At 69.1% G+C, this 55,362-nt stretch carries 54 protein-coding genes (2 of these 54 only partly in view); 18 read left to right on the top strand and 36 right to left on the bottom strand.

Features of this window, described 5'->3' with window-relative positions:
- The 3 genes from ABAZ39_RS17310 to ABAZ39_RS36195 all read right to left on the bottom strand — a co-directional run.
- Positions 1-2,027: the 5' portion of an efflux RND transporter permease subunit gene (locus tag ABAZ39_RS17310; RefSeq protein ID WP_040134145.1), read on the bottom strand. 1,096 nt of this gene lie to the left of the window's left edge; only the first 2,027 of its 3,123 coding nucleotides appear in the window; the start codon lies at positions 2,025-2,027; its stop codon lies beyond the left edge, outside the window.
- Between the two features lie 4 nt (positions 2,028-2,031).
- A complete protein-coding gene (locus ABAZ39_RS17315; RefSeq protein WP_040134146.1) occupies positions 2,032-3,165 on the bottom strand; it encodes an efflux RND transporter periplasmic adaptor subunit in 1,134 nt (377 codons plus the stop codon).
- Between the two features lie 142 nt (positions 3,166-3,307).
- The gene (locus ABAZ39_RS36195) at positions 3,308-3,676 is read right to left on the bottom strand and encodes a hypothetical protein (RefSeq protein ID WP_160174836.1); all 369 of its coding nucleotides are present in this window, start codon (positions 3,674-3,676) and stop codon (positions 3,308-3,310) included.
- 166 nt (positions 3,677-3,842) lie between these two features.
- Here ABAZ39_RS36195 and ABAZ39_RS17320 point away from each other — a divergent pair, with 166 nt between their 5' ends.
- The gene (locus ABAZ39_RS17320) at positions 3,843-4,658 is read left to right on the top strand and encodes a phosphodiesterase (RefSeq protein WP_040134147.1); all 816 of its coding nucleotides are present in this window, start codon (positions 3,843-3,845) and stop codon (positions 4,656-4,658) included.
- On the opposite strand, the gene ABAZ39_RS17325 is transcribed toward ABAZ39_RS17320, so the two are convergent.
- Positions 4,616-5,476, bottom strand: a complete 861-nt coding sequence (locus ABAZ39_RS17325) for a glycosyltransferase family 2 protein (RefSeq protein ID WP_040134148.1) — start codon at positions 5,474-5,476, stop codon at positions 4,616-4,618. The two genes, ABAZ39_RS17320 and ABAZ39_RS17325, sit on opposite strands and share 43 nt — an antisense overlap.
- 261 nt (positions 5,477-5,737) lie before the next feature.
- Here ABAZ39_RS17325 and ABAZ39_RS17330 point away from each other — a divergent pair, with 261 nt between their 5' ends.
- Positions 5,738-6,364: an ATP-dependent Clp protease proteolytic subunit gene (locus ABAZ39_RS17330; RefSeq protein ID WP_014198751.1), complete on the top strand. Its 627-nt coding sequence runs from the start codon at positions 5,738-5,740 to the stop codon at positions 6,362-6,364.
- 97 nt (positions 6,365-6,461) lie between these two features.
- Here ABAZ39_RS17330 and ABAZ39_RS17335 read toward each other — a convergent pair whose 3' ends face one another.
- Together ABAZ39_RS17335 and ABAZ39_RS17340 are read right to left on the bottom strand one after the other, a co-directional pair.
- Positions 6,462-6,674, bottom strand: coding sequence for a hypothetical protein (locus ABAZ39_RS17335; protein WP_040134149.1), 213 nt, complete (start codon positions 6,672-6,674; stop codon positions 6,462-6,464).
- Between the two features lie 58 nt (positions 6,675-6,732).
- Positions 6,733-7,173: a hypothetical protein gene (locus tag ABAZ39_RS17340; protein WP_247874637.1), complete on the bottom strand. Its 441-nt coding sequence runs from the start codon at positions 7,171-7,173 to the stop codon at positions 6,733-6,735.
- 340 nt (positions 7,174-7,513) lie between these two features.
- Here ABAZ39_RS17340 and ABAZ39_RS37555 point away from each other — a divergent pair, with 340 nt between their 5' ends.
- Positions 7,514-8,998 (top strand): tetratricopeptide repeat protein, encoded by a 1,485-nt coding sequence (locus tag ABAZ39_RS37555; protein ID WP_051658208.1) that lies wholly within the window; start codon positions 7,514-7,516, stop codon positions 8,996-8,998.
- Between the two features lie 4 nt (positions 8,999-9,002).
- Here ABAZ39_RS37555 and ABAZ39_RS17355 read toward each other — a convergent pair whose 3' ends face one another.
- From ABAZ39_RS17355 to rpoZ, 10 genes are all read right to left on the bottom strand, one after another.
- Positions 9,003-10,043 carry a YcjF family protein gene (locus tag ABAZ39_RS17355; protein ID WP_040134151.1) on the bottom strand — a complete coding sequence of 347 codons (1,041 nt, stop codon included), beginning with the start codon at positions 10,041-10,043 and terminating at the stop codon, positions 9,003-9,005.
- Positions 10,040-11,455, bottom strand: a complete 1,416-nt coding sequence (locus tag ABAZ39_RS17360) for a YcjX family GTP-binding protein (protein WP_051658209.1) — start codon at positions 11,453-11,455, stop codon at positions 10,040-10,042. The genes ABAZ39_RS17355 and ABAZ39_RS17360 overlap by 4 nt, the downstream gene beginning before the upstream one ends.
- An 81-nt stretch (positions 11,456-11,536) precedes the next feature.
- Positions 11,537-12,565, bottom strand: a complete 1,029-nt coding sequence (gene era, locus ABAZ39_RS17365) for a GTPase Era (protein WP_040134152.1) — start codon at positions 12,563-12,565, stop codon at positions 11,537-11,539.
- Entirely contained in the window at positions 12,558-13,307 is a 750-nt protein-coding gene (gene rnc, locus ABAZ39_RS17370; RefSeq protein WP_014198742.1) for a ribonuclease III, read from the bottom strand. Before rnc ends, era begins: the two co-directional genes overlap by 8 nt.
- A 63-nt stretch (positions 13,308-13,370) precedes the next feature.
- Positions 13,371-14,141, bottom strand: coding sequence for a signal peptidase I (gene lepB / locus ABAZ39_RS17375; RefSeq protein WP_014198741.1), 771 nt, complete (start codon positions 14,139-14,141; stop codon positions 13,371-13,373).
- A complete protein-coding gene (gene acpS, locus ABAZ39_RS17380) occupies positions 14,138-14,605 on the bottom strand; it encodes a holo-ACP synthase (protein ID WP_040134153.1) in 468 nt (155 codons plus the stop codon). The genes lepB and acpS overlap by 4 nt, the downstream gene beginning before the upstream one ends.
- The gene (locus ABAZ39_RS17385; protein WP_040134154.1) at positions 14,602-15,354 is read right to left on the bottom strand and encodes a pyridoxine 5'-phosphate synthase; all 753 of its coding nucleotides are present in this window, start codon (positions 15,352-15,354) and stop codon (positions 14,602-14,604) included. The genes acpS and ABAZ39_RS17385 overlap by 4 nt, the downstream gene beginning before the upstream one ends.
- 99 nt (positions 15,355-15,453) lie before the next feature.
- Positions 15,454-15,876, bottom strand: coding sequence for an HIT family protein (locus ABAZ39_RS17390; RefSeq protein WP_040134155.1), 423 nt, complete (start codon positions 15,874-15,876; stop codon positions 15,454-15,456).
- A gap of 40 nt (positions 15,877-15,916) precedes the next feature.
- Positions 15,917-18,088, bottom strand: a complete 2,172-nt coding sequence (locus ABAZ39_RS17395) for a RelA/SpoT family protein (RefSeq protein ID WP_040134156.1) — start codon at positions 18,086-18,088, stop codon at positions 15,917-15,919.
- A 106-nt stretch (positions 18,089-18,194) separates the two neighbouring features.
- Entirely contained in the window at positions 18,195-18,641 is a 447-nt protein-coding gene (gene rpoZ, locus ABAZ39_RS17400) for a DNA-directed RNA polymerase subunit omega (RefSeq protein WP_035679203.1), read from the bottom strand.
- Positions 18,642-18,938: 297 nt separating this feature from the next.
- Here rpoZ and ABAZ39_RS17405 point away from each other — a divergent pair, with 297 nt between their 5' ends.
- Entirely contained in the window at positions 18,939-19,520 is a 582-nt protein-coding gene (locus ABAZ39_RS17405; protein ID WP_040134157.1) for a LabA-like NYN domain-containing protein, read from the top strand.
- A 33-nt stretch (positions 19,521-19,553) separates the two neighbouring features.
- On the opposite strand, the gene ABAZ39_RS17410 is transcribed toward ABAZ39_RS17405, so the two are convergent.
- Complete coding sequence (locus ABAZ39_RS17410; protein WP_040135438.1) at positions 19,554-20,576, bottom strand: esterase-like activity of phytase family protein; 1,023 nt, start codon at positions 20,574-20,576, stop codon at positions 19,554-19,556.
- A 244-nt stretch (positions 20,577-20,820) separates the two neighbouring features.
- Here ABAZ39_RS17410 and ABAZ39_RS17415 point away from each other — a divergent pair, with 244 nt between their 5' ends.
- A complete protein-coding gene (locus ABAZ39_RS17415) occupies positions 20,821-21,513 on the top strand; it encodes a sensor histidine kinase (protein WP_040134158.1) in 693 nt (230 codons plus the stop codon).
- A gap of 4 nt (positions 21,514-21,517) precedes the next feature.
- On the opposite strand, the gene ABAZ39_RS17420 is transcribed toward ABAZ39_RS17415, so the two are convergent.
- From ABAZ39_RS17420 to ABAZ39_RS17475, 12 genes are all read right to left on the bottom strand, one after another.
- Positions 21,518-21,922 carry a NifB/NifX family molybdenum-iron cluster-binding protein gene (locus ABAZ39_RS17420; protein ID WP_040134159.1) on the bottom strand — a complete coding sequence of 135 codons (405 nt, stop codon included), beginning with the start codon at positions 21,920-21,922 and terminating at the stop codon, positions 21,518-21,520.
- Positions 21,923-22,000: 78 nt separating this feature from the next.
- Positions 22,001-22,534: a MarR family transcriptional regulator gene (locus ABAZ39_RS17425; RefSeq protein ID WP_040134160.1), complete on the bottom strand. Its 534-nt coding sequence runs from the start codon at positions 22,532-22,534 to the stop codon at positions 22,001-22,003.
- Between the two features lie 159 nt (positions 22,535-22,693).
- Complete coding sequence (locus ABAZ39_RS17430; RefSeq protein WP_040134161.1) at positions 22,694-23,527, bottom strand: DUF2076 domain-containing protein; 834 nt, start codon at positions 23,525-23,527, stop codon at positions 22,694-22,696.
- Between the two features lie 92 nt (positions 23,528-23,619).
- Positions 23,620-26,037, bottom strand: a complete 2,418-nt coding sequence (gene lon / locus ABAZ39_RS17435) for an endopeptidase La (protein WP_247874636.1) — start codon at positions 26,035-26,037, stop codon at positions 23,620-23,622.
- A gap of 11 nt (positions 26,038-26,048) precedes the next feature.
- Positions 26,049-26,456 (bottom strand): Hsp20/alpha crystallin family protein, encoded by a 408-nt coding sequence (locus ABAZ39_RS17440; RefSeq protein WP_014198726.1) that lies wholly within the window; start codon positions 26,454-26,456, stop codon positions 26,049-26,051.
- Positions 26,457-26,489: 33 nt separating this feature from the next.
- Complete coding sequence (locus ABAZ39_RS17445) at positions 26,490-26,681, bottom strand: DUF2934 domain-containing protein (RefSeq protein WP_040134163.1); 192 nt, start codon at positions 26,679-26,681, stop codon at positions 26,490-26,492.
- A gap of 167 nt (positions 26,682-26,848) precedes the next feature.
- Positions 26,849-27,100, bottom strand: coding sequence for a hypothetical protein (locus ABAZ39_RS17450; protein ID WP_040134164.1), 252 nt, complete (start codon positions 27,098-27,100; stop codon positions 26,849-26,851).
- Positions 27,101-27,192: 92 nt separating this feature from the next.
- Positions 27,193-28,020 carry a universal stress protein gene (locus ABAZ39_RS17455; protein WP_040134165.1) on the bottom strand — a complete coding sequence of 276 codons (828 nt, stop codon included), beginning with the start codon at positions 28,018-28,020 and terminating at the stop codon, positions 27,193-27,195.
- Positions 28,021-28,167: 147 nt separating this feature from the next.
- Complete coding sequence (locus ABAZ39_RS37000) at positions 28,168-29,997, bottom strand: autotransporter domain-containing protein (protein WP_247881710.1); 1,830 nt, start codon at positions 29,995-29,997, stop codon at positions 28,168-28,170.
- A gap of 219 nt (positions 29,998-30,216) precedes the next feature.
- Complete coding sequence (locus tag ABAZ39_RS17465; protein ID WP_081863122.1) at positions 30,217-30,837, bottom strand: cytochrome b; 621 nt, start codon at positions 30,835-30,837, stop codon at positions 30,217-30,219.
- Between the two features lie 203 nt (positions 30,838-31,040).
- A complete protein-coding gene (locus tag ABAZ39_RS17470) occupies positions 31,041-33,029 on the bottom strand; it encodes a PP2C family protein-serine/threonine phosphatase (protein ID WP_040134166.1) in 1,989 nt (662 codons plus the stop codon).
- Between the two features lie 156 nt (positions 33,030-33,185).
- Complete coding sequence (locus ABAZ39_RS17475; RefSeq protein WP_051658211.1) at positions 33,186-34,190, bottom strand: zinc metalloprotease HtpX; 1,005 nt, start codon at positions 34,188-34,190, stop codon at positions 33,186-33,188.
- Between the two features lie 248 nt (positions 34,191-34,438).
- On the opposite strand from ABAZ39_RS17475, the gene ABAZ39_RS17480 reads away from it, so the two are divergent.
- The gene (locus ABAZ39_RS17480) at positions 34,439-35,347 is read left to right on the top strand and encodes a DnaJ C-terminal domain-containing protein (RefSeq protein ID WP_040134167.1); all 909 of its coding nucleotides are present in this window, start codon (positions 34,439-34,441) and stop codon (positions 35,345-35,347) included.
- Position 35,348: 1 nt separating this feature from the next.
- Positions 35,349-35,717 carry a chaperone modulator CbpM gene (locus tag ABAZ39_RS17485; protein WP_051658212.1) on the top strand — a complete coding sequence of 123 codons (369 nt, stop codon included), beginning with the start codon at positions 35,349-35,351 and terminating at the stop codon, positions 35,715-35,717.
- A 1-nt stretch (position 35,718) separates the two neighbouring features.
- Here ABAZ39_RS17485 and ABAZ39_RS17490 read toward each other — a convergent pair whose 3' ends face one another.
- Positions 35,719-35,910, bottom strand: a complete 192-nt coding sequence (locus tag ABAZ39_RS17490) for a hypothetical protein (RefSeq protein ID WP_014198714.1) — start codon at positions 35,908-35,910, stop codon at positions 35,719-35,721.
- Positions 35,911-36,246: 336 nt separating this feature from the next.
- Positions 36,247-37,176 carry an NAD(P)/FAD-dependent oxidoreductase gene (locus tag ABAZ39_RS17495; protein WP_040134168.1) on the bottom strand — a complete coding sequence of 310 codons (930 nt, stop codon included), beginning with the start codon at positions 37,174-37,176 and terminating at the stop codon, positions 36,247-36,249.
- Between the two features lie 177 nt (positions 37,177-37,353).
- Here ABAZ39_RS17495 and ABAZ39_RS17500 point away from each other — a divergent pair, with 177 nt between their 5' ends.
- The 3 genes from ABAZ39_RS17500 (at position 37,354) to ABAZ39_RS17510 (ending at position 38,667) form a co-directional block, all read left to right on the top strand.
- Positions 37,354-37,743, top strand: a complete 390-nt coding sequence (locus tag ABAZ39_RS17500; RefSeq protein WP_081863123.1) for an Hpt domain-containing protein — start codon at positions 37,354-37,356, stop codon at positions 37,741-37,743.
- A 73-nt stretch (positions 37,744-37,816) separates the two neighbouring features.
- A complete protein-coding gene (locus ABAZ39_RS17505; RefSeq protein ID WP_040135449.1) occupies positions 37,817-38,188 on the top strand; it encodes a response regulator in 372 nt (123 codons plus the stop codon).
- A gap of 98 nt (positions 38,189-38,286) precedes the next feature.
- Positions 38,287-38,667: a hypothetical protein gene (locus tag ABAZ39_RS17510; protein ID WP_040134170.1), complete on the top strand. Its 381-nt coding sequence runs from the start codon at positions 38,287-38,289 to the stop codon at positions 38,665-38,667.
- Between the two features lie 20 nt (positions 38,668-38,687).
- Here ABAZ39_RS17510 and ABAZ39_RS17515 read toward each other — a convergent pair whose 3' ends face one another.
- Positions 38,688-39,635, bottom strand: coding sequence for a glutathione S-transferase family protein (locus ABAZ39_RS17515; RefSeq protein ID WP_040134171.1), 948 nt, complete (start codon positions 39,633-39,635; stop codon positions 38,688-38,690).
- A gap of 67 nt (positions 39,636-39,702) precedes the next feature.
- Complete coding sequence (gene wrbA, locus ABAZ39_RS17520) at positions 39,703-40,305, bottom strand: NAD(P)H:quinone oxidoreductase (RefSeq protein WP_040134172.1); 603 nt, start codon at positions 40,303-40,305, stop codon at positions 39,703-39,705.
- Positions 40,306-40,432: 127 nt separating this feature from the next.
- On the opposite strand from wrbA, the gene ABAZ39_RS17525 reads away from it, so the two are divergent.
- A complete protein-coding gene (locus tag ABAZ39_RS17525; protein WP_014198706.1) occupies positions 40,433-41,371 on the top strand; it encodes a LysR family transcriptional regulator in 939 nt (312 codons plus the stop codon).
- A gap of 31 nt (positions 41,372-41,402) precedes the next feature.
- Here the strand turns inward: ABAZ39_RS17525 and ABAZ39_RS17530 are convergent, their stop codons facing one another.
- Positions 41,403-42,782, bottom strand: a complete 1,380-nt coding sequence (locus ABAZ39_RS17530; protein WP_040135450.1) for a tetratricopeptide repeat protein — start codon at positions 42,780-42,782, stop codon at positions 41,403-41,405.
- 522 nt (positions 42,783-43,304) lie between these two features.
- Here ABAZ39_RS17530 and ABAZ39_RS17535 point away from each other — a divergent pair.
- From ABAZ39_RS17535 to ABAZ39_RS17555, 5 genes are all read left to right on the top strand, one after another.
- Complete coding sequence (locus tag ABAZ39_RS17535) at positions 43,305-43,949, top strand: transglycosylase SLT domain-containing protein (protein ID WP_247881711.1); 645 nt, start codon at positions 43,305-43,307, stop codon at positions 43,947-43,949.
- Positions 43,950-44,037: 88 nt separating this feature from the next.
- Positions 44,038-44,877: a 23S rRNA (adenine(2030)-N(6))-methyltransferase RlmJ gene (locus ABAZ39_RS17540; protein ID WP_040134174.1), complete on the top strand. Its 840-nt coding sequence runs from the start codon at positions 44,038-44,040 to the stop codon at positions 44,875-44,877.
- Between the two features lie 110 nt (positions 44,878-44,987).
- Positions 44,988-45,983, top strand: a complete 996-nt coding sequence (locus ABAZ39_RS17545) for a hypothetical protein (RefSeq protein WP_040134175.1) — start codon at positions 44,988-44,990, stop codon at positions 45,981-45,983.
- Between the two features lie 31 nt (positions 45,984-46,014).
- Positions 46,015-47,016 carry a hypothetical protein gene (locus tag ABAZ39_RS17550; protein WP_040134176.1) on the top strand — a complete coding sequence of 334 codons (1,002 nt, stop codon included), beginning with the start codon at positions 46,015-46,017 and terminating at the stop codon, positions 47,014-47,016.
- Positions 47,017-47,108: 92 nt separating this feature from the next.
- A complete protein-coding gene (locus ABAZ39_RS17555; protein ID WP_247881712.1) occupies positions 47,109-47,834 on the top strand; it encodes a protein tyrosine phosphatase family protein in 726 nt (241 codons plus the stop codon).
- A 13-nt stretch (positions 47,835-47,847) separates the two neighbouring features.
- Here the strand turns inward: ABAZ39_RS17555 and ABAZ39_RS17560 are convergent, their stop codons facing one another.
- The gene (locus tag ABAZ39_RS17560) at positions 47,848-49,638 is read right to left on the bottom strand and encodes a tetratricopeptide repeat protein (RefSeq protein ID WP_040134177.1); all 1,791 of its coding nucleotides are present in this window, start codon (positions 49,636-49,638) and stop codon (positions 47,848-47,850) included.
- A 304-nt stretch (positions 49,639-49,942) separates the two neighbouring features.
- Between ABAZ39_RS17560 and ABAZ39_RS17565 the strand changes: the two genes are divergently transcribed.
- On the top strand, positions 49,943-52,555 hold the full coding sequence (locus ABAZ39_RS17565) for a hybrid sensor histidine kinase/response regulator (RefSeq protein ID WP_040134178.1): 2,613 nt from the start codon (positions 49,943-49,945) through the stop codon (positions 52,553-52,555).
- Between the two features lie 21 nt (positions 52,556-52,576).
- Here ABAZ39_RS17565 and ABAZ39_RS17570 read toward each other — a convergent pair whose 3' ends face one another.
- Complete coding sequence (locus ABAZ39_RS17570; RefSeq protein WP_040134179.1) at positions 52,577-54,370, bottom strand: ABC transporter ATP-binding protein; 1,794 nt, start codon at positions 54,368-54,370, stop codon at positions 52,577-52,579.
- Positions 54,371-54,560: 190 nt separating this feature from the next.
- Here ABAZ39_RS17570 and ABAZ39_RS17575 point away from each other — a divergent pair, with 190 nt between their 5' ends.
- Positions 54,561-55,362, top strand: partial view of a patatin-like phospholipase family protein gene (locus tag ABAZ39_RS17575; protein WP_040134180.1) — the 5' portion only. 215 nt of this gene lie beyond the right edge of the window; only the first 802 of its 1,017 coding nucleotides appear in the window; the start codon lies at positions 54,561-54,563; its stop codon lies beyond the right edge, outside the window.

Here is a 55,362-nt window from a genome sequence, read left to right on the forward strand (position 1 = left end):
CCGTCGACCATCTTCTGAAGCTCGTCGTAGGGCAGCGAGCTTTGGATGACGAAGTTGACCGGCTTGTCCACCGGGCTCTGGCCCAGCGACGGCGGATTGGTGACGAAGGCCAGGATGCCGGGAATGCCGAACATCTTGGGGAAGAGCTGGGCGGTGATCGCCTGCTGCTTCACGTCGCGCTCGTCCCAGTCGATCAGACGGACAAAGGAGATGCCCTGGTTGACCACCGGGAAGCCGACCACCACGAAGAACTTCTCGACGATGGGGATCTGGCGGAACAGGTCCTCCATCCGCTTGGCGTAGCTTTCCGTGTAGTCGAGCGTCGAGCCCTCCGGCGCGATGGCGATGCCGACGATGGTGCCGCGGTCCTCGACCGGCGCCAGTTCCGACTTCAGCCCGGTGAACAGCGTGTAGCTGAGCCCCGCCACCACCGCGCCGACCAGCAGCACCAGCGGACGCGCCTTCAGCGACAGGCGGAGGATGGACCGGTAGCCGTTGGTCAGCCCGTTCAGCAGCCGCTCGATGGTGTTGTAGAGCGCGTTGTGCTTGGTCTGGTGCTTCAGCAGCTTGGAGCACATCATCGGCGACAAGGTCAGGGCGACGAAGCCCGACACGATCACCGCCCCCGCCAGCGTCAGCGCGAACTCGGAGAAAAGGCGGCCGGTGCGGCCGGTCATGAAGCCGATGGGCGCGTAGACCGCGGCCAGCGTGATCGTCATCGCGATGACCGCGAAGCCGATCTCCTTCGACCCCTGCAAGGCCGCCTGGAAGGGCGGCACGCCCTCCTCGACGTGGCGGTAGATGTTCTCCAGCATCACGATGGCGTCGTCCACGACGAGGCCGATGGCCAGCACCATGGACAGCAGCGTCAGCGTGTTGACCGAGAAGCCGAAGGCGTACATCAGCGCGAAGCCGCCGATCAGCGACACCGGGATGGTCACCAGCGGCACCAGCGTGGCGCGGAAGCTGCGCAGGAAGACGAAGATGACCAGAACGACCAGGACGATGGCCTCGAAGATCGTGCTGAACACCGCGTCGATGGACTTGGCGATGAAGACGGAGCTGTCATAGCCGACATCCACCCCCATCCCCTCCGGCAGGGCGGCGCGGATCTTCGGCAGCGCCTCGTTCACCGCCTTGGACACGTCCAGCGGGTTGGCGGTGGACTGCTTGACCACGCCGATGGCGACGGCACCGCGCCCGTTGAAGCGGGCGCTGACCCGCTCGTCCCGCGCGCCCAGCTCGGCGCGGCCGACATCCTTCAGCCGGACCATATAGCCGCCGTCGTCGCGCAGGATGATGCGGTCGAACTCCTCCGGCGTGCGCAGGTCGGTTTCGGAGACGACGGTGAACTCCCGCGCCTTGCTCTCGACGCGGCCCGCCGGAATCTCGACGTTCTGCTTGCGCAGCGCGTTCTCCACATCCTGCGGGGTGACTCGGTAGGCCGCCATGCGCTGCGGGTCGAGCCACAGCCGCATGGCGAAGCGCCGCTCGCCGAAGATTCGCACCTGGGCGACGCCGGGCAGGTTCTGCAGCCGGTCCTTGACGTAGCGGTCGGCAAAGTCCGTCACGTCCAGCGGCGAATGGCGGTCGGAGGAGAAGGCCAGATAGATGATCGGCTGCGCGTCGGCCTCCACCTTCGCGATGACCGGCTCGTCGATCTCGTTGGGAAGCTGGGCGCGCACGCGGCCGACGCGGTCGCGCACGTCGCTGGCCGCCGTGTCGACGTTGCGGTCCAGGCGGAAGCGCAGGGTGATCTGGCTCTTCTCGGCGCGGCTGATCGAGGACATCACGTCGATGCCCTCGATGCCCGACAGCGAGTCCTCCAGGATCTGGGTGACTTGGCTTTCGATGATCTCGGCCGACGCGCCCTTGTAGGTGGTCTCCACCGTGACGACGGGCTCGTCGATCTTCGGGTATTCGCGCACCGACAGGCGCTGGTACGACACGATGCCGATCAGCATGAGCGCGAGGCTCATGACCGTCGCCAGGACGGGCCGGCGGATGGAGATGTCGGAGAGGACCATCGGCTCAGCTCCCCGCCGGCTTGTTGTTCACGACCACCACCGGGGCGCCGTCGCGGATCTTCAGTTGGCCGGCGGTCACCACCACGTCGCCGGGCTGCAGGCCGGCGGTGATCTCCACCTCGGCGTTGCGGCGCTCGCCCAGCGTGACGGTGGTCTGCACCGCCTTGCCCTCCACCACCTTGAAGACGAACTGCTTGTTGCCGAAGGCGCTGACCGCCTGCTCGGGCACCAGCACGGCGTTCGGGGTCTGGTCCAGCGTCAGGGCCACCCGGGCGAACAGGCCGGGGCGCAGGGCGCCGTCGCTGTTGGGGACGCGGGCGCGGATCACCACGGCGCGGCCGTTCACGTCCACCAGCGGGTCGATGGCGTAGACCGTGCCGTCGAAGGTCCGCCCGCCGAAGGAGTCCACGGCGACCTTCAGGGTCTGGCCGGTGCGGACGGTCGGCAGATACAGCTCCGGCACCCGGAAATCGAGCTTCAGGATCTCGATGGCCTCCAGGTTCACGATGTCCTTGCCCGCCGCCACCACGTCGCCCACCGAGACCTTGCGCAGGCCCAGCACGCCGTCGAAGGGTGCCGTCAGGGTCAGCTTCTCCAATTGCGCCTTGGCGAGTTGCACCGCCGCCTCGTCGGACTGGAGCTTGGCGAGCGCCTGCTCGCGGTTGCGGGCGGGGCCGGTGCGCTGGCGGTACAGCTCGTCGGCGCGGGCCAGCTCGGCGCGGGAAAAGGCGATGCTCGCCTGCGCCTGGGCAAGGGTGGCGCGGGCGATGGAGTCGTCGAGCCGGATCAGCACCGCCCCCTTTTTCACCGCCTGCCCTTCCAGGAAGGCGATCTCGGAGACCTTGCCCGCCACCTCGGGCCGGATGACCACCGATTCGCTGGACAGCAGCGAGCCGACCGCGGTGACCTGACGCGACACGGTGCCGGTCTTGACCGGCGAAGCCTCCACCGGCATCGGCGGCGCCCCGCCCGGCGGGCCGCCAGCCGTCGAGCCGCCGGCGGAGGCGCCGCCAGGGGACGGAACCTTGCCGGCGAGGAGCGTGTTGATGGTTCCGCCCTGCTTGACGAAGTACCAGTAGGCGCCGCCGCCGAGAGCGACCAGAACCAGAAGGGCGACGATGCGAAGCGTGTGGCGCATGGATACGGAACCCGCACAGGCCCGCTGGCCCGCCGGGCGGGCGCGCGGGGCGTTTCGTGTCAACCGGGCCGCTGTGAGGGGCGGACGGTAAACTGAACTATATCGTTCAGTTCAGTTCCGGAGTCGAGACGGTTGCAAGGGTTCAGGCGCGCGACGGCGGCGGATCGGGCTGCACAACCCGGCCCTTCTCCATCTCCAACCGCTCCCCATCGGGAAAAATCACCGCCAAATCAGCGGGTTGACCGGGGGCAACCGCGGTGCAGCCACCGCGTGGACGAACCGGCGCGCCATCGAGGCAAAGTCCGGGCGCGCAACAGGGCGCTTCGCCCGCCGGTAGAACCGCACGAATCCGATCGCCTTCGATGCGAACATCGGCAACCAAGACGCCATCCGCGCCGGGTGGCGGGGTGCCCTCGCCGAGGTCCGGGGAGTCGATGCGGGCGCGCTTCAGCCAGAACTTCCCGGACGCCAGCAGTCGCGCAAGCAGGCAGGCGGAGGTGGACGCGCTCATTCCCCGATCCGATGCAGTGGCGGCAAGACGGTCGTTCGGCCGACGGTTCAGCCTGTCACGGAAGCGTAAAGGAAGTTTTGCTCCGGTTGGACTCTTGAAGACATCCGGGAAATCGGCGATGTGACAATCCTTGGTTCTCCGACCCTCGCGTCCCAAGGGGTGCCCGATGCTGATCGCCCAGATGTCCGACCTGCATGTGACGGCCCCCGGCACCGCCCCGACCACCGCCTACGACACGAACGCTCGCCTCGCCGCCGCGGTGGCCCATTTGAACGCGCTGGTGCCGCGCCCGGACCTCGTCCTCATCACCGGCGACCTCGTCAACGGGCCGAAACCCGGCGAGTACGCGGCGCTGTCCGCCCTGCTGGAATCGCTCGCCATCCCATTCCGCGTGCTGCCGGGCAATCATGACGACCGCGCGGAACTGCGCCGGACTTTCGCCGGCACCGGCTGGATGCCCATGAATGGTCCCTTCCTTCACCACGCGGTGGAGGGGTTTCCGGTCCGCATCCTGATGCTCGATTCGGTCATCCCCGGTTCGGCGGTGGGCGGCCTGTGCACCGACCGGCTGTCCTGGCTGGAGGAGCGTCTGGCCGAGCAGCCGGAGCGGCCGACCGTGCTGGCGCTCCACCATCCGCCTTTCGACACCGGGTTGGCCTTCCTGGACACGTTGCGCTGTCTGGAGGGTGCGGAGGAGTTGGGACGGCTGGTGCGGAGCCGTCCCAACGTCCGGGCCGTTCTGTGCGGCCACACCCACCGCCAGACCGCGGTCGCCTGGAAGGGGGCGCACGGCTACGTCGCCCCGTCCGTGGCCTACCAGATCGCGCTGGATCTGGCGCCGGAGCCGCCCTACCGCTGGACGGAGGAGCCGTCCGCGCTCGCTCTTCATCAATTCCGACCGGATGGTACGGTGGTGACGCATCTGAGCGTGATCGGCGATTATCCCGGCAGGGAGTTTTCCCGCAAGGCCAGGAACTCCTGAAAGTTGGCGCAGCGTCCGGCGGCCTGCGCGGCCATGTAGGCGGCGTTCAGGGCACGCTTGGCGTCCAGGGCGGCGGCGAAGCGGTGGCGCAGCGCGGCGTCGGCGATCCGCAGCCCGTCGCCGTCCAGCCGGTCGAGCACATGGCGGTAGCAGAGGTCCGCCCGCGTGCCGCTGTCGGCGGAGCAGGTGATCGACCCCTCCCGCTGCCGGTATTCGTACAGCGGCTCCAGCACGAGCGGCAGGCGGCCCAGCCGGTCGAGGACCTGGACGTTGAAGACCACGTCGTCGCAGAAATCGACCCCCTCCTCCCAGCCGGGAACGAGGTCGCGGCGGACCACGAAAAACATCGGAACGGAGGTTCCCAGAAAGGCCGCCGCGTCCAGCGTGGCGGTCCCGGCACCGGGCGGGAACAGGGTGGAGAGCGGCGCGCCGTCGCTGTCGCGCACCACCGCCACGTTGTCCGCCGCCGCCCCCTGCGCCGCCGCCAGAGGGGCGAGCCGCGCCAAGCGGTCCGGCTCGAACCGGTCGTCGGCGTCCAGCGGGGCGATCAGAGGCAGGCGCGCGCAGCGCAGCCCGGCGTTGCGCGCCGCCGGGGCGCCGGACCCGACGCGGCCGGTTCCGGTGAAGGTCAGGCGTGAGTCGGCGATGCCGGCGGCCGCCAGAAGGGCGCGGTAGTCGGCGCCGTCGTCGCTGACCACCACCGCTTCCCAGTGGGGAAAGCTCTGCGCCAGCAGGCTGGACACGGCGCGGGCGATGGTGCCCTGCGCCCGGTAGGCCGGAATGATGACCGAGACGCCCCCGCCGCTGCCCTCGTCCATGCACCGCCCTCCGATTGTGCAAAGGTCAGTGTGCCTCTCCTTCCCGATGGTCGGCAAGCGGCGATCCGCACCGATGCGGCCAGCCTGAGCGCGACTATGACGATGCGGGGGTGGGATTTGGCGTCGCGGCCCGTTGAACAAGGAACCGATACGGGCTATGTGGAGAAACGAGTGGCGTGGTTCGGTCCCCATCCGACATCCCAGGCCCCCGCAAGCCAAAGCCCCCCGGTAGACACGCCGACCTCAGGGAGTTCAAAAACGATGGCGCAAGACGGATACACCCGCTTCGACGACGAACCCGAGCAGGAGCCGGACGAGAAGTCGAAGGAAAGCGCCCCGCCGCCGTTCGCTGCCGTGCAGTCGAACCTCTTCAAGGCGCGCACGGTGCTGATCTTCGGGCAGATCGACATGAAGCTGGCGCAGGCCGTCTCGGCCCAGCTGCTGGCTCTGGCCCACGAGAGCAACGACGACATCACGGTCGTGGTGAACTCCCCCGGCGGCCACGTCGAGGCGGGCGACACCATTCACGACATGATCCGCTTCGTGAAGCCGCGCGTGAAGATGCTGGGCACCGGCTGGGTCGCCAGCGCCGGCTGCCACATCTTCCTGGCCGCGAAGAAGGAAGACCGCTTCTGCCTGCCGAACACCCGCTTCCTGATCCACCAGCCGCTGGGCGGCACCGGTGGCCGGGCGACGGACATCGCCATCGAGGCGAAGGAAATCATCCGCATGCGTGAGCGGCTGAACCGCATCATCGCGCGCGAGACCGGCCAGCCGGTGGAGAAGGTGTCCAAGGACACCGACCGGAACTACTGGATGATGGCGGACGAAGCCCGCGAGTACGGCATCGTCAGCCACGTCATCGACACCTTCGACGAGCTGAAGTAAGCGGTCCTCCGGAACGCACAAAGCCCCTCTCCAGCGAGAGGGGCTTTTTTTATGGCCGCGGCCTGGTTTGAGCGATCAAGCCCGCCGAATCAGCCGTTTACACGACGATGTTCAGATTCTGTCCGCGCGTGGCCGTCACGTTGCCGCCGGATGACGACCCATCCGAACCGCCCTGAAGCAATGTGGCGATCGCCTGATCCTGCTGTTGCGCGGTCTGGTTCAGCGTCTTCACGCCGAAGTCCATCTGTCCCTGCGCCTGCCGCAAGCCGACCGCGGCACCCAGGGTGGAGGAGGAAATGTCGAGAGCCATCGGAGGATGCCTTCAAAGGAAACAGACGGCCGACGCCGTACGGTCCGCGCCGCGTCGGTCAGATGACCACGTTGACGGAACCGGCCCCCGCCGAGGGGGCGGCCACCGCATGGGTCGTCATCGGTGTCGAGGCTACCACCGGCGACGTGTGCGCGGAAGTCCCCTGTGACGGGGTGGAGCGGCCCCCGCCGGCCCCGGACTGGCCCGAGGCCCAGCGGTGCACGGGGGAACCGTTGGCGGAGGTCCCGCTCTGGCCGGCGCCGTTCGGCTGGTCCTGCCCGTCCGAGCCGCCAACCAGAAGCTCAAGCGACGCCTTGCCGCTCTTCCTGTCCTTCTGCGCCTCACGGTACTGCCGCAGAGCCGCCTCGGTCGGTATCTGGTCGAGGGTCACCCCGTCTTCCGGGCTGCGGAACAGCAGCACCAGCCGCGACGCGTCGGCATCGTAGCGGTATGCGGTCTTCGTGTAGCGTCCGGAGAGGGGCTCGGACTGCCCGGTCACGGGGTCCTTTGCGGACGGAGTCCCGGTGTCGGCCCCGGTTTCAACAGCCTCGCTGTTGCGGGCCGTCATGAAGGCCAACGGCCTTGCAGCCGTTGCGGTGGCGATGGCCACGTTCATGACATTACACCGATGTGTGGACAATCCAGATGATATATTGCAGCCGCACTCGTGCATTGTAAAGGGTTCGTTCACCTTTTTTCCGGCTAGTCCAAAGGACGAATTCCCACAGGCTGTTTGTGGCACCAAGGTTTCGCATTCCAGGACCATCAGGACCGCCTCCCACCCTTTCTCACAGCCGTGACACTTGCGGAGGGGCGGCAGGGTGCTTAAGCCTGTATGTATGGCTACGATCGCGGAAGCGCTGGCGCTCGCCCTGGAACACCATCTGGCCGGCCGGCTGGCCGAGGCCCAGCAGCTCTATCACCGCATCCTGGATGCGGACCCGGAGCAGCCGGACGCGCTGCATTTCCTGGGGGTCCTGGCTGGGCAGGTGGGGGAACAGACGCTCGGACTGCAACTCATCGCCCGCGCCATCGCCCAGCGGCCCGAGGCGGCGGACATGCACGCCAACAGCGGCAACATCCGACGCTCCTCGGGACGACCAGAGGCGGCGGTGCAGGACTACCGGCGGGCCGTCGCTCTCCAGCCCGATTTCGCGGAAGCCTGGACCGACATGGCGAACGCCCTGCGCATCCTGGGCCACTCCCCTGGCGCCATCGCCGCCCTGGAGCGCGCCGTCGCCTCCGCCCCCACCCTCGCCATCGCGGTGGAACGCCTTGGAGCGCTCCGGCACGAGGAAGGCCGCCTGCTGGTGGAGCAGGGGCGGGGCACCGAATCCCTGCCGCCGCTGGCCCGCGCCGCGGAACTGCTGCCGCTGGACGCCGACGTGGCCTTTCTCTACGGCAACGCCCTGTTCGCGATGGGGTTGCGGGAGGACTCCACCCTCGCCTACCGCAACGCCCTGGCCATCACGCCGGATTTTCCGTCCGCCGCCTTCAATCTCGGGGTCGCGCTGGGGGGCGTGGACCGGCTTGAGGACTCCGCCCGCGCGCTGGAGCGGGCCGCCCGGCTGGACCCCCGCCATCTCGACGCCATCGACCGGCTCGTCATCGCCCTCGCCCTGCTCGGCCGGGAAGACGAGGCGGCGGTCTGGGGCGAGCGTGCGCTGGACCTCAAGGACCGCACGGCCATGGACACGGCCCCCGCCCTGCCCCCGCTGCCCGCCCGGCCACGCGGGGCCGAGGACCGGCGGCGCAACGTCATAGCCTTCAGCCTGTGGGGCGGCCAGCCCGCCGGTGCTCACGACCCAGCGGAGCTTGTGAGGCAGACCGTGGCGCTGTATGCGGGGTGGACCTGCCGGGTTTATCACGACGGCACCCTTGCCGCCGACCGGTTAAGCGAATTGGCCGCGGCCGGGGCGGACCTCGTGGCGGTGGCCGTCGACGCGCCGACCGGCGGACCCTATTGGCGCCTGACCGCCGCCGACGACCCCACGGTGGCGCGCTTCCTCTGCCGAGACTGGGGCGCGCTGCCGTCCGCCGATGGGAAGGCCGCCGTGGATGACTGGGTCGCCTCCGGCCGGCCCTTCCATGTCCTGCGCGACGGGGTGCTGCACACGGAGGTGATGTCGGGCGGCCATTGGGGCGGGATCGCGGGGCTTCTGCCCGACCTGCTGCCGCTGGCCGAGCGCCACGGCGCCGCCGAGGCGGACCGGGCGCAGGACCATCGCTTCCTGCGCCGCATCGTCTGGCCGATGATCCGCGACCGCGCCCTGATCCACGACCGGGCCCACCCCCGGCATGGCCTGCCCTTCCCCACGCCGTAAGCGGCTACAGAACCTGCTTCGGCAGGGACAGCAGCTCCTTGCGGATCTGGCCCATGCTGGGGCGGTTGTCCGGCCCGAAGGCGATGGGACGGCACAGATGCATCGCGGTCAACCCGACCCGCGCGGTCAGCAGCCCGTTGATCACCCCCTGCCCCATGCGGGTGGAGATGGCCGCGGCGATGGAGCCGCCCAGCGCCTCGACGGCGACGTGGTGGGCGCTTTCCGCCACCCCGGCGACGGCGAGGTTGGCGAGCATCCGCCGCAGCAGCCGCATCGACCCGACATAGCCGGGCCGCGCGCCGTAGAGCGCCGCGATCTCCCGCACCAGCTTCAGGTTCCGCCACAGCACCACCGCGAGGTCGACGACCGCCGCCGGGCTGAGCGCCGTCGCCACCGCCGTGTCGCGGGACGCCCGCAGGACGGTCTGGTAGGCGCGGCGGTCCAGCGGCCCCATCACCTCGCGGTCGAGCAGGCGCAGGATCTCCGCGTCATCGTGGGCGTCCGTCACATGGTCGCGCACCCGCTCCAGCGAGGGCGCCAGATCGGCCCGACCGTCATAGAGGCGGGTCAGCGACCCGGCGAAGCGCTCGGCGTGGCCCGGCTCCCCGGCGTTGGTCACGATCTCCGTGGACAGGCGTCCGGCTTCGCCGCGCAACTCCTCGATTTTGCGCAGGCGGCGCAGCGCGCGCAGTTCGCGCAGCAGCATCGCCAGCGCCGCCCCACCGGCCACCGTCACGGCGGCGGCCACCAGCACGCCCAGCGCGGCGCTGGTGGCGAAGGCGCGGTTGAACAGGTCCCAGGTGTCGAAGCCCAGCGCGATCAGCACCAGCGCGGCGACCGAGCCGGCCAGCCAGCGGCCGAGCCGGCTGCGCGGCCGGTCGTCCGCCAACAGCGCGGGAAGGCGCTCCGCCGCTGAACCGGACAGGGGGCCGGCCAGGGGGCCGGCGATGATCGCCTCCTCCTCCGCCGCGGGGACGGCGGCGGCGCGGGTGGGGTCCAGCTCCATCGGCGGGACCCAGCGGCGGTCGCGCGTGTCCTCGCTCATTCCAGATAATCCCCCAGCAGGAACTGCATGGCCTGATCCAGCCGGATGTGCGGCAGGCCGCGCGCCTCGCGGGCGAGGTCGGCGGGCGGCTGGAAGGCCATGAAGTTGTAGGGCCGCTCCTGCCCCGGCGGAAAGTCGGCGTCCTCGGGGATCTCGCCGGGGAACAGCACGGTCGGGCGGTCGCGGCCGAGCGGCACGCCGCGAACGCAGCGCAGCTGCCGCCCCTCATGCTCGGTCACCACCGTCTCGGTGGATTTCAGGGCGGCGATGGCCATCGTTTCCACCTGCGCCCCTTCGAAGCGGATGCCGGCCCGCGCGTCGGATACCAGCCGGTCCAGCAGGTGGCGCAGGCTGTTGTGCTGGTGCGAAGCGACATGGTCGGCCTTGGTGGCGGCGAACAGCACGCGGTCGATCTTCCGACCCAGCAGCCAGTCCAGCCAACTGCTGGACCCATGGCGGAAAGGCTCCAGGCTCAGCTCCAGGGCACGCTTCATGTCCGCCATGCCCGCCGGGCCGGAGTTCAGCGCGCCCAGCACGTCGATCAGGACGATCTGGCGGTCGAGCCGGGCGAAATGATCGGCGAAAAAGCGCCGGACGACGTTGGTCTTGTACGCCTCGTACCGATCCTCCATCAGCGCCCACAGGCTGCCACGCACGCGCGGCCTTTCGCCCGGCAGCGGGCAGAAGGTCAGCAGCGGCGCGTTCGCCATGTCACCCGGCTCGACGAAGCGTCCCGGCTGGATCAGGCTCAGCAGATTGTCGGAGCGGCGGCAGGCGTGCAGGTAGTCGGTGAACAGCGCCGCACCACGCCGCGCCTGCTCCTCCTCCGCCGGGGCCGCCGTGTCGATGGTGGCGAGCCAGCCGCGCCAGGAAACCGACAGCTCGTCGCGCGGTGCCCGCCCGGCCAGTTCCAAAGTCAGCGCGCTCCATTCCGCGAAGGACTGGTGGAGCAGCGGCAGGTCGAGCAGCCATTCGCCGGGGTAGTCGACGATGTCGAGATTCAGCGTGGCGACCGGCTGCACCGTGCGCTTCAGCACGGTGTTCGGGCGGTAGCGCATGGACAGGCGGAGCTGGCTGATCCCGCGCGTCTCGGTCGGCCAATGGGGCGCCGGGCCGGCCAGTTCGGCCAGCCGCTGCTCCACCTCGAAGCGGGGGACCTGGGCGTCGGGCTGCGGGCGCAGGCGCGAGGCCTGGAAGCGGCCGGAGGACACCACGTCGAGGAAGGGAAGCCGCCCGGCCTTCAGCAAATTGTCGACCAGCGAGGTGACGAACACGGTCTTGCCGGCCCGCCGCAGCCCGGTGACGCCGAGACGGACGTCCTGCTCCAGGATGCCGCCGGAAACGAGATCGCCGGCCCGGCCCAACAGGCGCGAGCCGGCGTCGTACAGGTCGTTGAAAATGGGCACGCGCACGGTCAGCCGGTCCGTGTGGGGGAAAGGATCGCCCCTCTATATGGGGGACCGTCCGCCCACGCCTATACCCTGACCGGTGCTTTAGGACGCCCCGAAGTCGAGGTTCCAGGCCTCGTAGCGCTCCGGATCGTTCTCCCAATCCTCGCGCACCTTGACGAACAGCATCAGGTGGACGCGCTGCTCCAGCATCTCTTCCAGTTCGGTGCGGGCGGCCTGCCCCAACGCCTTGATGCGGGAGCCCTGCTTGCCGAGCACGATGGCCTTCTGGCTGTCGCGCTGGACATACACGACCTGGGAGATCTTGACCGACCCGTTCTCGAACTCCTCCCACTGCTCGGTCTCGACCGTCGCTGCGTAGGGGAGTTCCTGGTGAAGCTGCTGGAACAGCTTCTCGCGGGTGATCTCCGCCGCCAGGAGGCGCATCGGCATGTCGGAGATCTGGTCCTCCGGGTAATGCCAGGGGCCTTCCGGCATGCGGGCGGCCAGGAAGCCGCGCAGATGCTCCACCCCGTCGCCGGTCGAGGCGGACAGCATGAAGATGTCGGTGAAGATGCCTTCCTGGTTGAAGCTGTCGGCGAGGCCGAGCAGCTTCTCGCGCGGTACCAAGTCGATCTTGTTCAGGATCAGGATGGCCTTGCGCCCCTGCTCCTTCAGCCGGGCGATGATGCCCTGCGTGTCCTGGTCGATGCTGCGGCGCGACACGTCGAACAGCAGGCCGACCAGATCGGCGTCCTCCGCCCCCTGCCACGCCGCGGCCACCATGGCGCGGTCCAGCCGGCGCTTCGGCTTGAAGATGCCGGGCGTGTCCACGAAGATGATCTGGCTGTCGCCGGCGATGGTGATGCCGAGCACGCGCGTGCGGGTCGTCTGCACCTTGGAGCTGACGATCGACACCTTGGAGCCGACCATCGCGTTCAGCAGGGTCGACTTGCCGGCGTTCGGCGCGCCGACCAGGGCGACGAATCCGCAGCGCGGGTTTTCGGGCACATAGGCAGCCTCTTCGGCGCCTTCTTCGGCACCAGTGTCGGCACCCTCGTCCACGCTCTCGCTCACGCCCTCGTCCTTATCGTCGAAATCGTCGTCTTCAAACTTGTCGCGGCCGTCAGTCATCGACCTGCACTCCCAATTGGCGCAGCAAGGCGCTGGCCGCTTTCCGTTCGGCGACCCGCTTGGACGGGCCGGTGGCCGTCACCGGCTCCATGCCCTTCAACCGGACCGCGATGCGGAACACCGGCTCGTGCGCCGGGCCGCTCTGCTCGATCAGTTCATAGGTGGGAAGGGGCCGCTTGTTGCCCTGCGCCCATTCCTGCAACGCCGTCTTGGAATCCAGCGGCGGCGGCTCCGCGCGGTCGATCTGCCCGGCCCAGGCTCCGCGGATGAAGTCCCGCGCCTTGTCCATGCCACCGTCCAGATACAGCGCTCCGATCACCGCCTCGCAGGCGTCGGCCAGGATGGTGTTGTTGCTGCGCCCTCCGCCCTGCGCCTCCGACGGGGACAGGCGCAGGTAACGCCCCAGTTGCAGCGCGCCGGCAACACGGCTCAGCGCCTCCCGCCGGACCAGCGAGACGTGCCGCTTGGCAAGCGCGCCCTCTCGTTCGTTGGGGAAACGCTCCAGCAGCCATTCCGCGATGACGAGGCCGAGCACCCGGTCGCCCAGGAATTCCAGCCGCTCGTAGGCGAGGCCCGGCCCCTGCTCGGGCCGCCCACCGCGGTCGTTGCGCTCCAGCCCCATCAGGCTGGGGTGGGTGACCGCGTCGGCCAGCCGTTGCGGGTCGGCGAAGCGATGGCCGATGGCCGCGGCCAGTTCCGCAAGGTCGGCGGAATCGGCGCTCACGTCCGCGTCGGACGCCATGGGGGTCCCCCGTTCTTCAGGGCTCACAATAATCGGTCTCCGCGCCCCGGTGCTGTGCGGGGCTCACTTCACGGCGTTGAACAGGCGGCTGAACCGCAGGTCCGCCGGCCAGCGCCACACCTCGAAGAAGCGCGTCCCGTCCTCCAGAGAGAAGAACAGAAATTCGGCGCGCCCGACCAGATTCTCCATCGGGACATACCCCACCTGCGACGGAACGCGGCTGTCCAGCGAGTTGTCGCGGTTGTCGCCCATCATGAACAGATGGTTCGCCGGCACCTTGAAGGCCGGGGTGTTGTCGAGCGGACCGTTGTCCGACTCTTCGATGATGCGGTGGCTGCGCCCGCCCGGCAGGGTCTCCACATACTGGGCGATGCGGACCTCGCGGCCCAGCGCGTCGCGCGACACATAGTCCTCGATCCGCTCGCGCTTCACCGGCTGGCCGTTGATGTGCAGCACGCCGCCGGTCACCTGGACGGTGTCGCCCGGCAGGCCGATGACGCGCTTGATGTAGTCGGTCTTGTTGTCGCGCGGCAGCTTGAACACGGCGACGTCGCCGCGCTCCGGCGCGTGGCCCAGGATGCGGCCCTCGAACAGCGGCAGACCGAAGCCGACCGTGTACTTGCTGTATCCGTAGGAGAACTTGGACACGAACAGGTAGTCGCCGATCAGCAGCGTCGGGATCATCGACCCGGACGGGATGTTGAAGGGCTCGAAGGCGAAGGTCCGCACGCCGAAGGCGATGATGACCGCATAGAAGACCGTCTTCACCGTCTCGGCAAAGCCGCCTGTCTCTTTGGATTTGCCGGTCAAGGCGGTCTCTCTGTTCATGGTCATGCGGAGGGTGCCGTGGAGGTGGTGATGGAGGTGTCGGCGGAAGCGTCGGCCGGTTCGGCGCTGATGATGACGAAGGCCTCGGCCATCGGGTACTCGTCGGTCAGCGTCACGTGGATGCGCGCTTGCATGCCCGGCGGGGTGATCGCCTGCAGCCGCTCCAGCGCTCCGCCGGTCAGGCGCATGGTCGGCTGGCCGGAGGGCAGATTCACCACCCCCATGTCGCGCCAGAACACGCCGTTGCGGAAACCGGTGCCCAGCGCCTTGGAGCAGGCCTCCTTGGCGGCGAAGCGCTTGGCGTAGGTCGCCGCCCGCGCGCTGTGCTTGCCGGCGGCTCCGGCGCGGCGCTCCGACTTGGCGCGCTCCACGTCGGTGAAGATGCGGGCGATGAAGCGGTCCCCGAAACGGTCCAGCGACTGCTCGATCCGGCGGATGTCGATCAGGTCGTTCCCGATGCCGAGGATCATGAGACGCCTCCTGCCGCCGCTCGGGCGTCCTTCATGACGGCGCGCATGCGCTGGAGCGTGTTGCCCAGCCCGACGAAGATCGCCTCGCCGATCAGGAAATGGCCGATGTTCAGCTCCACGATGGTCGGGATGGCGGCGACCGCCCCCACCGTCTCGTAGCTCAGCCCATGGCCGGCGTGGCATTCCAGCCCGATGGCCTCGGCGTGGGCGGCCGCCCGGACGATGCGCTCAAGCTCCGCCGCGCGTTCCGCCCCGGCGGGCGCGTCGCAATAGGCGCCGGTGTGCAGTTCCACCACGGGCGCGCCCAAGGCCTTCGCCGCGTCAAGCTGCGCCGGTTCCGGGTCGATGAACAGCGAGACGCGGATGCCCGCGGCGCCGAGCTCACCGACGGTGCGCTTGAGGTTGTCCATCTGCCCGGCGACGTCCAGCCCGCCTTCGGTGGTGACCTCGGTGCGCTTCTCCGGGACGAGGCAGCAGGCGTGCGGCCTGTGGCGCAGCGCGATGCCGAGCATCTCGTCCGTCGCCGCCATTTCCAGATTCAGCGGCAACCGGATCTCCGCCATCAGCCGCTCGATGTCGGAATCGATGATGTGGCGGCGGTCTTCGCGCAGATGAGCGGTGATGCCGTCCGCCCCGGCCTCGGCAGCGAGCTTCGCGGCGCGCACGGGATCGGGATGACGCCCGCCCCGCGCGTTGCGGACGGTCGCCACATGGTCGATGTTCACGCCGAGGCGCAGAGGGCGGGGCATAGGCTCGAAACTCCGGTGTCGCGCCGGTCCCGCATCCTGCATCCGGCGGGCACCGGTTCTCCCTGCTATATAGCGGTGGCGTGGCGTCGCGTCACGCCGTCATTCGACGACGTGATGCGCGGCGATTTGCGCGGCGAGCGCCTTCAGCTCCTCGATGGGCGGGTCATGGCGCGGCCAGACCAGATCGGCGCCGTCGTTCTGATAGCGCGGGACCACATGCACGTGGATGTGCGGCACCGTCTGCCAACCCGCCGGCTTGTTCGTCTGGAGAAGCGTGATCCCCTCCGGCGAAAAGGCCGCCTGGACGGCGCGGGCGATCTTGTGGACGGTGCGGAACAGGGCCGCCGCCTCGTCCTCCGTGACGTCCAGGATGGTCGGGGCCGGGCGCTTCAGCGCCACCAGCACATGGCCGGGGTTGACCTGCCCGGCGTCCATGAAGGCGAAGGTTTCCGCATCCTCGTACACCACGGCGCAGGGCAGCTCCCCGGCGATCAGGCGGCTGAAGATGGTGGGGCTGGACATGCTTCCCTTGCCTCCGATAGACGCGACCGGGTGGGTGCCTTCACCGCCCCCGCGCCCGCTCCACCGCGTTGATGGCGGGGGTGGCGCGCAGGGCCGCCATGATGTTGGTCAGATGCTTGGCATCCTTCACGTCGATGTCGATCAGCAGCTCGAAGAAATCGGTGTTGCGGCTGGTGATCTTCAGGTTCGTGATGTTGCCGCCGTTCTTGCCGATGACCGTGGACAGCGTACCGAGCGAGCCCGGCTCGTTATTGACAACCAGCGAGATGCGCCCGACATGCTCCTCGGGGCTGTCCGGCCCGATGTCCCAGGCGACGTCGATCCAGCGTTCCGGCGACTCGTGGAAGCTCTCCAGCGTCTCGCAGTCGATGGTGTGGATGGTCACGCCCTTGCCGGTGGTCACGATGCCGACGATGCGGTCGCCCGGCAGCGGGTGGCAGCAACGGGCGTAATGGACCGCCATGCCGGGGATCAGGCCGCGGATCGGCAGCGGCGCGTTGTGGCCCTTCACCTTCGGCTTGGGCTTCGGCACCGTGATGGCGTTCTTGTCGTCGCCTTCCTTCGGCGTCGCCACATGCGGCTTGTGGCCGGGGAAGACGGCGTGGAAGACCTCGCGGCCCGAATGCAGGCCCGACCCGACGCTGGCCAGCAGATCGTCGGCGCTCGGCTGCTGGAAGATCTTGATGACGCCTTCCAGCGCCTTTTCCGAGAACTCGTAGCCTTCCGACTTGAACTGGCGCTGCAGGATGGCGCGGCCCAGCTCGATGTACTGGGTGCGCTGCTGGGTGCGCAGGAACTTGCGGATGCGCGCCCGCGCCTTGCCGGTGACGACGAAGCGTTCCCAGCCCGGAACCGGGGTCTGGGCCTTGGACGTGATGATGTCGACCTGATCGCCGTTCTGCAGCTGTGTGCGCAGCGGCAGCATCCGACCGTTGATCTTGGCGCCGACGCAGTGATCGCCGACCTCCGAGTGGACGGCGTAGGCGAAGTCCACCGGGGTCGCCCCGCGCGGCAGCGCGATCAGGTCGCCCTTCGGCGTGAAGCAGAAAACCTGGTCCTGGAACAGCTCCAGTTTGGTGTGCTCCAGGAACTCCTCGGGCTTCTGGGCGTGCTCCAGGATATCCAGAAGCTCGCGCAGCCAGCGGTACTCGCGCCCCTGCTGGGTGCGCGGCTCGCCCTGCTTGTAGGCCCAGTGGGCGGCGACGCCGAGTTCGCAGATCTCGTGCATGTCGCTGGTGCGGATCTGCACCTCGATGCGGTTGCGCTCCGGACCGATCACCCCGGTGTGGAGCGAGCGGTAGCCGTTGGGCTTGGGCGTCGAGATGTAGTCCTTGAAGCGCCCCGGAACGACCGGGTAGTGGGCGTGGATGACGCCCAGCGCCTGATAGCATTCCGGCACCGTGTCCACCATGATCCGGAAGGCCATGATGTCCGACAGCTGCTCGAAGCTGACGTTCTTGCGCTGCAGCTTGCGCCAGATCGAATAGGCGGTCTTCTCGCGCCCGGTGACCCCGGCGTTGGGCAGCCCTTCCTCCGCCAGCGTGCCGCGGAGTTCCTGGATGATCCGCTGGACGCGGTTCTCGCCCTCGGTGCGCAGGCGGGAGAGCTGGGCGAGGATGCTGTCGCGGGCGTCCGGATTCAGCTCCGCGAAGGAGAGATCCTCCAGCTCGTCCTTGACCTGATGCATGCCGATGCGCTCGGCAAGCGGCGCGTAGATCTCGATCGTTTCGCGGGCGATGCGCTTGCGCTTGTCCGGGTTCTTCAGATGGAACAGCGTGCGCATGTTGTGCAGGCGGTCGGCCAGCTTGACCAGGAGGACGCGGATGTCCTCCGACATGGCCAGCACCAGCTTGCGGAAATTCTCGGCCTGCTTGGCCTGCTCGCTGTGCAGCTCCAGGCGCGACAGCTTGGTCACGCCGTCGACCAGACGGGCGATCTCCTTGCCGAAGTGCTTTTCGATGTCCTCCAGCGTGGCGACCGTGTCTTCGACCGTGTCGTGCAGCAGCGCCGTCGCGATGGTCCCGGCGTCCAGCTTGAGCTGGGTGAGGATGCCGGCGACCTCCAGCGGGTGGAGGAAATAGGGATCGCCCGAGGCGCGGGTCTGGGAGCCGTGCGCCTTCATGGAGAAGACGTAGGCGCGGTTGAGCAACTCCTCGTCCGCCGAGGGGTCGTACGCCTTGACGCGTTCGACAAGCTCATATTGCCGGATCATGCCACCCGACCCGGCGCAGCGTGCGCCATGAAGTTTCGCAAATGTCTTGGTTCTTGGACGGAAAGGGGGGCCACCGCCCCCCAAGGCCGGTCGCTATCGGTCAGCGTCAGAGATCCCCGTCCGCATCGCGACCGACGACATCGTCCTCGGTCTCGCCGAAGGCCGCCGCCGGGTCGCTCTCCATGTCGGACAGCAGGTCGTCGCCTTCGCCGACCTCCTCAGCCTCGCTCATCCCGTCCTCGTCCTCCAGCGACGTGTCGCCGCGGGCGGCCCAGTCGTGCTCGCCGGCCATCAGCTCGACGATTTCCTCTTCGGGCTCGTCCGGCTCGACATGCTTCTGGTGGCCCTTGATCAGGGCGTTCTTCAGATGCTCCAGCATCACCGTCTCATCGGCGATCTCACGCAGGGCAACGACGGGGTTCTTGTCGTTGTCGCGGTCGATCGACAGCGGGGCGCCGGACGCGATCTCACGCGCACGCTGGGCCGCCATCATGACCAGCTCAAACCGGTTCGGAACCTTGAGGACGCAATCTTCGACGGTAACGCGGGCCATACCAAACCAACTCCGGGATCTGCGAAGGCAACCGAATATATTGATGCGTTCGCGCCTGCGCAAGCGCTTCGAGCCTTGTCGGGTCCGCCCGCCGTACCTCGCCCGCGGCACCCGCGCGCCCGCGCGCCCCCTTGCTCGCACGTAGACGAACCCCTACGTTACTTATCTGGTGGTTCGCAATTTCGCGTATGCCTGACATATAATTCAATCCATCGTAGAAGGATTACGGAATTGGATCGCAATACGACTTTGCCGAAGGATGTTACGAAGCTCTTTTACAAAGAAGAGCGTCTGGCGATGTTCATCGACGGCGCCAATTTGTACGCGGCTGCCCGGTCCCTGGGCTTCGATATCGACTACAAGCGCCTGCGCGACGGCTTCGCATCTGAGGGACGGCTGGTCCGCGCCTTCTATTACACCGCGCTGGTGGAGGATCAGGAATACTCGCCGATCCGTCCGTTGGTGGATTGGCTGGACTACAACGGCTACACCATGGTGACCAAGCCGACCAAGGAATTCACCGACGCCTCGGGACGGCGCAAGATCAAGGGCAACATGGACATCGAGCTGGCCATCGACGTCATGGAGATGGCCGAGCGGGTGGACCACATCCTGCTGTTCTCCGGCGACGGCGATTTCCGCCGGCTGGTCGAGGCGGTGCAGCGCAAGGGCGTGCGGGTCAGCGTCATCAGCACCGTGCGCTCCCAGCCGCCGATGGTCGCCGACGAACTGCGCCGTCAGGCCGACAACTTCATCGAGCTTCAGGACCTCGCCCCGAGCATCGCCCGCGTCCACCATCACCGCGAGCCGATGGGCAATCCGGGCGCTCCGGGCGTGCCGGACATGCCCAGCCAGGGCGGCCCCTACGCCAACTTCTGAGCGGTGCCGCTCACCGCGGGGGGCGCTGTCCGATCAGCGCCCCGCGACGGTGGCTTTCAGGGCGCCGGCCGGAAGTTGGAACATCATCAGATAGGTCCGCTGGAGCGGGCTGCGGTTGTCGTCGGAAACGATGTAGACGAGCAGGTCGCCGTCCGCACCGGGCCGCACCGCCAGCCCTTCGAAATTGTCGGTCGGCAGCGGCGGCTCCAGGCGCGCCAGTTCCACCCCGTCCATCGTCGCGCCGCCGCGCAGCGAGTCCGCCGGCACATGGACGAGGCGCGCCGCCCAACCGCCCAGCAGCGACACCCGCCGCTCCAGCACCAGCACCCCGCCGTCCGGCAGTGGCGCCGCAGACGTGGGACGGAAGCGCGGCGCCGCGCGGTAGGTCAGCGGCTGCCAGTCGCCGCGCGCCTTCGGATCGGCGGGAGCGATCCAGGCGTGGCGTTCACGGACACCATCATCGTCGCCCTCCTCGATGGCCAGGATGCGGCCGTCCGACAGCGCGGCCAACGCTTCGACTCCGCCGTTCGTGGGGGCGTTCTCCAGACCGGGCGGCACCGGAAGCTTCCGCGGGGTTCCCTCGGGCCGGTCGGCGCCGTCGTAACGGAGGATGCGGTGATTGCGCTCGAACGGCACCAGCCAGCCGCCGTCCGGCAGACGGATGAGGTCTTCCGAGTCGTTGAGCCGGCTGCGGTAGTCCGGGCTCTTATCGAGGATCAGGGGACGGACATCGTAGTGTCCGGCGCCCGCCAGACGCCCCTGGGCGTCGTAGGACAGCCGCCCCGTGACGCTCTTGCCGTTGTCGGAAACGGCAACGAAACGGTCGCCCGAGTCGCTGACCCACAGGCCGGACAAGCCGCCCACGCCCGCCCCATCGGGCAGACGGAGGGCGCCACGAAATCGCAGGGCGCCGACTTCCGCAAGATCCGGGCGGTCCGGGTCGAGCGCAATCGGAACGGAGGATTCGGCCGATCGCCCGTTTCCGGCCACCGCGGCGCAGCCGCCGGCCACGGCCAGCAGGGCGCAAAAGGGAATCGCAAGGGTTCTCAAACGCATGGCGGCACTCATGCCACGATGGGCCGGCCGGGGAAACGCATTTTCCGGCTTGCCCCGCCTGCCCGCGATTCCGACCGTTCGTCCGCCGGGCTCATAAGCCCTGCCTCTCCGTCCGAACGTGGGCGAACGAATTGGATATGCTCAGAGGGTTACTTCCTCAGAACCAATTCGGGAGTGGGTTCAAGCGCATAAATTGTTCTGTACCTAAGTAAAACACTGCCCAGCCTCAGCCGAGAATTGCGTGATGTCCAATCCCCTCCGGTCCCAGCCGGTCGCCCTGCCTGCTGATCGCCCCGCCACCGGTTCGGGAGCGCCGGAGGACCCAATCACGGAACGCATCCGCGAGTTGGAGGCCGAACTGCGCGAGCTTCAGCACCGAGCCAAGAACAGCCTTCAGCTGGTCATCAGCCTGCTGAAGCTTCAGACGGGCCGCATCCGCGACCCGGACGCCCGAGCCGCCTACGAGCAGACGCTGGTGCGCATCGAAGCGCTGGCCATCCTCTATCGCCAGCTTCACGAGTCGGGCACCGGCACCCATGTGAATCTGGGCCGCTACATCGAATCACTTGCCGACGCGGTGAAGCACGGAACGCCCGGCGGCCTCGCCAACGTGCCCATCGAGGTGAAGAGCGATCCTATCCAGATCGGCCTGTACGAAGCCATGCCGCTGGGCCTGATCACCGCGGAGCTGATCACCAACAGCCTGCATCACGCCTTTCCGGAGCAAGGCTGGATCCGCGTGTCGGTGACGCAGGAGAACAACGGGCGGGCCCGCCTGATCGTCGAGGACAACGGGCGCGCCCTGCCCGCCGGCTTCGACACGACGGCCGAAGATGGGCTGATGCTGGCCGAAGCGCTGGCCGCCCAGCTCGGCGACACGCTGAACACGGAAAGCGACGCCGCCGGCACCACCGCCAGCGTGTCCTTCCCTGTGTGACGACTCAGGCCGGCGCCCCGTGGCACTCGTGCGGGGCGTTCTCGGGGCCGTGGTCGTGATGCTCGTGGGGATGCTCGGGCGGCGGGGCCGTCCTGACGGTCCCTGCGAACCAATCCCGAATCGCCCGCACCGGATCGGTCTCCAGCGTGGTCACCGGCTCGATGCCGCGGCGCTTCATATGGTTGATGAAGCCCTCGCCGGACGAGCCGGTGATGACCACCCGTACCGCGTCGATGGGGTGCGGGCGCCCATCCCCGGCAAGGTGAAGGACCTCGTCCTCGGCCAGCTCGATCCGATTGATCTCGACGGGCTCGCCGCCCGCCTCGGCCTCGAAGACCAGAAAGCGGCGGGTGCGGCCGCCATGGGTGGCGATGCTGCGGTAATCCTGCGTGCCGACGGCGAACTTCATCCCACTTCCCCCATAAAGCCCAGCGGCCTTACCGTGGCACGGCGCAGCGCCACGCACACTGAGGGAGGTCAATGCGCGTCAGAGGATTTCCGTTTCGTCGGAGCGGATGACATCCGTCCATTTGCGCTCCAGACGGCGCAGCGTGCGGTAGGTGACCTCGAAGTCCTGGCTGTCGCCGTCGGTGCGGATCAGACCATCGGAGTGGACCGAGGCCATGTGCCGCAGCCGCTCGCACAGCTCCAGCCCCCTGGCCGACAGCTTCAGCCGGGCGGCGCGTTTGTCGCGCGGCGAGGCGGAGCGGTCGACATAGCCGCTGTCCACCAGCTGCTTCAGGTTGTAGGAGGCGTTGGAGCCGAGGTAATAGCCGCGCTCGATCAGATCGCGCACGCTGATCTCTCCGTTGGAGATGTTCAGCAGCATCATCACCTGCACCGGGCTGATGTCGTCGATGCCGATGCGCGACAGCTCGATTCGCAGAACGTCGAGGAACCGGCGGTGCATCCGTTCGATGATCCGCGCCACCTCATGGTACATCTGGGTGGCGGACGCCTTGCGCTCAGCGTCGTTGCGCTCGGCGTCTTCGGTCGGCTGGGGCTGAACGAGCGTCGTCATGGGCCTCGGTTCTGCGTGGGGATCGGGGAATATGGCCTGCCTTGCCCAACGCACCGTAGGGACCTAACTGTTTAATTTATATTAACTGTGATGGCGGCATGAAGGCGCACCGGACCTTTCCCAAAGGTTGGCACACCTTCCGCCAAGGACTGGATAAGGTCAGATCCAGCTGTCGTCTCCGCCGCCATCGCCGCCGCCGTCATCGAACGAGGAATCGTCGGTCTGATAGTCGACATTCTGGAGGTTGTTGTCCTCCGGCGGGACGCCCTGGTCCGCACCCTGGTCCGCGGAGTCGCCGTAGTAATTGTTGATGATCGTCTCGCCATGGCTGGCCGTCTGGCCCGCCGCCGCTGCGGCCTCGCCGAACGGACCCGGAGAATGGCTGAGCATCGAGGAGATGGCGCTGGCCGCCAGCATGCCGCCGGCCACGCCCGCCGCCGTCTGGGCGGCACCGCTCAGGAACCCGCCGCCGCGCGGCGCGTAGCCCTGCGGGCCGAATCCGGGCTGCGGCGGATAGGCGGGCTGGCCGTAACCGGGTTGCCCGCCGGCCTGCGGAGCGGCCCCCCACGGGCTGCGCGAAGGCACCCCGGGCGGCTGCATCGGCGGCTGCATCGGGTTGTAGGCCGGCCCCTGGGGAGACTGGGGCGACGGAGCGGGCGGCTCCGCCGAACGGTTGCCGCCGCCGGCCCACGGGCTGCGCCCCAGCCCCAGGGCGTTGGACAGGAAGCTGCCGCCGGACGGCTGGGCCTGGGTCTGCTGGGCGCGGGACTGCGCCTCCCTCACCTGCCGCTCCAGATCCTCGATGCGCTGCTGGGCGGCGGTCAGCGCCTGCTGCTGCACCAGGACCGACTGCGCCATGTAGTAGGCGGCGGCGGGTTGGCCCTGGATCATCTGCTGGATGAAGCGTTCCGCCTCCGGATCGCGGGGCTGGTTCTCCACCTCGCGCAGGTGCGTGAACAGATCGGAAAGGAGGGTGCGTTCCTCGGGCGTCATGATCGTCTCCTGTGCGCGCTCCGTGCGGGCGCGCCATTGATGTGGCGCACCGCACCCCCGGTGCGCAAGGGTTCCGGCCCCTGCGGAGAACGCTACCCGGCCTTGCGCTCCGCCGCCTCCACGGAGGGCTCCGACACCAGGGCGGCGCGGACGGCGTCGTCCACCCGCTCCAGCCAGACGAAGCTCAGCCGCTCGCGCACCGCCGCCGGAATGTCATCGAAGTCCTTGCGGTTGCGCGCGGGCAGCATGACCGTCTTCAGCCCGGCGCGCTGGGCGGCCACCACCTTCTCGCGGATGCCGCCGACCGGCAGCACCAGACCGCGCAGGCTGATCTCCCCGGTCATCGCCGTGTCGGAGCGGATGCAGCGCCCGGACAGCAGCGACACCAGGGCCGTGAAGATCGCCACCCCGGCGGACGGCCCGTCCTTCGGGATGGCACCCGCCGGGACGTGGATGTGGATGTCGAAACGGTCCAGCCCCTCCGGGTCGAGGCCGAGGTCCTTCACCCGCGACTTGACGAGGCTGAGGGCGGCCTGGGCGCTCTCCTTCATCACCTCGCCCAGCTGGCCGGTCAGGATCAGCCGGCCCGAGCCGGAAAAGCGGCTGGCCTCGATGAACAGGATGTCGCCGCCGACCGGCGTCCAGGCGAGGCCGGTCGCCACGCCGGGCACGCTGGTGCGCATCGCCACGTCGTTCTCGAAGCGCGGCGGCCCGAGGATCGCCGTCAGGTCCGCCGGCTCGACCCGCATCCGCTCGACCTCGCCCTCGGCGATGCGGACGGCGGCAAAGCGCCCGACCGCGCCGATCAGCCGCTCCAGTTGGCGGTTCCCGGCCTCCCGCGTGTGGTCCCGGATGATCGCCCGCAGCGTGTCGTCGGGGATCTCCAGCTGCTCCGCCGTCAACCCGTTGGCGGTGAGCTGGCGGGCCAGCAGGTAGCGCTTGGCGATCTCCAGCTTCTCGTCCTCGGTGTAGCCGGACAGCTCGATCACCTCCATGCGGTCGCGCAGCGGGCCGGGGATGGTGTCCAGCATGTTGGCGGTGGCGATGAACATCACCTTCGACAGGTCGAAAGGCACGCCCAGGTAATGGTCGCGGAAGGTGGCGTTCTGCTCCGGGTCCAGCACCTCCAGCAGGGCGGCCGAGGGGTCGCCGTGGAACCCCTGCCCCAGCTTGTCCATCTCGTCCAGCATCAGCACGCAGTCGCGCGTACCAGCCTTGCGGATGGCCTGGACGATGTTGCCGGGAAGCGCGCCGACATAGGTGCGGCGATGGCCGCGGATCTCGCTCTCGTCATGGACGCCGCCCAGCGAGACGCGGGCGAAGGCCCGCCCGGTCGCCCGCGCGATGCTCTGGCCGAGCGAGGTCTTGCCCACCCCCGGCGGGCCGACGAAGCACAGGATCGGGCTGCGCCCCTCCGGGTTCAGCTTGCGCACCGCCAGGAATTCCAGAATGCGGCGCTTGACCTTCTCCAGCCCGTAATGGTCCTCGTCGAGGATGCGGCGCGCCTCGGCGATGTCGATGCGGGATTCCGACCGGCGGTCCCACGGCATCTCGATCAGCCAGTCCAGGTAGCTGCGCACCATCGAATATTCCGCCGCCGCCTCCGGCATGCGCTCCAGGCGGCGCAGTTCCTTCTCGGCGTGCTCGCGGACGTCCGGCGGCATGCCGGCCTTGGCGATGGCGTCCTGAAGCTCGCCGATCTCGGCCTGACGCCCCTCGTCGGCCTCGCCCAGCTCCTTCTGGATGGCGCGGAGCTGCTCGCGCAGCAGGTATTCACGCTGCCGCTCGTCCATCGCCTCGCGGGTGCGCTCGCGGAGGTCGCGCGACAGCCGCAGTACCTCGATCCGCCGGGCGAGCAGGCCGCCGACCTTGTCGAGCCGCTCCGGCAGGTCGATGGTCTCCAGCACCTCCTGCTTCTCGGCGGGCTTCAGGTCCATGTAGCTGGCGGTCATGTCGGCCAGCTCACCGGGACTTTCGAGCGCCTGGACAGCGGCCAGAAGCTCCTGCGGGGCCTGGGGCAGCAGTTGCAGCGCCTCCACCGCCTCGTTGCGCAGGTTCAGGAAGCGGGCCATGACCTCCGGCGTGGCGGTGTCGCTCTCCTCGATCATTTCCACGCGGGCGGCCATGAAAGGATGGCCCGGCACCCATTCGACGATGCGGAAGCGCTGCTGCCCCTGGCACACCAGATGGTGCGAGCCGTCGGGCGTGGTGACGTAGCGCAGAATGCTGGCGGTCGTGCCGACGCGATGCATGTCGGCTCCGGTCGGGTCCTCCACCGCCTCGTCGCGCTGGAGCAGGATGCCGACCGGCCGCTCGGTGCGGGCCGCCTCCTGCGCCGCGGCGACCGAGCGCGCCCGCCCCACCGTCACCGGCAGCACCACCCCCGGAAACTGCACAAGGTTCCGGACCGGGATGACCGGGATCACATCCTCCGGCAGCCCGGAGGCGGACGGCGAGACGGGCGGCGTCTGGGGAGTCGGCGTCGCTTCGGCAGCGTGCTCATCAGTCATTCGAACGTCCTTCATCCCATCTTGTCGAGCGTCAGCACGAGGCAGCCCGCCGACAGCTCGCGCCGTCCCATGCGGAAGGCCCCGGCGGGCAGCTCGATCCGCCGCTCGAAGCGGCCGTGGGGAATCTCGAGGCGGTGGATGATCCCGTCGCAGCCCAGCGGCAGGGTCCGCTCCCCGGCAACCACCAGAACGCCGTCCTCGACGGCGACGTGAAGCTGCTCCGCGCCGACGCCGGGAAGGGCGACGACGATGGTCACCGCGTCCTCCGTCTCGTAGACGTCAATGGGCGGGGTCCAGCAGGCGCGGCGCGGGCCGGGCGGGGCCGGGCGGAAGAACTGGCGGTGCAGCCGCTCGGCACGGTCCAGCAGCTCGACGGCCTCCGACCACATGAAGGAAGCGGGATCACGGCGGGGCGGCATGGCGTCTCCTTGGGATGGCAGGTGTGATGGACGTCAGATGCCGGCGCCCGAATCCGCGGAGGCTCGGGCGAGGTCGCGCGGTTCGGGACCCTGCTCCTTCGCCCGCTCGTCCTCCTTCTGGAGTTCACGGCGGGCGCGCTCCCAATGCTCGGCGCGGCGGCCTTCGGGGCGCCCCTCCTGCTCCCAGATCTCGTAGGCACGGTGGCGGATGCGGTGTTCGTCCATCGCGGCGTTCCCCTCCTTCCCGCCCCGGCCGCAGGCATGGCCTGTCCGGCCGCAAGAACCGGGGCTCCTTCGTCCCTTCAGCAACGGCAGGGAGTCGCAGGCGTTCCGCCGACCATGCGGACATCAGACGGAAGAAAGGGGCAATGGCCCCTTTCGGGATCGGGGCTTTAGAGCCGGTCCGGCCCGTCCGTGGGATCGGGGCGGCCCGCCGCCTCGTCGTGGCCGCTGCGGTTGCTGAGGAAAACCAGGGCCATCAGCCCGATGGCGACGGCGCTGGTCAGCACGGCGCCGCCGACCAGGGCGAGCAGGCCCGGCAGGCTGAGGCCGAACAGGTCGAAGCCCGTCGCCGCCCAGGCGACGAACAGCGCCGCCAGAACGATGACGGGACAGGCGATCAGGAAGACGCGGAGCCAGGACATGCACGCTCTCCAGCCGGTGCCGGGAAGCCTCTACATGGCCGCCCGGCACGGCGGAGGAAAGCCCGCCGCTCCTTTCCGTCAACCGGACGGCGTCAGTGGGACAGCAGCAGCGGCACCGGGCAGGTGCGCAGGACATGGCGCGTCCCGCCGCCGCGGTGCAGGAAGGGGAAGCCGTAATGGCCGTGCGCGCCCATCACCAGCAGATCGGCCCCGGAATCGATGCTGCGGGCGAGAAGCGCGTCCATGGCGCCGATGTCGGTCACCGTGAAATGCGTCTGGTCGGCCGTCACGCCGTGCAGCGCCAGATGATCGAGCAGGCCGATGCGCTGCGGCTCCGTCCCGGCCGGCGGGGCGGCCTGTGTCAGAACGGTGATGACGGTGACCTCGTCGGCGGCCTGGAGGAAAGGCATGGCGTCGGACAGGGCGCGGGCGGCCTCGCGCTCGGCGTTCCAGGCGACGGCGACGCGCTTGCCGATCACCGGGAAGGTCCCCGCGAAGGGCAGCACCAGCACCGGGCGGCCCGAATTCAGCACCACCTGCTCGTTCAGCTCCTCCGGCGCCACGCCGTCGGCGGGGGCGCTGCGGTCGAACTGGCCGAGCACCGTCAGGTCGGCGAAGCGCGACCAGATGATGACCTCGCGGATGACGTGGTTGTGCTCGCCGTGGGTCAGGCCGTGCCACTGGCCCCGCAGGCCCGACGCCTGGAGCTTGTCGCGGAACATCGCCTCGCTGCGGGCGGCGGCCTGTTCCAGATGGTCGCTGGAGCGGCGGGCGATGACGCTGGTGGCGCTGCGGTCCGGCTGGGCGAACAGGCCGCGCAGGAAGGCGCCGCTGGTCTTCGACAGCGCAATGGCCGCGTCGAGGCGGGTTTCCACCTGCGGGCCGGAATCGAGATGCACGAGGATGTGCTTGTAGGCCATGAAACTCCTCCCTTTGCTTTTGTCCGGGCCGTTGTTCTTGTTCGGGCGGGCGTGCCCGGGGGCGACGCACCGGCACCGATTGTTCCTCTTGCGGCGCCGCAACGCCAGCAGGAAAAAGCCTTCCGGAAGGATGGAATAGGCGTTTCCTCAGAAGCTCATCCGCAAGCGCGCGGTGAAGGCGTGGTTGTACCCGTCCGCCCCCGACAGTTCGCCGCGGTAACCCACCGTGGCGCTGACCGCCTGCCAGAGCTGGGCCGACAGGCCGGCGCCGATCACCAGGGAGTCGCGGCCATCGCCGCTCGGGCTCACGCTGTTGGCGGCCCCCCCGGGCAGGCGGACGGTGACAGTGCGCGCGTCCTCGGCGAACTGGTGCTCCCAGGCGATGCCCAGGCTGGGCTGAAGCACCGTCCGCCCGATCTCCACGATGGTGGAGGCTTCGGCCCCGACGCTGCTCTCCAGCGATTCGGCGCTCTGCCGCTCGACGCCGAGCGACAGCAGCCCGGCGCCGCTCTCCTGATAGCCGTCGATGCGCGTGTGGATGTAGCGCAGGCCCAGCCGCGGCCCCAGCGCCACCGGCCCGAGCTGCGCCGTGTAGCCCCCGGCGACCGACAGGGCGTAGGTCCGCCCGTCCGTGTCCGCCGAGGCGTTGGGGAACGGCGCGAAGCCGGTGGTCCGGTCGATGTCGCCGTAGCGGTCAAAGGAGACGCTGCCCGCAACGGCCAGTTGGAAGCCCCGTGCCTCGGTCACCGCGTGCAGGCCGATGATGGTGCTGGTCATGTCCAGCGTGCCCGCCCCCTCGTCCAGCTTGGCGCGCCCGCGCGACCCGCCGACCGACAGCCCGACGCGCGAGGCCGGCCCGACCGGCAATTCGGCGCCGACGCCGCCCGACTGGGTGTTGAAGCGGAAGCCTTGGCGCTCCGGTGTGCCGGCGAGACGGCCCCAAGCGGCGTCGCCGATCAGGAAGGCCCTCAGCTCGCCATTGCCGAGCGGCGCCTCCACCCGCGTCGCGGCGGGGCCGGCGATGGAGCCGAGCAGCGCGCGGTGCCAGCTCCGCGTCGCTTCGAAGGCCAGCTCCGGCTGCATCGCCACCGTCTCCGCCGCGTCGTTCAGCGCGAGCAGGGCGCCCTGCATGTACTGCGCGATCAGCAGATGGGCGGCGCGGGTCGGGTGGATCTCGTCCCAATAGACGGTCTGGTCGGCCTGCGCCTCGGTCCCGCAGGCGCCGGTCGGCGCGTTGTTCGACAGGCAGGGCGTCACGGTGTTGGTGAAGCCGTAGGCGGTCGGGTTGGCCGCCACCGCGCGGTACAGCGCGTTGACGTCGGCCACCACGACGGTGACTCCCAGCCGCTTCTCCACGTCGGCCATCGCCTGCGACAGCAGCGTGTTGTGGGAGGCGGTGACGGCGTTCAGCAGGGCGGCGCGGTCGGAATTGCGGGTGTCCGGGATGGTGCCGAGGTCCGGCAGGTTCGGCACCAGGAAGGTCTTCCCGCCAACCGCCGCCAGACGCTCCACCGTGGTGACGATGTTGCCGACCGTCTGGGTGACGAGGCCCGACGGGTCCGACCCGGCAGTCACGCGGTTGAAATAGTCGTTGCCGCCCGCCCACACCGCGAACAGCCCGCCGCCGGTGCCGCTCGGTCGGCTGAGCAGGAATTGTCCAACCTGCCCCTGGATGCCGGGCACGCCGGTCTGCGACAGGGTGCCCGTCTCGGCACCGCCATAGGCGAAGTTGGTCTTCTGGTCGGGCTGGCTGCCGATCAGCGGGGCCAGCCGCTCGACCCAGACTAGGCCGTTGGAGAAACGCCCGTCGTAATAGGGCGGGCTCTGCGGAATGGCGCCGCGCGTCAGCTCATAGACGCGGCCGGTGTCGGACAGGCTGTCGCCGAAGACGAACACCCGGTCGAACGGCACCGCACCGGCGGGCGCCGACGCCAGCAACGCAGCTCCCGCCGCCATACGAATCGCCTTACCCGTCACCGCCTCACCTCCCCCGCTGGACAGCCGGAAAACAGGGGTGGTGCGTCAAAGCGGGGGGCGGTACCGCCATTGCGTCGGGAAGAGAAGCCGCTTGGGCGGGTTCATCAGACCATGGGGGACCCGAGCATGGGTCCATCCATGGAGGAGGCAGGACCTCACCACTCGGCGGGCGGCGCCCACCGACACTCCGGTGCCGGCGCCGCCCGCCCTTTTCTCAGCTCAGCGGTTTCCCCAGGGAAGCATGCGGCTCAGCGTCCCGTCCTTCAGCACATATTGGTGGACCAGGGCCGCCACCGCGTGCAGGCCGGCCAGCACGATGATGGCGGTGCCGAAAAGCTCATGCAGCTTCTCCAGGATGTCGCCAAAGGCATGGTTTTCCCCAACCAGCGTCGGCAGGGTGAACAGGCCGAAAAAGGTAACGGGATGGCCATGGGCCTGGGTCATCGTCACGCCGGCCAGCGGCACGGCAATCATCAGGGCATAGAGCGCCAGATGCCCGGCCTTGGCCGCCAGCAGAAGCAGCGGCGCGGTGTCGGCGGGCATCGGCGGCGGCGGGCTGACGGCGCGCCAGACCATGCGCAGCGCCACCAGCGCCAGCACGAGGACGCCGAGCGAGCGATGGAGGTCCATCAGGGCGGTCCGCTCCGGCCCGCGGGGCACCAGCCCGCGCCCCTGCGCGATGGCGAAGGCCACCAGGATCAGCAGGGCGACGCTCCAGTGCAGGAACAGCATCACCCCGTCGTAGCGGGTCTTGACGGGGCGGGTCTTGACGGGGCGGGTCTTGACGGGGCGGGTCTTGACGGGCGGCCGGGCGGCGGCCTCGGAGTAAGCGTTGGACATCGGAAGTCCCCTCATCGGCAGAAACAGGCAAGTCCTGCCGATCCTGTCCGGGGGCGACTGAACCGAAGCTGAACGGCGGAACCCAGAACTGAGATGGGAGTGCCGCGCGGCTCCCCGCCATGGTCGCACGGGTGACCCGGCGGGCCAGCCGGATCACCCCGATCAGAGGAAACGTTCTCGCCGCCGGCCGTCGCCGAAGGGCGTCAAACCGCCGCTTCGGACTCCGGCGCCAGTTCGGACGCGGGCAGCAGGCGGCGGACGGTCAGGCACACGATGTCGCCGGTCTGCCCGCCCGGACCGACATGGGCCTCCACCGCGCGCAGCAGCAGTTCGGAGCGGTCGCGCGCCGACAGGCCGCGGCCCTGGTGCAGGACGGCGGCCAGACGCTCCTCGCCGAACGGCTCGCGCTGGGCGTTCACCGCCCGCAGCACGCCCTCGGTGCACAGGAACAGCGTGTCCTCCTGCTCCAGCCGGGCCACCGCCTCGCCGTAGGGGATGCCCTTGCGCACGCCCAGCGCCGGGCCACCCGCGTCGGCCAGGGTCAGGACGCTACCGTCCGCCCGGATGCGGCAGGGCGCGCGGTTGCCGGCGCTGGAATGGCTGAGCATTCCGGTCTCGCGGTCGTAAAGGGCGACGAAGGCAGTGGCGAAGCCGTCGAAGGGGCTCTGCCCGCACAGCCGGTCGTTGGCCGCCGCCAGGATGGCCGCGGGGGTCATGCCGGGCCGGGCCGCCGCCTCGCGGATCGCGCCGCGCACCAGCAGCATCAGGAAGGCCGCCGGCACGCCCCAGCCGGATACCCCAGCCACCACCAGCAGGCAATGGCGCTCGTCCAGTTCGATCACGTCGTAGAAGTCGCCGCTGACCGCCGGGCCTGGAACCAGAAGGCCGAAGAACTGGCTGTCGCGCCCGGCGGGAAGCTGCTGCGGCAGCAGGTTCGCCTGCACGTCGCGGGCGGCGCGCTGCTCCTCCTCGATCAGGTGTTCGGCGGCGGCCAGCTTCTCGGTGCGGGTCTCCAGCTCGGCCGTGCGCATCAGAAGCTGGGCGTCCAGCGTCTCCTCGCGGTAGGACGCCTCCAGCGCCATGCTGCGGAAGACGCGGGCGAGGCGGCCCATCTCGTCGTTGCGCTCCATCGCCTCGTTCAGGGTGAAGGGGTTGAAGCGCCCGGCCTCCACGGCGGCGACGGCCTCGCCCAGCCGCTCGATCGGGGCCATCTGGCTGCGCGCGAAGCGGACGGCGCCGTAGACGCCCGCCGCCAGGACGAGCAGACCGACCAGCACGCCGATCTTCACATGGCGGCCGACCACCGAGGACAGGTCCTCCGCCGACAGGCGGACCACCGCGATCCCCGCCCCCTGCCCGGCCGCCCCCTGCCCCGCCATCGCCGGCACCGGGGCGAAGGCGGTCAGGCGGTCACCCTCGCGCAGGAGGCCAGTCTCGCCGGCCGCCGCGGCGGCCTTCGCCGCCTCCACCGCCCGTTCCGACAGCGGCCCGGCGCTGGGGCCGGTGGCGTGCACGGCGAGACGGCCATCCCGCTCCAGCAGCCACGCACCCTCCACCGTGCCGCCGGCCAGCAGGGAGGCCATCACGCCGTCCACCCCGGCCTTGCGGGCGATGTCGCCCAGCCGGCGCACGTCGGCGCCGACCTGGACGATGCGCGGCTTGTCGACGCCGGCCACGCCGGCGAACTTCATCAGCTTGCCGCCTTCGGTGGCGGCGTCGGTCACCACCTTCTCCGGCGCGCGGTTCAGCAGGCCGTAATAGGGCGCCTGGCGCGGCTGCGCACGGGCGTCGGGGCCGAAGGTGATGTCGGGGCCGGGAATGTTGTGCAGATAGGCGCGACCCCGGTTGTCGGTGACCCAGATCTCATCCGGCCCGCCGCCGTCCGCGACGGCCTTCAGCCGGTCGGTCACCGCCTTGACCGGCGCCTTGCCCGCCTCCATCACCGCCACGAGATGGGCGGCGAGCGTGGCCTCCGACAGCAGCCGGTCGCCCAGCAGCGCCTCCACGTCGCGCGGAACCTCGCGCGCCAGGGTGGCGCTGCGGGCCAGCAGGGTCGCCGCACCGCGGCCGTCCGCTTCCACCCGCGACTGGATCGCCGAATGGGTCGTCCAGGCCAGCAGGATCGTAACCAGCGCCACCGCCAGCGTCACCAGCCCGGAGATCAGGAGGACCAAACGCCCTTGAAAGGTCATGGAGGGGACCCGCCTTTTGTAGCCAACCGACCGCCGCAGGCGCTCCGCCGTCCCCGGACAAGCCTGGGATTTGGGAAAATTGCCCGACCGCGCCCGTCGGTTCTACCCAGCCGGGCAGTGTGAGTCCAGGAGAGGCGGACGCCGGCCTTGTAACCTTCAGTACCAGTAGCCGCCGATCCGGTAGCGCGGGCGCCGCAGCGCCGCCGGCATGGCGAGCGGCGGCGGGGCATGAAGGGGATGGGCGCCGAGCCCAGGCAGGACCGGCGGCGGGGTGCGCAGCGCCATCAGGCGGCGCACCCGCTCCTCAGTCTCCGGGTGGGTGCGCAGCAGGGACGGGATGTTCTGCGCCCGGCGGCGGCCGGGAAAGCGCAGCCCCTCCCACGGGCTGTGCTGAAGCCGCTCGATCCGGGCGAGCGCCGAGGCGACGCCCTCCGGGTCGCCGGTCAGGTGGGCGGCGTCGAGGTCGGCGTCGAATTCCCGGGTGCGCGACAGGGCGAGTTGCAGAAGGACGCCGATCCAGGGTGCGGCGATAAGCAGCAGCACCAGCAGCCAGGGAATCGCCTCCTGCCGCATCATCAGCAGGGGCAGGTTGAGAATCAGCAGGGCCATGCCGAAGACCGACATCAGCCGGGTCAGGCTGGTCACCGTGTCGGCCAGCCCCATCACGGTCAGGTCGTTGTTGCGCACGTGGCTGACCTCGTGGGCCAGCACGCCAGCCAGTTCGCGCAGGCTGAGCGCGCGCAGCAGCCCGTCGGTGATTGCGATGGCCGACCGGCGGCGGCTGCCCACGGCGAAGGCGTTCAGCGCCGGGCTGGCGACGTACCACAGTTCCGGAACCGCGGGCAGCTCCGCCCGACGGGCGATGGCGGCCAGCGCGTCGAACAGGACCGGGGCCTCCGCATGGGTCAGGCGGCGGGCGCCGAACATGCCGAGCACCATGCGCGGAGACAGGCGCGGGCTGAACAGCAGGCTGACGGCGCCGCCGAGCAGCGCCCACAGCACCCCCTCCACCCCCGCCAGGATCATCCCGCACAGCGCCAGCAGCAGCACCATGCCGCCGAGCAGGAGGAGGGACTGCAACACGTTCGCGATCTTGTGGCGCCGCCGCAGGTCGGCGGCCGCCTGATCCGTGGGCATGAAAGACCGGTGCGTGTGCGGCATGACGGGGGCTTCCTCCCTGACCATCTCCCTTTGAAACCGTTCAACCGGACCCAAGTCCGGCGAACCCAAGTCCGGCCCGCCTCATATTGGCGCGCGCCGCCCCGTCGTCATCCCGGCCGCAAGCACAGGCGCCGTGCGCCGAACGAAAGGCCAACCCTCTTGATTTGCGGGGGTGCGTCGAACACATACACGTCAAACGTGCTCACCCGTCAGCCGCTGACCCCCGCTTTCCAATCACGGTCATCGCCATGAGCAATCCTTACGAGATTCTGGGCGTATCCCCCACCGCTTCGGACGACGAAATCCGCAAGGCCTACCGTAAGCTGGCCAAGAAGCACCATCCCGACCTCAACCCCGGCAAGGCGGAGGCCGAGCAGCGCTTCAAAGACATCAGCGCCGCCTACAGCCTGCTGTCGGATGCCGACAAGCGCGCCCGCTTCGACCGCGGGGAGATCGACGACTCCGGTCAGGAACGGCCGCAGCGCCAATATTACCGCGACTTCGCCGAAGGCCCGGCGGGCGCCCGCTACGCCCACGCCGAAGGATTCGCGTCGGACGATCTGGAACACATCTTCTCCGACCTGTTCGGCGGGCGCGGCTTCGCCCGCGGCGGCGCCATGCCGATGAAGGGCGGCAACCTCAGCATGGCGCTGACGGTCGATTTCCTGGCGGCGGCCAAGGGCGGCAAGCGCCGCGTCACCATGCCGGACGGGAAGACGCTGGACATCGATCTGCCCGCCGGGCTGGAGGATGGCGGCACCATCCGCCTGAAGGGCCAGGGCCTGCCCGGCAGCAACGGCGGTCCGCCCGGCGACGCTTTGGTGACCGTCAAGGTCACGCCCCACCCGTGGTTCCGGCGCGACGGCGACGACATCCAGCTCGACCTGCCGGTGACGCTGGCCGAGGCGGTGCTGGGCGGCAAGGTCCGCGTGCCGACCATCGACGGGCCGGTGATGCTGACCGTTCCGAAGGGGGCGAACAACGGCACGCGCCTGCGGTTGAAGGGCAAGGGACTGCCCGGAGCGAACGGCGCGCGCGGCGACCAGTATGTGACCCTGCGCATCGCCCTGCCCGACGCGCCCGACCCGGCGCTGGAGGCGTTCGTCCGGGATTGGAAGACCGACCACAACCCGAGACGGGACATGGAGGCCGCGTGAGATGGACCGGAACGGCATGGACCAGGACGGCGGGGCATGGCGGACCGAGGAGGTGCTGGCCACCTGCCGGCGCGTCTCCTCCGCCCAGCTGACGGTGTGGGTGGAGCGGCATTGGCTGCGGCCGCGGCACGAGGGGACCGGTTTCGTCTTCAGCGCGGCCGACGTGGCCCGGCTGGAGATGATCTGCGATCTGCGGGAGGATCTGGCGCTCGACGACGAGGCAATGCCGGTCGTGCTGTCGCTGTTGGACACCGTCTATGGGCTGCGGCGCCGCCTGCGCGTGTTGGCCGAAGCCATCGGCGATCTGCCGCCGGAGGCCCGCTATCTCCTGCAGGACGAGCTGCGGAAGCGGGAGGAAAAGGAGGGGTAGGTCAGCTCCGGACGCCGAAGGCCCGTCCGCTCAGCGCGATGTCCTGGTTGAAGCCCTCCGCGACCCGGTCGTTGCCGCCGGACTGCATGCACAGCGTCACGTTGATGGCGCTGAGGATGGCGTGGTCGATCTGCTCCGGCTTGGCGTTGTGGCGTTTGATGGCTTGAAGCGCGCGGGTCACGGATTGGGCCATGGAGCAGGTTCCGTTCGTTCTGGCAGGCTGCCCGGGTTGATCGGCGGGTTGGTTGATGGCGCCATCATGCCGCCCCTTCGCTCGTCCCGCTGTGCGCCGGGCCACACCCAGCCGCACGGACCGCCTTTCGCAATGGCGAAAGTCCTAAAGCCCAAATTCTTAATCAGGTGTAAACGTCCGGCCGAGCCCAAAAGGCATAACCCTTTATGCCCTTCCTGGAAGCTCCATCAAACCAAGAGCATAGCTCAAACCATTGGTTTGGTATTACCACTCATTAATGTCAAATGCGACACTTTGCCCGGTGCCGCTGGCCACCCGCCAGGGAGGCATCGCCCCTCAGAGGTCCCCGTCCTCCGCCAGGAGTCGGCGATGGATGGCAGTGGCGGCGATCGCAGCCTGTCCCATGGCGACCGAAATCTGGTTCAGCCCCTCCACGATGTCGCCCGCGGCGTAGAGCCCTTCGATCCCCGTCTGCTGGTGCCCGTCGGTGACCAGCCGCCCGTCCGGGCCGATGCGCACGCCCAACCCCTTCACCGGCTCGATGCGCGGGTGGCAGCCCAGGGCGGAATACAGCGTGTCGAAGGTCAGCCGCTCGCCGGACGCCGTGGTCAGGGCGGCGATCCGCCCGCCCTCGGTATGGATTTCCACCACCGGCTCCTCGACGGCGCGCAGCCCGGCCTCGGCCATGCGGCGCTCCTCCGCCTCCTCCAGATTCATCGGCTCGCCCAGCGTCAGCACGGTGATGTCGCGGGAATAGGTGCGCAGGAACAGCGCCTCCCCCAGGGCCCCGGTGCCGTGGCCGATGACGCCGATGCGGTGGCCGGTCACCTCGAACCCGTCGCAGATCGGGCAATGGCGGACCAGCCCTCGCTGCACCGCCTGATACAGGTTGGGCAGTTCCGGTTCGCGGTCGATCACGCCGGTCGCGGCCAGCACGGTGCGGGCGCGGAATTGCCGCCCGTCCTCCGTCCGCACGCGGTAACCATCGTCGTCCCGTTCCACCGCCGTCACCGTTCCCGGCACGATCCGGGCGCCGTAGCGCTCCGCCTGGGCGCGCATGCGGGCCAGCAGCTCGTCACCGGTCACCCCGTCGGGAAAGCCCGCATGATTGTGGGACAGCGGAATCCAGGAGGCCCGGCTGGCCCCGGAGTCCACCACCAGGAAGCGGCGGCGGTAGCGCGCCAGATAGATCGCCGCGGTCAGCCCGGCGGGGCCGCCGCCGACGATCAGGGTGTCCAGACGCTGTTCTTCGGATGCGGCGGTCATCGCTCGGGCGTTCCAGCGGACGTTGACGACGTTGGGGAACAGGCGGCGCGTCCCCCGGTTCCGCGACCGGATGCTGCGGCGCCGAAGCGTCCATTCGCCGCGCTGGCCTCGGCTTGACCGGGTTGAATTGCCACACGCACTGTACGGCCATACCGTGTCCTGCCGGGAGCCGCCATCGTGCCCCAGCCACCGCCCAGCCCATCCGAACCGCCACCGGCCAACGCGACGCCGTATGACCGTGAGATCCTTGACGTGGAGCCGATGCTGCGCAACTTCGGCGGTCCTGGCCCCACCGTCACCATGCTCTACGTCCTGTTCCTGGAAAACGCCGACGAGTTGTCGCGCGTTCTGAAAGAGCGATTGGCGCTCGGCGACCTGGATGGTGTCCGGCTGGCCGCCCATTCGGCGGCCGGCGCCGCCCGCACCGCCGGGGCCGGGCGGGTTGCCGACCTCTTCGGCTCGGTGGAGGACGCGGCCCTGCGCGGCGACGCGGCGGTGGTGCGGCGGGACACGGGCGCCCTCGACCACGCCCTGGCCGACGTGAAAATTTTGATCGCACGCATTTGAGTTTCTTTCGCGCTGATATATCATGCGGGCGTAACCCTTAGGGGTGCCCACAGGACGAAGCGCGAGGGTGGCCGTGTCGTTCAATTCCTGCGCGGTGCTGGTCGTCGAGGACGAGGTGGTGACCCGCAGCGTCTCGGTGCGGCTGCTGAAGCAGTTGGGCGTCGGCACGGTGATCGAGGCCGCCGACGGGGCGGAGGCGCTGGCCCGCTGCAACCGGGTCGATTTCGACGCGATCTTCTGCGATGTGGACATGGTGCCGATGGGCGGTCTGGCCTTTCTGGAGGCCTTGGACGGGCGAGCGCCGGTCATCATGCTGACCAAGCACGACCGGTCCGACGTCGTCCTGTCGGCCCTGCGCTCCGGCGCCACCGGCTATCTGGTGAAGCCGCTGACCACGTTCGGCCTGCGTGAGAAGCTGGAAAAAGCGCTGTCCGCGAAAGGGTAGAACCTTGACCGCGACATTATACTTTTCGTAACCACGGCGGAATTATTCTGTACACGGTGCATTGCTGCACCCTTGTGCGGATTGCCGGGAGATTCCGCATGCCCATGAACGTTCTGGAAGTGGCGATCTATGCCATGGTGCTCACCGCGTCGCAGCCGCGCCCCTATGAGTGCGTCGCGGTGCAGCCGGAGGGGGTGAACTGCACGAACGGCCTCGCCGTGGCGTCCGAGACGCCGAACGGAGTCATGGCCTTCAACACCGGCGTGCAGGTCATCAAGGACAACCAGGGCCGCGTGCGGCTGAGCAACGGGATCACCACCCATTTCGATTCCTCGGCCTGGGTGGCCTTCAAGAACCCCGGCGGACAGACCCTGGTCAGCGTGCGCAAGACCGGGCCGTTCCGCTTCAAGTTCTCCAACAGCTTCCAGTGCGAGATGATCGGGCCGAACCAGGACATGGCCCGCTGTTACAAGCCCTGAGGCCCGATTACCCCACCGAGTTAGCCAACCGAGTCCCGCCCGTGCGGCGCGTCGAGATCCAGCGCCGGCCCCTTCGGCACGACGCCGGTCGGGTTGATCATGGTGTGGCTGGCGTAGTAGTGCCGCTTGATATGGTGGAAATCGACCGTCTCCGCCACGCCGGGCACCTGATAGAGGTCGCGCAGGTAGCCGGACAGGTTCGGATAATCGGCGATGCGGCGCAGGTTGCACTTGAAGTGGCCGACATAGACGGCGTCGAAGCGCACCAGCGTGGTGAACAGGCGCCAATCGACCTCGGTCTGCCGGTTCCCCAGCAGGTAGCGCTGTCCGCCCAGCCGCTCGTCCAGCTCGTCGAGCGCCGCGAAGAGGGCGTCGAACGCCTGCTCGTACTTCTCCTGGCTGGTCGCGAAGCCGGCCTTGTAGACGCCGTTGTTGACGCGGTCGTAAACGAAGGCGTTGAGCCGGTCGATCTCCTCCGCCAGCTCCGCCGGGTAGAAATCCAGCGAGGCATCACCGAAGGCGTCGAAGTCCCGGTTCAGCATGCGGACGATCTCCGCGGACTCGTTGCTGACGATGGTCCCGGTCTTCCTGTCCCACAGCACCGGGACGGTCACGCGCCCCGAGTAGGTGGGATCGGCCTTGGTGTAGACCTCGTGCAGGCGGGTGGAGCCGGTGATCGGATCGGGTTCGGGGAAGGTCCAGCCCTCCTCGCGCATCAGGGGATCGACCACGGTGACGCCGATGGCGTCCTCCAGCCCCTTCAGCTTGCGCAGGATCAGCGTGCGGTGCGCCCAGGGGCAGGCCAGCGACACGAACAGATGATAGCGCCCGGCCTCCGGCTGGAACGGGGTCGAGCCGTCCGCCCGCACCCAGTTGCGGAACTGGGTTTCCGGACGGACGAAGGCGCCGCCGCTGTTCTTGGTGTCGTACCACTGGTCATGCCAGCGGCCGTCGATCAACAGGCCCATGCCCTGAACTCCCCTTTATCCGGTGCCACCTCTCCCGCCCGGACGGCGGGAGAGGGACGCCCCGCCTTTAACCGTGCAGCTTCTTGGTGATCTCCGCGACATGCCGGCCCTGGTAACGGGCACCGTCCAGTTCGACCGCGCTCGGCTGGCGGGAGCCGTCGCCGCCGGCGATGGTGCTGGCGCCGTAGGGGCTGTTGCCCATCACCTCGTCCACGCCCATCTGGCCCTGGAAGCTGTAGGGCAGACCGACGATCACCATGCCGAGGTGCAGAAGCACGGTGTGGGTGGTGAGGATCGTGCTCTCCTGCCCGCCGTGCTGGGTGGCGGAGGAGGAGAAGGCGGCGCCCACCTTGCCGACCAGCGCGCCCTTCGCCCACAGGCCGCCCGTCTGGTCGAGGAAATTCTTCATCTGGCCCGGCATGTTGCCGTAGCGCGTCGGCACGCCCAGGATGATGGCGTCGTAGTTGGCCAGCTCGTTCGGGTCGGCGATGGGAATGTTCGGCTCTTCCTTGAAGTGCGCCTTCTGCCGCACCTCCTCGGGGACCAGCTCCGGCACGCGCTTCACCGCCACCTCGGTTCCCGGAACCGAGCGGGCGCCTTCGGCCATCGCCTGCGCCATGGTGGAGATGTGGCCGTAGCTGCTGTAGTAGAGCACCAGAACCTTCGCCATGTCTCGTCTCCCCTCTGTCGTTGCGGCCGCGCTGGAGGCTGCGGCGTTCCAAAGAGATAGCGCGTTGCCGCTCTCCAGCAAATCCAGGGTGCTGGAACTTCATTGTTCCCGGGTGTAGAACAATGGGATGGATCGCCTCGACGACATGACGGCCTTTATCAAGGTCGTGGACACCAAGAGCTTCACCACCGCGGCGGAGCGCCTGAACCTGTCCAAGTCCGTGGTTTCCCGGCGCATCGCGGAGCTGGAGAACCGGCTGGGGGCGCGGCTGCTGAACCGCACCACGCGCAAGCTCAGCCTGACCGAGGTCGGGCAGGCCTATTACGAGCGCTGCACCCGCATCATCGCCGACCTGGAGGAGGCGGAGCAGGCCGTCGCCGACCTGCACGCCGCCCCGCGCGGGCGGTTGAAGGTCAACGCTCCGGTGTCTTTCGGGCTGCTGCATCTGGCCAAGGCGGTCGCCGAGTTCCTCGAACGCTACCCGTCCATCGAGATCGAGATGGATCTGAACGACCGCTACGTCGATCTGATCGACGAGGGCTATGATCTGGCGGTGCGCATCGGGCGGCTGCGCGACAGCTCGCTGATCGCCAAGCGCCTGGCCCCCAACCGCCAAGTGGTCTGCGCCAGCCCGGCCTATCTGGAGAAGCACGGGATACCTCAGACACCGGATGAGCTGTCCAACCACAACTGCCTGATCTACACCAACATCCCGACCGCCGAGCAGTGGCAGTTCCGTGTCGGCGACGCCATGCGGTCGGTCCGCGTGTCGGGGTCGCTGCGCACCAACAACGGCGACCTGCTGCGCGAGTCCGCCATCGCCGGCGTCGGCATCATTGTGCTGCCCACCTTCCTGTGCGGCGAGGCGCTGTCCAAGGGGCAGCTCCAGTGCCTGCTGCTGGACTATTACATGGCGGAATCGAACGTCTTCGCGGTCTACCCGCAGAACCGGCACCTGTCGCCGAAGGTCCGCGTCTTCGTCGATTTCCTGGCCGAGCGTTTCGGCCCGCGTCCCTACTGGGACTGCGCCCTGCTCAGCCTGCAGCCCTTCCGGGCGGAGGCGTGACGCACACCCCCGTCCCGAAAAGCCGTTTTCGTCAGGCCGCCGGCTTCTCCACTATAAAGAGAAGACCCGGCACGCCGACGCCCTTCTCACGGCGGGGGGAGCAGGGCTCCATCAGAAGCACCGTCAGGCCCGCCGCCGCCGCCATTTCCCGCAGATAGGCTTCGCTGTGGGCATAGCGCCGTGACGGGCCGAGCGTGTAGCCGGAGGTCGCCGCCTCGCCGTCCAGACGCTCCACCGTCGCGGCGAAGCGGCCTGCTGGGCGCAGGGCCTTGGCGGCTCCCGCAAACAGCGCGGTCAGGTCGCCGAGATAGACCAGCACGTCGGCGGCGACCAGCAGGTCCCAGGCGCCGGGCACCGCCTCCACCGCCGCGACCACGTCGCCGACCGACAACTCATCATAGAGAGCGCGGGCGCGGGCCTTCTCGACCATGCGCGGGGCCAGATCGACCCCGGCGAGATGCCCGGCCAGCGGACGGAACGCCACGCCCGCCAGCCCGGTGCCGCAACCGAGGTCCAGCACCCGCAACCCAGGCGCCCCACGTTCGGACACCGGCCCCAGCCGGTCCACCGCCTCGCGCAGCAGGGCCGGCGCGGAGTAGCCGAGTTTGCCCACCAGATCCTGGTCGAAGCGGTCGGCGTAGCGATCGAACAGGGCGCGCACATAGGCCGCCGACAGATCCTCCCCCGCGCCGCCTTCCAGCGCGGCGATCAGCGCCGCGCAGCCGAGTCGGCCATCCGAGTCGAGTCCTTCGGCACGGCGCAGAGCGGTCAACGCCTTCACCGGTTCCTGCAGGGCGATCCAGGCCCGCCCGATGGCGGCGTGCAGGTCGGCGTCCTCCGGGTCCCGGCGGGACAGTGGCTGGAGCAGCTCCACCGCGCCCAGCGCGTCGCCGGCCTCGACCAGCAGGGCCGCCAGTTCCAGCGCCGCCTCACGGTCGCCGGGGCGCAGGGCCACGGCCTCGCGGTACTCCTCCAGCGCGGCGTCCCGCCGGCCCGCCGCCGCCAAGGCGCGGGCGAGGCCGAGCCGGGCTGTGGCGGAATCCGGCCGTTCCGTCGTCAACACCTGTCCGGTGGTCACGGCCTCCTCGAACCGGCCCGCGGTCCGCAGCGCCTCGGCCAGGGCGATGCGCCAGGGCCACACGCCGGGGTCGAGCGCCACCGCCCGCCCGCAGGCGGCCAGCGCCCCGGCGGCCTCGCCCGCGTCCCGCGTGCTGTCAGCCAGGGCGCCCCAAGCCTCGCCCGACCCCGGGTCGGCGGCGCAGGCGAGCCGGAAGGCACGCGCCGCCCCCGCCGCGTCGGCGGCGTAGAGTCGGTCATAGCCAGTCTGGAACAAAATGCCCGGAACGTCTCCGGGCTGGACGAGGGGGCCTGCCCCCTCCCGGTCGGCTTGAGCCGTCGAATCGCGATCCACGATCACTTCGCTATGGGAGATGCGCTGTCGCCGTCCCCGCTCCGGGAGACTCCGGAATGCGAAAGAAGACACGAACTCCTGCACCACCTTTCGCGCGCGTGCAAGAGGCATCCGAAGGAGGTCGTTCGGTGGCGAATCGAGCTTCAAACCGTCGCATTAGGCCGATTGGATGAATTTGTACGCCTTTCGCACAATCCACCCCTTTCGGTTTTTCAAAGCGCTTCGGAATCAGTGCCTTGATGGATAAGACTGAGGGCCTGAGTGGGTTTTTCCCGCCGCCTTGTGACATCGTTCGATCGAAAGGCGTGGTATTACCGGGCAGCAAATAGATTGACGCTGTATAAAATTTTTGGAAGTGTGGCTTCGGCGCCCGATGGTGGGCGCTGAACTTTCGGGTAGGAGGCGGTCACCGTAAGCGACTCGGTGACCGGTAATGGCGGCCCCGCGCGGGGGGCCAAAACGAAGCCGGATGAACCCGGCAACGAAGAGGGGACCGAGGATATGCAGGATCGAACTCAGCGCGTGCGACGCACGTATGGCGGCTGGATCGCTCTTGCACTGGGCTTAGCCGCCGCTCCGGTCCTCCTCGCCAAGCCCGCCGCCGCCCAGGACAGCAGCTGCGTCTCCCACGCCGTGGAGGCCGAGCGCAAGTTCAACATCCCCTCCGGCCTTCTCGTCGCCATCGCCCTGGTGGAAAGCGGCCAGGACGGCGCTCCGACCCCCTTCGCGATGAGCGTGGAAGGCCGTCCCGTCTACGCCCGCAACGCCAACGACGCCGCCCGGCATCTCCGCGACAAGCGCGGCCAGATCCGCCAGAACGTCTATGTCGGCTGCATGCAGATTTCGCTGGGCACTCACCGCGGCGAATTCCAGCCGGTGGAGCGGATCGTCGACCCCCGCGAGAACGTCTATTACGCCGGTCGCCTCCTCCTTCGCCTTCATGGCGAGCAGGGAAGCTGGAAGACCGCCGTCGCCCGCTATAACGGCGGTTCCACCCGTCAGGCCCAGAACTACATCTGCAAGATCTGGCAGCACCTGAACGAACTGGACCCAAAGAGCGCCAAGCTGCTGGAATCCGCCCGCTGCGGCGACTCCGAGCCCGCCAGCATCGCGCCGAGCACCCGCCGCACCTTCCGCAACGCCCAGCAGGTCGCTTCTCTGGACTGATTTGGCAGCCGACTGATTTGGCAACCGCTCGCGGAGAGCGTTTGGAGGGGATGGCGCGGAACGCCCCGATGGGCTAAATCCCTGCCCCATGAACTACCGTCACATTTTCCACGCCGGCAACCCCGCCGATGTGATGAAGCACGCCGTTCTGGCGCTGATCATCGATCATTTGCGCGCCAAGCCGGCGCCCTTCTGCGTGCTCGACGCCCACGCCGGCATCGGGCGCTACGACCTGGACTCCGAACCGGCGCGCAAGACGCTGGAGTTCCAGGAGGGAATCGGACGGCTGTTCGGCCAGCCGGCGCCGCACCCGGCGCTGGAGCCCTATCTTGACGCGGTGAACGCGCTGAACCCGGACGGGCGGCTGCGCTGGTACCCCGGATCGCCGCGGCTGGCCCGGGCGCTGCTGCGCGAGCACGACAGGCTCCTCCTCAACGAGCTTCACCCCGACGACTGGCAGACGCTGAAGGCGGAGTTCGCCGGGGACCGTCAGGTCTCGACCTTCAAGACCGACGCCTATCAGGCGCTGAAGGCCCATCTGCCGCCGCGGGAGAAGCGGGGCCTCGTGCTGATCGATCCGCCCTTCGAGCAGCCGGACGAGTTCGCCCGCATGGCCGAGGGGCTGAAGGCGGCGCACAAGCGCTGGTCCACCGGCATCTACGCCCTGTGGTACCCGATCAAGGAACGTGCCGCCGTCTGGCGCTTCCAGGAAGCGGTGGAGAACACCGGCATCCGTAAGATCCTGACAGTCGAGCTGACGTGGCACCCGGAGGACACCCACCTCCGGCTGAACGGGTCCGGGCTGCTGATCGTCAACCCGCCCTGGACGCTGGACGACACGCTGCGCGCCATGCTGCCGGCGCTGCACGCCGCCCTGCCCGCCACCGGTGGCGGCTGCACCGTCGACTGGCTGGTTCCCGAGGGGTAAAACCGCACATTTCAACGGAGAAGCGGCAACCGGTCACAGAGGTTGCCGTTGCAACGGCCCCGCCACTCGCCCTAGGCTGAACGGGATTACTCCGTTCCGGCAAGGCCACGATGTCCCGTTCCAACGATTTCGCCAGCAGCTTCATCAAGGCTCACGCCGATGCCGGGCTGGAGCGCGTCTCGATCGCCCACATCCTCCAGACCATCCAGAAGGAGCCGGCCTTCCTGTTCAGCGAGGAGTTGCGGCGCGGCGGCGGCCAGTGCCCCATGCACGCCGCCCCCAACGCCGACGACGCGGACAAGGTGACGGTCAACACGCTGCTGGCCTATCTGTTCGAACGGCTGCGCGACCATGTGGCGTCCAAGCTGCCGCTGGACGAGCGCGGGCAGGTGATGCTGCCGATCCCGCCGCGCTCCCCCCACGGCATCAACCCGGCCGACCGCGCGGCGATGGCGGCGGCCCCGCTCGACGTCATGGCCTCGGTCCTGCGCGACGCCACCTGCCATCTGCTGGACGGCCTCATCACCGGCTGGGCCGCCGACCTGCTGACGGAGGAGGAGCATTACCGCGCCCAGGGCACGGGCGAGATCTCCGCCGCCGCCGCCGCGACCTTCATCCTGCGCACGACGCTGGAGGACTCGCCGCTCTACCAGCGCGCCGGCTACGACATGCTGTCGATCACCAAGACCGGCAGCCACACCGCCATCCACATCTGCTGGGCCATGGTGGAGGCCGCCCCCCTGCTGCTTCCGGACAAGGACGCGACGGCTTACGACGACCTCGTCCGGCGCAGCCTGAAGCAGGTGGTGCCGCTGTCGATGGCCAGCCTGGGCATGCTGGTCCATTACATGGAGGCGTCGGGGATCGAGCCCCACGACGGCCTCGCCATCCATCTGCTGCCCAAGGACCAGACGGCCTTCGTCCTCGACGAGGCCGGGCTGATCTGCCTGAACCCGGAACCGATCACCCGCTTCGCCAAGCCCGAGGAGCGGCACTACACCGGCTGCCCGGCCTTCTACACGCCCGGCTTCATCAAACTGTATCTCGACATCGTGGCCAGCATCGCCATGGACTACGGCGTCTACGACCGGCTTCGCGACCGCTGACCGTCCTCATTCACGAGATTGACGCCCCATCATGGCCCGCTCCAACGACTTCGCACTGACCTATCTCGCCGCGCATGAGGAGGCCGGGATGACCCGGATCAACCTCGCGCCGATCCTGCACCGCATCACCGAGGACCCGAACTACCTCTTCGCCGAGGAGCTTCAGCGCCTCGCCGGCCATTGCCCGGCCCATGCGGACACCCGCAAGGAGGATTACGAGAAGGTCGCGATCAACACGCTGCTGGCCTTCCTCTACAACGACCTGCGCGACCACATCACCAACCGGATGCCGCTGGACGCCGACGGCCATCTGCTGCTGTGCAACCCGCCGGACTCGCCGCACGGGCTGGACGTGGCCGACACCGCCGGGCTGGAGGCCGCCCCGGCGGAGACGCTGATCGGCTTCCTGCGCGACAGCGTGTGCCACCTGCTGGACGCCATCATCAAGGATTGGGCGATCAAGGTGACGCTGGAGGAGGAGCGCTGCCGGGCGGAGGGCGCCATCACCCCGCTCGCCGCGGCCGGCTTCGTCCTCGCCAACACGCTGGAGGCGTCGGTGCTGCACGCGCCGTCCGGCTACGACATGCTGTCGATCACCAAGACGGGCAGCCACACGGCGCTCCACGTCTGCTGGAACCTGTGCGAGTCCGCGCCGATGCTGAAGCCCGGCCTGACCCCGACCGAATACGACGACCTGTCGCGCCGCAGCCTGAAGCAGGTGCTGCCGCTCGCCATGGGCAGCCTGGGCATGCTGTGCCAGTTCATGGGGGCCGGCCACATCGAGGCCGACGACCATCAGGCCATCCACCCCCTGCCCCGCCACCAGACCGCCTTCGTCTATGACGCGGAGGCGCCGGGCGGCATGATCGTCCTGAACGCCGACCTGATCGAGCCGACCGCCCAGCCGGGAGAGCGCCATTACACCGGCTGCCCGGCCTTCTACGCCAACGGCCTGATCAATCTCTACATGGAGATCGTGCTGTCGCTCGCCGCGCGGTACGACATCTACGGGCGCGTCCTGCGGGCCGGATGACCAAAGCGCCGCACTGCCCAGCGGCGCGGCGGCCTTGACGCCACGCAAAGTGTGCCTATCTTGGCGGCCTTGTCGATTTGGAGACTGCTTGCGTGGCCACCACCCGGAAGATGTTGCGCCGTTATACGACCACCGCTCTGGCCGACGGGATCAAGCGGGCGCGCGGGCGCATGATCTCCCCGCTGCAACGGGCGCTCGGACATTTCGAAAGCGTGTTCATCGACCATGCCTGCTTCCGGCTGGTCTATTCGAACACCTACCGCATCTCCCCCAACATGTACCGGGCGAGCCAGCCCTCCCCCTCCCACATCCGGGAAGCGGCGCGGCGCGGCATCAAGACCATCCTGAACCTGCGCGGCAGCCGCGATTGCGCCTCCTACATCCTGGAGGCGGAGGCCTGCCGGGCGGCCGGGCTGACGCTGGTGGACTTTCCCGTCAACTCCCGCGACATGCCGAAGAAGGAGACTCTGCTGAAGGCCCGCGACCTGTTCGCGACCATGCAGTATCCGGCGCTTCTGCACTGCAAGTCGGGGGCGGACCGCGCCGGTTTCATGTCGGCGCTCTATCTCTTCATCCACGAGGGCGTGCCGCTGGAGCGGGCGACCAAGCAGCTTCACTGGAAATACGGCCACTTCAAGCAGGCGAAGACCGGCATCCTCGACTATTTCTTCGAGCTGTACGCCGCCTACAACGAGAAGCGCCCGACCGCCTTCTGGGACTGGGTGGAGCGCGTCTACGACCCGGTGGAGGCCAAGGCCAGCTTCCGCTCCCGCGAATGGGCCGATACGGTGGTCGACCGGGTTCTCGGGCGGGAGTGACGCGGACGGCGCGTCACTTCGCCCCGACGAAGTGGCAGTAGGGGAAGTTCAGGAAGTCGAAGCGGCGCACGCGGATCGGCTCATGCCGGTTCAGCCAGTCGAGCACCGCGTAATGGGCCATCTGGTCCAGCATCCAATAGACCTCCGCCCCCGCCAGGAAATGCCCGATGTAGGCGCCGAGCAGCGACAGGAAACGGTCGCCGCCCGGCGTGTTGTTGTAGACGTTGAAGCAGACGGTGATTTCCCGCGACGGTCCGCGGCGGCGCCCGTCGACGAGGAACCCGACGTCGTGGCCCGCCATCTCCACGCTCAAGGCCCGCAGGTCCTGGGCGACGCGCGCGTCGGTGTCGATCACCATCAGCGGGCGGTCCAGCCGGCGCAGCCACTGCAAGGCGCGGATGAAGCGGGCGGAGGCGTAATAGGTGACGCGCTTGACGTCGGCCCATCCCGACATCTCCGGCCGGTCCAGCGAGAAGCCGACCCTCAGCCGTCCGTCCGTCCGCCAGTGCGCCATGGCCTGCTCCGTCTCCGGCGACGGGGCCACTACATGGACAGCGACCGTGGCGCCCGGCATCCGCTCTGCCAAGGACTCCAGCAGCGCCGGGGCGAACCGGCGAAAATAGACGTCGTCGCAGCAGAAGAAGACCGCTGGTTCCGTGGCCGGTTCCCCGGCCGGTCCCGGCGCCGGCTCGATGCGCCACTCCAGGGGCGCCATGCTCTCCAGCACCGCGTCGACCGGCGGCAGGGCGCGGAAGAAGGCATCGTCGGCGCGCAGCATGGTCCACAGGCCCAGCTCATGCTCCCGCGCGACCTCCGCCGCGGTGAAGCGCCGGCGGAAGCGCTGGCTCAGCCAGGAGGCGAGGACGAGCCGGTCCCGGCGGTAGACGTGGAAGCCGATGACCGACGCCGCAACCGTGTCCTTGAGATGGCGCCGCAGGCGGGCCCAGGCGGCCCGCGCCCCGTCGCGCAGCACCGCCTCGGACGCCATGCCCACCTGCACCAGCGTCGCCACGGCGGCGACGTGCAGCCAGTCGGCCTCGTCGTCGTCGGGACGGACGGCGACGGCCCGGCGCAGGGCGCCGATGGCCTCCTCCACCAGCGACCGGTCGACCGCGAAGGGCTTTCCGCTCCGCACATCCATCGCCCCGCTGCGCTCCAGCAGCAGGCGCCCCAGCAGCCGGTTGGCCCGATGATTCCGGTCATCGCGATCCAAGGCCGCCCGCGCCATCGTTTCCGCCGCCGCCGCGTCGCCAACCGCCTCCAGTGCCTCCGCCGCCGCCGCGCGGGCATCGGCGTCCGCCAAGGGGTGGCGCGCCGCCGCGGCCTGCCGCTCGGCCTCGTCCAGGCGTGGCCCCCATTGGTCGCGCAGCGTCTTCCGGTTGCCCGCCGCCCCGGCGTGGCCGGGCTCGACCGCCAGGGTCCGCTGGTAGCTCCGCGCCGCGCCGGCCGCCTTCTCCAGCTGCTTCAATCCATTGCCGAGATTGAACCAGGAGGCGGCGTGGGCCGGGTCGAGGGCCAGCGCCCGATGCAGGCAGGCGATGGCCTCCGCGCCCTGCCCGGCCAGGCGCAGGGCGGCGGCAAGATTGCTGTAGCCGGCGACGCCGCCGGGCTCCAGCCGCAGGATGGTCTGGAAATGGCCGACGGCCTCGGCCGGACGCCCCGTCTGCACCAGAAGCATCGCCAGCATCTGCAGCGCACCGCGATTCGCCGGATCGCGGTCCAGAACAGCGCGATAGAGCGGCTCCGCCCCCGCATGGTTGCCGGATTTGTGCAGGCGGATCGCGTCGTCGAGGGCTGGTTCCATGAGACGGGACCATAGACCGGATCGGCCTGAGCGCCAACCGGGTCCGCTGGACGCGCACCGGCGCGATCCGGGGAAAACGCGTCGTGTGTTGAGGCGCCCTCCGGATGCTCTCCCATGAATCGATGGATGGATTATCAACCAATTATTGCGCGATATGATACAGTCTGGTTCAGAGATGCCCACAACCGGTTGCCTCTGGAATGGTCTGCGAAATGCCTCGGTACGTTCGGACCGGAAACGCCTCGATCAGCCGATTTCCCCAGGCGATGCGGCGCAAGGTTGTGTTTGAACGCCGGTCGATTCGATGATTCCCACCACCGAGACCCTGCGGCAGCCGATTCGGCGGCCGGCTTTGCGGATGCGGCCGCAACGGGTGCGGGGCTGGCTCATCCTTCTGGTCATGGCGGTTGCGGTCCCGCTGGTCCTTTTCTCGGTGTCCCTCCTCATCCGCAACGTCGATGCGCAGGCCCAGCAGACGGAGCAGCTCGTGCTCGACCGGACGCGCCTACTGGCCGAGGATGTGGAACGCGAGGTGAACCGCCAGATCGCCGCCGCCGAGGTGCTGTCCACGTCGGAAAGCCTGACGACGGATGATCTGGCCGCCTTCTACCGGCAAGCCATCGGCGTGCGGGATCGGCTGGGCACCAACGTGGTCCTCCGCGACCTGCAAGGCCGGCAACGGGTCAACAGCCGCGCGCCCTGGGGGGCGGACCTCCCGGACAGCACCGTGCTCGAAGCCGACCAGCGGGTGATCGACACGGGGCGGCCACAGGTCACCGGCCTCTTCACCGGCGACGTGAGCCAGGCACCAATTCTTGCGGTGGTCGCCCCGGTGATCCGCGACGGCCAGATCCGCTACCTGCTGAGCTTGAACATTCCCCAGGAACGGCTTCAGGCCATCGTGTCGCCGGAGCGCATCCCGGCGGGTTGGCAGGCCGAGGTGATCGATCAGCAGGGCGTCGTCATCGCCCGGTCGCATCTGACCGAACAACTCGTCGGCAAACGGCTTCCCGCCTCGCTGTGGACACGAATGAGGCAGGTGCCGGACGGAATCCACCGCGCCGTCAATCTGGAGAATGTGGAGGCGATCCAGGCCTACAGCCGGTCGCGGACCTTCGGCTGGGTGGTCGCGACCAGCGTCCCCACGACCCTGGTGGCCTCCCCGGCGCGCCACGCCCTCCTGCTCTTCACTGGTGGCGGCATCGTTCTTCTGCTGATCGGCATCGGGGCGGCAATTCTGCTCGGACGGCGCCTTACGCGCTCCGTCTCCCAACTGGCCGGAGCGGCCGAGGCGTTGGGCGCCGGACACCCGGTTTCACCGCCCGACGGCGGGGTGGCCGAGATCGAGGCGGTCGGCCGCGCCATCCGCAACGCCGCGGACCTCATCCGGCGGCGCGAGGCGGCGCTGGCGGAAAGCGAGGCCCGCCACCGCGCCATCGTGCAGACCGCGGTGGACGCCATGCTGGTCATCGACGAGACCGGCACGATCCAGAGCTTCAACCCGGCGGCGGAGCGCATCTTCGGCTACGAGGCCGGCGAAGCGGTCGGCCGGAACATCCGCATCCTGATGCCGGAGCCCTACCACTCCGCCCATGACGGCTACCTGCAGGCCTACCAGCGCACGGGTGAGCGGAAGATCATCGGCATCGGGCGCGAGGTCGAAGGACGGCACAAGGACGGTTCGATCTTCCCGATCGAGCTGGCGGTCACCGAATGGACCGCCGGGAAGCGCCGCTATTTCACCGGGATCGTCCGCAACATCACCGAACGCCGCCGCACCGAGGACGCCCTGCGCGCCTCGAAGGCCGAGGCCGATCGCGCCAACGTCGCGAAGTCCAAGTTCCTTGCCGCCGCGAGCCACGACCTGCGGCAGCCGGTGCAGGCGATGATGCTGTTCCAGTCGGCGCTGGAGGAACGGCTGGACGGGCACCCCGCCACCCCGCTTCTCGACTCCATGGGGCAGGCGATGGACGGGCTGCGCATGCTGCTCGACAGCCTGCTCGACGTGTCCAAGCTGGATGCCGGGCTGATCGTTCCGCAATTGCAGGATCTGGCGATCGGCCCGATCATCGAACAGCTTGGCGCCGAATACCTTCCCCAGGCGGAGGCGAAGGGGCTGCGGATGCGCGTGGTTCCCTGTGCCCTGACGACCCGCAGCGACCCGGCGCTGCTGATGCGCATCCTGCGCAATCTGGTGGAAAACGCGCTGCGCTACACCGAACGGGGCGGTCTGCTGATCGGCTGCCGGCGCCAAGGAGACCGCCTGCGCATCGAGGTGATGGATTCCGGCATCGGCATCCCGCCCGACAAGCACGAGGACATCTTCGAGGAGTTCTTCCAGGTCGGCAACCAGGAGCGGGACCGCAGCAAGGGGCTGGGGCTGGGGCTGGCGGTGGTGCGCCGTCTCGCCCGCCTGCTCGGTCACAAGGTTCACCTGCGCTCCAGGCCGGGAGCCGGCTCCGCCTTCTGCGTCGACGTGCCGCTGATCGCCCGCCACGCCGCCCGCTCCGAACCGGTGGCAGCCCGGCCGGTGACCAGCGACGGGCGCGGCCTGATCCTGGTGATCGACGACGAACCGCTGATCCGCCTCGGCCTGCAGGCGATGCTGGAGGGCTGGGGCTATCGGGTGCTGACGGCGGGCTCCATCGAGGACGCGGTTCAGCACGTCGAGAGCGGGGAATGGCCGAGCGCGATCCTGGCCGATTACCGCCTGCGCGATGGGAAGACCGGGCTGGACGCCATCCGGGCGGTGTGCGACCGCTTGAGGACGCCGGTTCCGGCGACGATCATCACCGGCGACACCGCCCCGGAGCGTCTGGCGGAAGCCCGCGCGGGCGGCCACACCCTGCTGCACAAACCCATCGCTGCCCACGAGCTGCGCAACGCCGTAGTGGAGATGGTGCCCGCAGCGGACTGAACCCGGTTCCGGTTTGCCGGATCAAGGGGCCAGGAGGGCGGCCTCGCCGTCCTCGCCGAACTGGAGCTTGCACAGGCGGGCGTAGGTGCCGTTCTGCGCGATCAGGGCGTCGTGGGTGCCCTGCTCCAGGATGCGTCCGCCCTCCATCACGACGATCCGGTCGGCGTTGCGCACGGTGGCCAGCCGATGGGCGATGACCAGCGTCGTGCGCCCCTGGGTCAGCCGTTCCAGCGCCCCCTGCACCAGCCGCTCGGACTCGCTGTCCAGCGCGCTCGTCGCCTCGTCGAGCAGCAGGATCGGCGCGTCCTTCAGAAAGGCTCGGGCAAGCGCAAGGCGCTGCCGCTCGCCGCCCGACAGCTTCACGCCGCGGTCGCCGATCACCGTGTCGTAGCCCTCCGGCAGCCGGGCGACGAAGTCGTGCGCGGCGGCGGCCTTCGCGGCGGCCACGATGTCGTCGAAGGGGGCGTCCAGCCGCCCGAAGGCGATGTTGGCGCGCACCGTGTCGTTGAACAGCACCGTGTCCTGGCTGACCAGCGAGATGACGCCGCGCAGGCTCTTCAGCGTCACCGCCCGCACGTCCTGCCCGTCGATCAGCACCTGCCCGCCGGTCGCGTCGTAGAGGCGCGGGATGAGGTTGAAGACGGTGGACTTGCCGGCACCGCTGCGCCCGACGAGCGCCACCGTGGCTCCCGCCGGAACGTCCAGGTCGATGCCCTTCAGCGTCTCCGTCCCCTCCTCGTAGGCGAAGCGGACGTCGCGCAAGGACACGGCGGCGCGCTCCACCGCCAGGGGCTTCGCGCCGGGCTGCTCGGTGATGGTCGGCTTCTCGTCCACCAGCTCGAAGATGCGCTGGGCGGCGGCCAGACCTTCCTGGAGCACGGCGTTCAGCGTGCCGATGGCGCGCACCGGCTGCGCCGCCATCAGGAGCGCGCCGACGAAGCCGGAGAAGGCCCCGACCGAGCCCTCGCCCATCGCCATGCGGTAGCCGGCGAAGGCGATCACCCCGGCCACCGCGGCGCCGCCCAGAACCTCCATCATCGGATCGATGCGCGAGCGGGCGCGGGTCGCCTTCATGGTCAGGGCGAAGTTGTCCTCGAAGGCGCGGGCGGCGCGGGCGCGCTCGTATTCCTCCAGCGAGTAGGTCTTGACCATGCGGGCGCCGGCCAGGCTTTCCGTCAGCAGGGCGGTCATGTCGCCCATCTGCGCCTGGGTGTCGCGCGACACGCGGCGCAGCCGCTTGCCGATGTTCACGATGGGAATGGCGGCGATCGGGTAGATCAGGAAGACGATCAGCGACAGCACCCAGTCGAGATAGAACATCGACCCGACCAGCGCGATCACCGTCAGGATATCGCGCACCAGCCCGGTCAGGGTCCGCGACAGGGCGTTGCGGATCAGGTCGACGTCGCTGATGAAGCGGGAGGTCAGCGTGCCGGTGGGGGCCGCGTGAAGCTGCGCGGTGTCGGACCGCAGCAGATGGTCGAACATCGACAGGCGCACGTCGGTGATGATCCGCTGCACGATGTCGGTGGTCACCACCGTCTGGGAATACATGGACAGCGCCTTGACCGCCGTGACCACGATGATCAGGAGCGGGATGACCAGCAGCATGCCGCGGTCCTGCTCGGAGAACATCGAGTACGCTTGGTCGATCAGCAGCGGATAGGCGCCGGTCGCCGCCGCCACCACGGCCATCAGCAGGAAGGACACCATCAGCTTGCCGGTGTAGGGGCGCACCCATTCCCGCAGCATGCGGCCGACCAGCCGTTCCGTCGCCGCGTCGAGGCGCAGCCGTTCTCCGCTCTTCTTGCTCACGTGCACGTCTTCCTGTAGCGCAATCGCGATGGCTTAGCCGATGGCGCCGGTGCTTGTCCACCGGGCCTTACTTCACCGGGCCCCGTCCGGCGGGCCTTGTCCGGCGGGGCGGAACCGATCAAGCTTCCTTAACCGGACGGATGGCACGATACCGGCCGGAACGCGCTCCACCCCGTGCAAAGGAGGCGCCATGGCGGCGGACGGCGGAAACGGACAGAGTCCCGGCAATCGCTACGGCCAGCACCATCACCGGCCGCGCATCGGTCTGGCGCTGGGCGCCGGGGTGGCCCGCGGCTGGGCGCACATCGGCGTCCTGCGGGCACTGGAACGCTACGGGATCGAAGCGGACATCGTCTGCGGCAGCTCGGTGGGCGCGCTGGTCGGCGGTCTCCACCTCGCCGGTAAGCTCGACGCGCTGGAGGAGTGGACGCGCAGCCTGACCCGGATGAAGATCGTCGGCTATCTGGACCTGCGGCTACGCCAGGGCGGCGGGCTGATCGGCGGGGACCGGCTGGTCGCCGAGATGCGCCATCATCTGGGCGACGTTCTGATTGAGGAACTGCCCAGCCCCTTCGCCGCCATCGCCACCGATCTGGTCACCGGGCACGAGGTGTGGATGCGCAACGGCCCGCTGGTGGACGCGCTGCGCGCCTCCTTCTCCCTGCCCGGGGTCTTTCCGCCGGTGCGCTTCGAGGGGCGCTGGATGGTCGACGGCGCCCTGGTCAACCCGGTGCCGGTGTCGGCCTGCCGGGCCTTGGGCGCCCAAATGGTGATCGCCGTCAATCTGGCCGCCGACATCATCGGCAAGTCGCGGCGTCCCGGCGCCGCCGTGCCGACCGCGGCGGGATTCGACCTCCTCAAGCTGATCGACGAGGAGCAGGAGCCGGATGGCGAGTCCAAATCCCGCGCCGGCTTCCGCGTGCCCATCGGCGCGCTGAGCCGCCGCATCTTCCGGCGCGATTACGAGGGGCCGAGCCTGTTCGGCGTCATGG

It is taken from the genome of Azospirillum argentinense (assembly GCF_000632475.1).
GTDB classification, from domain to species: Bacteria; Pseudomonadota; Alphaproteobacteria; order Azospirillales; family Azospirillaceae; genus Azospirillum; species Azospirillum baldaniorum.

Coding starts and splice junctions, on each gene's coding strand:
- ABAZ39_RS17315 (WP_040134146.1), bottom strand. CDS start 3,165: ATGCGCCACACGCTTCGCATCGTCGCCCTTCTGGTTCTGGTCGCTCTC.
- ABAZ39_RS36195 (WP_160174836.1), bottom strand. CDS start 3,676: ATGAGCGCGTCCACCTCCGCCTGCCTGCTTGCGCGACTGCTGGCGTCC.
- ABAZ39_RS17320 (WP_040134147.1), top strand. CDS start 3,843: ATGCTGATCGCCCAGATGTCCGACCTGCATGTGACGGCCCCCGGCACC.
- ABAZ39_RS17325 (WP_040134148.1), bottom strand. CDS start 5,476: ATGGACGAGGGCAGCGGCGGGGGCGTCTCGGTCATCATTCCGGCCTAC.
- ABAZ39_RS17330 (WP_014198751.1), top strand. CDS start 5,738: ATGGCGCAAGACGGATACACCCGCTTCGACGACGAACCCGAGCAGGAG.
- ABAZ39_RS17335 (WP_040134149.1), bottom strand. CDS start 6,674: ATGGCTCTCGACATTTCCTCCTCCACCCTGGGTGCCGCGGTCGGCTTG.
- ABAZ39_RS37555 (WP_051658208.1), top strand. CDS start 7,514: ATGGCTACGATCGCGGAAGCGCTGGCGCTCGCCCTGGAACACCATCTG.
- ABAZ39_RS17355 (WP_040134151.1), bottom strand. CDS start 10,043: ATGAGCGAGGACACGCGCGACCGCCGCTGGGTCCCGCCGATGGAGCTG.
- era (WP_040134152.1), bottom strand. CDS start 12,565: ATGACTGACGGCCGCGACAAGTTTGAAGACGACGATTTCGACGATAAG.
- rnc (WP_014198742.1), bottom strand. CDS start 13,307: ATGGCGTCCGACGCGGACGTGAGCGCCGATTCCGCCGACCTTGCGGAA.
- lepB (WP_014198741.1), bottom strand. CDS start 14,141: ATGACCATGAACAGAGAGACCGCCTTGACCGGCAAATCCAAAGAGACA.
- acpS (WP_040134153.1), bottom strand. CDS start 14,605: ATGATCCTCGGCATCGGGAACGACCTGATCGACATCCGCCGGATCGAG.
- ABAZ39_RS17385 (WP_040134154.1), bottom strand. CDS start 15,354: ATGCCCCGCCCTCTGCGCCTCGGCGTGAACATCGACCATGTGGCGACC.
- ABAZ39_RS17390 (WP_040134155.1), bottom strand. CDS start 15,876: ATGTCCAGCCCCACCATCTTCAGCCGCCTGATCGCCGGGGAGCTGCCC.
- ABAZ39_RS17395 (WP_040134156.1), bottom strand. CDS start 18,088: ATGATCCGGCAATATGAGCTTGTCGAACGCGTCAAGGCGTACGACCCC.
- rpoZ (WP_035679203.1), bottom strand. CDS start 18,641: ATGGCCCGCGTTACCGTCGAAGATTGCGTCCTCAAGGTTCCGAACCGG.
- ABAZ39_RS17405 (WP_040134157.1), top strand. CDS start 18,939: ATGTTCATCGACGGCGCCAATTTGTACGCGGCTGCCCGGTCCCTGGGC.
- ABAZ39_RS17410 (WP_040135438.1), bottom strand. CDS start 20,576: ATGCGTTTGAGAACCCTTGCGATTCCCTTTTGCGCCCTGCTGGCCGTG.
- ABAZ39_RS17415 (WP_040134158.1), top strand. CDS start 20,821: ATGTCCAATCCCCTCCGGTCCCAGCCGGTCGCCCTGCCTGCTGATCGC.
- ABAZ39_RS17420 (WP_040134159.1), bottom strand. CDS start 21,922: ATGAAGTTCGCCGTCGGCACGCAGGATTACCGCAGCATCGCCACCCAT.
- ABAZ39_RS17425 (WP_040134160.1), bottom strand. CDS start 22,534: ATGACGACGCTCGTTCAGCCCCAGCCGACCGAAGACGCCGAGCGCAAC.
- ABAZ39_RS17430 (WP_040134161.1), bottom strand. CDS start 23,527: ATGACGCCCGAGGAACGCACCCTCCTTTCCGATCTGTTCACGCACCTG.
- lon (WP_247874636.1), bottom strand. CDS start 26,037: ATGACTGATGAGCACGCTGCCGAAGCGACGCCGACTCCCCAGACGCCG.
- ABAZ39_RS17440 (WP_014198726.1), bottom strand. CDS start 26,456: ATGCCGCCCCGCCGTGATCCCGCTTCCTTCATGTGGTCGGAGGCCGTC.
- ABAZ39_RS17445 (WP_040134163.1), bottom strand. CDS start 26,681: ATGGACGAACACCGCATCCGCCACCGTGCCTACGAGATCTGGGAGCAG.
- ABAZ39_RS17450 (WP_040134164.1), bottom strand. CDS start 27,100: ATGTCCTGGCTCCGCGTCTTCCTGATCGCCTGTCCCGTCATCGTTCTG.
- ABAZ39_RS17455 (WP_040134165.1), bottom strand. CDS start 28,020: ATGGCCTACAAGCACATCCTCGTGCATCTCGATTCCGGCCCGCAGGTG.
- ABAZ39_RS17465 (WP_081863122.1), bottom strand. CDS start 30,837: ATGTCCAACGCTTACTCCGAGGCCGCCGCCCGGCCGCCCGTCAAGACC.
- ABAZ39_RS17470 (WP_040134166.1), bottom strand. CDS start 33,029: ATGACCTTTCAAGGGCGTTTGGTCCTCCTGATCTCCGGGCTGGTGACG.
- ABAZ39_RS17475 (WP_051658211.1), bottom strand. CDS start 34,190: ATGCCGCACACGCACCGGTCTTTCATGCCCACGGATCAGGCGGCCGCC.
- ABAZ39_RS17480 (WP_040134167.1), top strand. CDS start 34,439: ATGAGCAATCCTTACGAGATTCTGGGCGTATCCCCCACCGCTTCGGAC.
- ABAZ39_RS17485 (WP_051658212.1), top strand. CDS start 35,349: ATGGACCGGAACGGCATGGACCAGGACGGCGGGGCATGGCGGACCGAG.
- ABAZ39_RS17490 (WP_014198714.1), bottom strand. CDS start 35,910: ATGGCCCAATCCGTGACCCGCGCGCTTCAAGCCATCAAACGCCACAAC.
- ABAZ39_RS17495 (WP_040134168.1), bottom strand. CDS start 37,176: ATGACCGCCGCATCCGAAGAACAGCGTCTGGACACCCTGATCGTCGGC.
- ABAZ39_RS17510 (WP_040134170.1), top strand. CDS start 38,287: ATGCCCATGAACGTTCTGGAAGTGGCGATCTATGCCATGGTGCTCACC.
- ABAZ39_RS17515 (WP_040134171.1), bottom strand. CDS start 39,635: ATGGGCCTGTTGATCGACGGCCGCTGGCATGACCAGTGGTACGACACC.
- wrbA (WP_040134172.1), bottom strand. CDS start 40,305: ATGGCGAAGGTTCTGGTGCTCTACTACAGCAGCTACGGCCACATCTCC.
- ABAZ39_RS17525 (WP_014198706.1), top strand. CDS start 40,433: ATGGATCGCCTCGACGACATGACGGCCTTTATCAAGGTCGTGGACACC.
- ABAZ39_RS17540 (WP_040134174.1), top strand. CDS start 44,038: ATGAACTACCGTCACATTTTCCACGCCGGCAACCCCGCCGATGTGATG.
- ABAZ39_RS17545 (WP_040134175.1), top strand. CDS start 44,988: ATGTCCCGTTCCAACGATTTCGCCAGCAGCTTCATCAAGGCTCACGCC.
- ABAZ39_RS17550 (WP_040134176.1), top strand. CDS start 46,015: ATGGCCCGCTCCAACGACTTCGCACTGACCTATCTCGCCGCGCATGAG.
- ABAZ39_RS17560 (WP_040134177.1), bottom strand. CDS start 49,638: ATGGAACCAGCCCTCGACGACGCGATCCGCCTGCACAAATCCGGCAAC.
- ABAZ39_RS17565 (WP_040134178.1), top strand. CDS start 49,943: ATGATTCCCACCACCGAGACCCTGCGGCAGCCGATTCGGCGGCCGGCT.